This is a genomic window from Sphingomonas sp. UYEF23 (genome assembly GCF_040546165.1).
GTDB lineage: Bacteria > Pseudomonadota > Alphaproteobacteria > Sphingomonadales > Sphingomonadaceae > Sphingomonas > Sphingomonas glacialis.
Genome location: NZ_JBEPNG010000008.1, coordinates 111,121 through 166,693, shown reverse-complemented (window position 1 = coordinate 166,693; position 55,573 = coordinate 111,121). Strand labels below are relative to the sequence as shown.

Annotated in this window: 57 protein-coding genes and 2 tRNA genes (2 of these 59 running past the window's edge); 29 read left to right on the top strand and 30 right to left on the bottom strand. The window is 67.3% G+C overall.

Annotated elements, in window-relative coordinates:
- Together ABIB28_RS15100 and ABIB28_RS15095 are read right to left on the bottom strand one after the other, a co-directional pair.
- Positions 1-1,042, bottom strand: the 5' portion of a protein-coding gene (locus ABIB28_RS15100) for a pyridoxal-dependent decarboxylase, exosortase A system-associated (RefSeq protein WP_354288910.1). The gene continues 185 nt to the left of window position 1, outside the view; only the first 1,042 of its 1,227 coding nucleotides appear in the window; it begins with the start codon at positions 1,040-1,042; its stop codon lies off the left edge, out of view.
- Positions 1,039-2,538, bottom strand: a complete 1,500-nt coding sequence (locus ABIB28_RS15095; protein ID WP_354288909.1) for an AMP-binding protein — start codon at positions 2,536-2,538, stop codon at positions 1,039-1,041. Before ABIB28_RS15095 ends, ABIB28_RS15100 begins: the two co-directional genes overlap by 4 nt.
- Before the next feature lie 116 nt (positions 2,539-2,654).
- Between ABIB28_RS15095 and ABIB28_RS15090 the strand changes: the two genes are divergently transcribed.
- The 3 genes from ABIB28_RS15090 to ABIB28_RS15080 are packed head-to-tail and all read left to right on the top strand — an operon-like array spanning position 2,655 to position 4,406.
- A complete protein-coding gene (locus ABIB28_RS15090) occupies positions 2,655-2,927 on the top strand; it encodes an acyl carrier protein (RefSeq protein WP_133187375.1) in 273 nt (90 codons plus the stop codon).
- 49 nt (positions 2,928-2,976) lie between these two features.
- The gene (locus tag ABIB28_RS15085) at positions 2,977-3,651 is read left to right on the top strand and encodes a hypothetical protein (RefSeq protein WP_354288907.1); all 675 of its coding nucleotides are present in this window, start codon (positions 2,977-2,979) and stop codon (positions 3,649-3,651) included.
- Positions 3,639-4,406: a hydrolase 1, exosortase A system-associated gene (locus tag ABIB28_RS15080; RefSeq protein ID WP_354288906.1), complete on the top strand. Its 768-nt coding sequence runs from the start codon at positions 3,639-3,641 to the stop codon at positions 4,404-4,406. Before ABIB28_RS15085 ends, ABIB28_RS15080 begins: the two co-directional genes overlap by 13 nt.
- A 133-nt stretch (positions 4,407-4,539) precedes the next feature.
- Here ABIB28_RS15080 and trxB read toward each other — a convergent pair whose 3' ends face one another.
- Positions 4,540-5,505 (bottom strand): thioredoxin-disulfide reductase, encoded by a 966-nt coding sequence (gene trxB, locus ABIB28_RS15075; RefSeq protein WP_133187369.1) that lies wholly within the window; start codon positions 5,503-5,505, stop codon positions 4,540-4,542.
- 100 nt (positions 5,506-5,605) lie between these two features.
- Complete coding sequence (locus ABIB28_RS15070; RefSeq protein ID WP_133187367.1) at positions 5,606-5,986, bottom strand: VOC family protein; 381 nt, start codon at positions 5,984-5,986, stop codon at positions 5,606-5,608.
- A 185-nt stretch (positions 5,987-6,171) separates the two neighbouring features.
- Between ABIB28_RS15070 and ABIB28_RS15065 the strand changes: the two genes are divergently transcribed.
- Positions 6,172-6,621, top strand: coding sequence for a hypothetical protein (locus ABIB28_RS15065; RefSeq protein ID WP_354288905.1), 450 nt, complete (start codon positions 6,172-6,174; stop codon positions 6,619-6,621).
- Between the two features lie 113 nt (positions 6,622-6,734).
- Positions 6,735-7,775 carry an aldo/keto reductase gene (locus tag ABIB28_RS15060; protein ID WP_354288903.1) on the top strand — a complete coding sequence of 347 codons (1,041 nt, stop codon included), beginning with the start codon at positions 6,735-6,737 and terminating at the stop codon, positions 7,773-7,775.
- 171 nt (positions 7,776-7,946) lie between these two features.
- Here the strand turns inward: ABIB28_RS15060 and ABIB28_RS15055 are convergent.
- The 4 genes from ABIB28_RS15055 to ABIB28_RS15040 form a co-directional block, all read right to left on the bottom strand.
- A tRNA-Met gene (locus ABIB28_RS15055) sits at positions 7,947-8,023 on the bottom strand.
- Between the two features lie 97 nt (positions 8,024-8,120).
- Positions 8,121-8,648 (bottom strand): 2'-5' RNA ligase family protein, encoded by a 528-nt coding sequence (locus ABIB28_RS15050; RefSeq protein ID WP_354288902.1) that lies wholly within the window; start codon positions 8,646-8,648, stop codon positions 8,121-8,123.
- Complete coding sequence (locus ABIB28_RS15045; RefSeq protein ID WP_240699092.1) at positions 8,645-10,528, bottom strand: potassium transporter Kup; 1,884 nt, start codon at positions 10,526-10,528, stop codon at positions 8,645-8,647. The genes ABIB28_RS15050 and ABIB28_RS15045 overlap by 4 nt, the downstream gene beginning before the upstream one ends.
- Positions 10,529-10,725: 197 nt before the next feature.
- Positions 10,726-11,166 carry an Lrp/AsnC family transcriptional regulator gene (locus ABIB28_RS15040; RefSeq protein ID WP_133187359.1) on the bottom strand — a complete coding sequence of 147 codons (441 nt, stop codon included), beginning with the start codon at positions 11,164-11,166 and terminating at the stop codon, positions 10,726-10,728.
- 131 nt (positions 11,167-11,297) lie between these two features.
- On the opposite strand from ABIB28_RS15040, the gene ald reads away from it, so the two are divergent.
- Positions 11,298-12,404 (top strand): alanine dehydrogenase, encoded by a 1,107-nt coding sequence (ald, locus tag ABIB28_RS15035; protein WP_354288901.1) that lies wholly within the window; start codon positions 11,298-11,300, stop codon positions 12,402-12,404.
- 312 nt (positions 12,405-12,716) lie between these two features.
- Positions 12,717-13,544, top strand: coding sequence for a hypothetical protein (locus ABIB28_RS15030; RefSeq protein WP_354288900.1), 828 nt, complete (start codon positions 12,717-12,719; stop codon positions 13,542-13,544).
- A gap of 125 nt (positions 13,545-13,669) precedes the next feature.
- Here ABIB28_RS15030 and ABIB28_RS15025 read toward each other — a convergent pair whose 3' ends face one another.
- Positions 13,670-14,011 carry a hypothetical protein gene (locus ABIB28_RS15025; RefSeq protein WP_189676871.1) on the bottom strand — a complete coding sequence of 114 codons (342 nt, stop codon included), beginning with the start codon at positions 14,009-14,011 and terminating at the stop codon, positions 13,670-13,672.
- Positions 14,012-14,222: 211 nt separating this feature from the next.
- Between ABIB28_RS15025 and ABIB28_RS15020 the strand changes: the two genes are divergently transcribed.
- Positions 14,223-15,548 carry a chymotrypsin family serine protease gene (locus ABIB28_RS15020; RefSeq protein WP_502958250.1) on the top strand — a complete coding sequence of 442 codons (1,326 nt, stop codon included), beginning with the start codon at positions 14,223-14,225 and terminating at the stop codon, positions 15,546-15,548.
- 44 nt (positions 15,549-15,592) lie between these two features.
- Positions 15,593-17,605, top strand: a complete 2,013-nt coding sequence (locus ABIB28_RS15015) for a TonB-dependent receptor plug domain-containing protein (protein ID WP_354288898.1) — start codon at positions 15,593-15,595, stop codon at positions 17,603-17,605.
- A gap of 21 nt (positions 17,606-17,626) precedes the next feature.
- On the opposite strand, the gene ABIB28_RS15010 is transcribed toward ABIB28_RS15015, so the two are convergent.
- The 3 genes from ABIB28_RS15010 to ABIB28_RS15000 form a co-directional block, all read right to left on the bottom strand.
- Positions 17,627-18,727, bottom strand: coding sequence for a DUF475 domain-containing protein (locus tag ABIB28_RS15010; RefSeq protein WP_354288897.1), 1,101 nt, complete (start codon positions 18,725-18,727; stop codon positions 17,627-17,629).
- Positions 18,728-18,956: 229 nt separating this feature from the next.
- Positions 18,957-19,033: transfer RNA gene (locus ABIB28_RS15005), tRNA-Pro, on the bottom strand.
- Between the two features lie 82 nt (positions 19,034-19,115).
- Positions 19,116-19,457, bottom strand: a complete 342-nt coding sequence (locus ABIB28_RS15000; protein WP_354288896.1) for a hypothetical protein — start codon at positions 19,455-19,457, stop codon at positions 19,116-19,118.
- 211 nt (positions 19,458-19,668) lie between these two features.
- On the opposite strand from ABIB28_RS15000, the gene ABIB28_RS14995 reads away from it, so the two are divergent.
- Both ABIB28_RS14995 and ABIB28_RS14990 read left to right on the top strand, forming a co-directional pair.
- The gene (locus ABIB28_RS14995; protein WP_354288895.1) at positions 19,669-20,958 is read left to right on the top strand and encodes an adenylosuccinate synthase; all 1,290 of its coding nucleotides are present in this window, start codon (positions 19,669-19,671) and stop codon (positions 20,956-20,958) included.
- Between the two features lie 85 nt (positions 20,959-21,043).
- Positions 21,044-21,349, top strand: a complete 306-nt coding sequence (locus tag ABIB28_RS14990) for a hypothetical protein (protein WP_354288894.1) — start codon at positions 21,044-21,046, stop codon at positions 21,347-21,349.
- Between the two features lie 330 nt (positions 21,350-21,679).
- Here ABIB28_RS14990 and aroC read toward each other — a convergent pair whose 3' ends face one another.
- From aroC to ku, 10 genes are all read right to left on the bottom strand, one after another.
- Positions 21,680-22,747, bottom strand: coding sequence for a chorismate synthase (gene aroC / locus ABIB28_RS14985; RefSeq protein WP_354288893.1), 1,068 nt, complete (start codon positions 22,745-22,747; stop codon positions 21,680-21,682).
- Positions 22,744-22,977, bottom strand: coding sequence for a DUF2442 domain-containing protein (locus ABIB28_RS14980; RefSeq protein ID WP_354288892.1), 234 nt, complete (start codon positions 22,975-22,977; stop codon positions 22,744-22,746). The genes aroC and ABIB28_RS14980 overlap by 4 nt, the downstream gene beginning before the upstream one ends.
- 4 nt (positions 22,978-22,981) lie before the next feature.
- Positions 22,982-23,224, bottom strand: coding sequence for a DUF4160 domain-containing protein (locus ABIB28_RS14975; protein ID WP_354288891.1), 243 nt, complete (start codon positions 23,222-23,224; stop codon positions 22,982-22,984).
- 6 nt (positions 23,225-23,230) lie between these two features.
- On the bottom strand, positions 23,231-24,034 hold the full coding sequence (gene fabI, locus ABIB28_RS14970) for an enoyl-ACP reductase FabI (protein WP_133187333.1): 804 nt from the start codon (positions 24,032-24,034) through the stop codon (positions 23,231-23,233).
- The gene (locus ABIB28_RS14965; protein WP_133187331.1) at positions 24,031-24,990 is read right to left on the bottom strand and encodes a YihY/virulence factor BrkB family protein; all 960 of its coding nucleotides are present in this window, start codon (positions 24,988-24,990) and stop codon (positions 24,031-24,033) included. The genes fabI and ABIB28_RS14965 overlap by 4 nt, the downstream gene beginning before the upstream one ends.
- Before the next feature lie 21 nt (positions 24,991-25,011).
- Positions 25,012-25,950, bottom strand: coding sequence for a DnaJ C-terminal domain-containing protein (locus ABIB28_RS14960; protein ID WP_354288890.1), 939 nt, complete (start codon positions 25,948-25,950; stop codon positions 25,012-25,014).
- 77 nt (positions 25,951-26,027) lie between these two features.
- The gene (locus ABIB28_RS14955; protein WP_354288889.1) at positions 26,028-26,918 is read right to left on the bottom strand and encodes a transglutaminase family protein; all 891 of its coding nucleotides are present in this window, start codon (positions 26,916-26,918) and stop codon (positions 26,028-26,030) included.
- A 154-nt stretch (positions 26,919-27,072) separates the two neighbouring features.
- Positions 27,073-29,550 carry a circularly permuted type 2 ATP-grasp protein gene (locus tag ABIB28_RS14950; protein ID WP_354288888.1) on the bottom strand — a complete coding sequence of 826 codons (2,478 nt, stop codon included), beginning with the start codon at positions 29,548-29,550 and terminating at the stop codon, positions 27,073-27,075.
- Between the two features lie 83 nt (positions 29,551-29,633).
- Entirely contained in the window at positions 29,634-32,156 is a 2,523-nt protein-coding gene (gene ligD / locus ABIB28_RS14945; protein ID WP_354288887.1) for a DNA ligase D, read from the bottom strand.
- A 132-nt stretch (positions 32,157-32,288) separates the two neighbouring features.
- Entirely contained in the window at positions 32,289-33,188 is a 900-nt protein-coding gene (ku, locus tag ABIB28_RS14940) for a non-homologous end joining protein Ku (protein WP_354288886.1), read from the bottom strand.
- Positions 33,189-33,295: 107 nt separating this feature from the next.
- On the opposite strand from ku, the gene pdxH reads away from it, so the two are divergent.
- Genes pdxH through ABIB28_RS14925 form a run of 3 tightly spaced genes read left to right on the top strand, consistent with a single transcriptional unit; the run spans position 33,296 to position 35,645 of the window.
- On the top strand, positions 33,296-33,874 hold the full coding sequence (pdxH, locus tag ABIB28_RS14935) for a pyridoxamine 5'-phosphate oxidase (RefSeq protein WP_189676846.1): 579 nt from the start codon (positions 33,296-33,298) through the stop codon (positions 33,872-33,874).
- Positions 33,871-34,815 (top strand): cation diffusion facilitator family transporter, encoded by a 945-nt coding sequence (locus ABIB28_RS14930; protein WP_354288885.1) that lies wholly within the window; start codon positions 33,871-33,873, stop codon positions 34,813-34,815. The genes pdxH and ABIB28_RS14930 overlap by 4 nt, the downstream gene beginning before the upstream one ends.
- On the top strand, positions 34,812-35,645 hold the full coding sequence (locus ABIB28_RS14925; RefSeq protein WP_354288884.1) for a PhzF family phenazine biosynthesis protein: 834 nt from the start codon (positions 34,812-34,814) through the stop codon (positions 35,643-35,645). Before ABIB28_RS14930 ends, ABIB28_RS14925 begins: the two co-directional genes overlap by 4 nt.
- Before the next feature lie 249 nt (positions 35,646-35,894).
- Here the strand turns inward: ABIB28_RS14925 and ABIB28_RS14920 are convergent, their stop codons facing one another.
- Positions 35,895-36,245, bottom strand: a complete 351-nt coding sequence (locus ABIB28_RS14920) for an antibiotic biosynthesis monooxygenase family protein (RefSeq protein WP_229839425.1) — start codon at positions 36,243-36,245, stop codon at positions 35,895-35,897.
- Positions 36,245-36,574 carry an NIPSNAP family protein gene (locus ABIB28_RS14915; RefSeq protein ID WP_189676842.1) on the bottom strand — a complete coding sequence of 110 codons (330 nt, stop codon included), beginning with the start codon at positions 36,572-36,574 and terminating at the stop codon, positions 36,245-36,247. Before ABIB28_RS14915 ends, ABIB28_RS14920 begins: the two co-directional genes overlap by 1 nt.
- 120 nt (positions 36,575-36,694) lie before the next feature.
- Here ABIB28_RS14915 and ABIB28_RS14910 point away from each other — a divergent pair, with 120 nt between their 5' ends.
- Positions 36,695-37,417, top strand: coding sequence for an ArsR/SmtB family transcription factor (locus ABIB28_RS14910; RefSeq protein ID WP_189676841.1), 723 nt, complete (start codon positions 36,695-36,697; stop codon positions 37,415-37,417).
- Between the two features lie 111 nt (positions 37,418-37,528).
- Here the strand turns inward: ABIB28_RS14910 and mnmA are convergent, their stop codons facing one another.
- Positions 37,529-38,635, bottom strand: a complete 1,107-nt coding sequence (mnmA, locus tag ABIB28_RS14905; protein ID WP_354288883.1) for a tRNA 2-thiouridine(34) synthase MnmA — start codon at positions 38,633-38,635, stop codon at positions 37,529-37,531.
- Between the two features lie 124 nt (positions 38,636-38,759).
- Between mnmA and ABIB28_RS14900 the strand changes: the two genes are divergently transcribed.
- The 3 genes from ABIB28_RS14900 to ABIB28_RS14890 all read left to right on the top strand — a co-directional run bounded on the left by ABIB28_RS14900 (position 38,760) and on the right by ABIB28_RS14890 (position 39,749).
- Positions 38,760-38,996: a hypothetical protein gene (locus tag ABIB28_RS14900; RefSeq protein ID WP_354288881.1), complete on the top strand. Its 237-nt coding sequence runs from the start codon at positions 38,760-38,762 to the stop codon at positions 38,994-38,996.
- A 100-nt stretch (positions 38,997-39,096) separates the two neighbouring features.
- A complete protein-coding gene (gene sciP, locus ABIB28_RS14895) occupies positions 39,097-39,396 on the top strand; it encodes a CtrA inhibitor SciP (protein ID WP_010185929.1) in 300 nt (99 codons plus the stop codon).
- A gap of 101 nt (positions 39,397-39,497) precedes the next feature.
- On the top strand, positions 39,498-39,749 hold the full coding sequence (locus ABIB28_RS14890) for a GlsB/YeaQ/YmgE family stress response membrane protein (RefSeq protein ID WP_133191909.1): 252 nt from the start codon (positions 39,498-39,500) through the stop codon (positions 39,747-39,749).
- Positions 39,750-39,807: 58 nt separating this feature from the next.
- On the opposite strand, the gene ABIB28_RS14885 is transcribed toward ABIB28_RS14890, so the two are convergent.
- Complete coding sequence (locus ABIB28_RS14885) at positions 39,808-40,536, bottom strand: SIMPL domain-containing protein (RefSeq protein ID WP_354288879.1); 729 nt, start codon at positions 40,534-40,536, stop codon at positions 39,808-39,810.
- A gap of 375 nt (positions 40,537-40,911) precedes the next feature.
- Here ABIB28_RS14885 and ABIB28_RS14880 point away from each other — a divergent pair, with 375 nt between their 5' ends.
- The 3 genes from ABIB28_RS14880 to ABIB28_RS14870 all read left to right on the top strand — a co-directional run bounded on the left by ABIB28_RS14880 (position 40,912) and on the right by ABIB28_RS14870 (position 46,719).
- Positions 40,912-42,096 (top strand): efflux RND transporter periplasmic adaptor subunit, encoded by a 1,185-nt coding sequence (locus tag ABIB28_RS14880; protein WP_354288925.1) that lies wholly within the window; start codon positions 40,912-40,914, stop codon positions 42,094-42,096.
- Between the two features lie 3 nt (positions 42,097-42,099).
- Positions 42,100-45,258, top strand: a complete 3,159-nt coding sequence (locus ABIB28_RS14875; RefSeq protein WP_354288878.1) for an efflux RND transporter permease subunit — start codon at positions 42,100-42,102, stop codon at positions 45,256-45,258.
- A gap of 198 nt (positions 45,259-45,456) precedes the next feature.
- Complete coding sequence (locus ABIB28_RS14870) at positions 45,457-46,719, top strand: DUF445 domain-containing protein (RefSeq protein WP_354288877.1); 1,263 nt, start codon at positions 45,457-45,459, stop codon at positions 46,717-46,719.
- Between the two features lie 18 nt (positions 46,720-46,737).
- Here the strand turns inward: ABIB28_RS14870 and ABIB28_RS14865 are convergent, their stop codons facing one another.
- Together ABIB28_RS14865 and ABIB28_RS14860 are read right to left on the bottom strand one after the other, a co-directional pair.
- Positions 46,738-47,094, bottom strand: a complete 357-nt coding sequence (locus tag ABIB28_RS14865; protein ID WP_354288876.1) for a hypothetical protein — start codon at positions 47,092-47,094, stop codon at positions 46,738-46,740.
- A 35-nt stretch (positions 47,095-47,129) separates the two neighbouring features.
- On the bottom strand, positions 47,130-47,801 hold the full coding sequence (locus ABIB28_RS14860; RefSeq protein WP_354288875.1) for an HAD family hydrolase: 672 nt from the start codon (positions 47,799-47,801) through the stop codon (positions 47,130-47,132).
- Positions 47,802-47,864: 63 nt separating this feature from the next.
- Between ABIB28_RS14860 and ABIB28_RS14855 the strand changes: the two genes are divergently transcribed.
- The 7 genes from ABIB28_RS14855 to ABIB28_RS14825 all read left to right on the top strand — a co-directional run bounded on the left by ABIB28_RS14855 (position 47,865) and on the right by ABIB28_RS14825 (position 53,254).
- Positions 47,865-48,962 (top strand): ABC transporter permease, encoded by a 1,098-nt coding sequence (locus ABIB28_RS14855; RefSeq protein ID WP_133187303.1) that lies wholly within the window; start codon positions 47,865-47,867, stop codon positions 48,960-48,962.
- Entirely contained in the window at positions 48,959-49,795 is an 837-nt protein-coding gene (locus ABIB28_RS14850) for an ABC transporter ATP-binding protein (protein WP_133187301.1), read from the top strand. Before ABIB28_RS14855 ends, ABIB28_RS14850 begins: the two co-directional genes overlap by 4 nt.
- A complete protein-coding gene (locus ABIB28_RS14845) occupies positions 49,795-50,766 on the top strand; it encodes an MlaD family protein (protein ID WP_189676833.1) in 972 nt (323 codons plus the stop codon). The genes ABIB28_RS14850 and ABIB28_RS14845 overlap by 1 nt, the downstream gene beginning before the upstream one ends.
- A complete protein-coding gene (locus ABIB28_RS14840) occupies positions 50,763-51,359 on the top strand; it encodes an ABC-type transport auxiliary lipoprotein family protein (RefSeq protein WP_354288874.1) in 597 nt (198 codons plus the stop codon). The genes ABIB28_RS14845 and ABIB28_RS14840 overlap by 4 nt, the downstream gene beginning before the upstream one ends.
- A 51-nt stretch (positions 51,360-51,410) precedes the next feature.
- Positions 51,411-51,761 (top strand): DUF3147 family protein, encoded by a 351-nt coding sequence (locus ABIB28_RS14835; protein ID WP_140851976.1) that lies wholly within the window; start codon positions 51,411-51,413, stop codon positions 51,759-51,761.
- A 95-nt stretch (positions 51,762-51,856) separates the two neighbouring features.
- Positions 51,857-52,108, top strand: coding sequence for a hypothetical protein (locus tag ABIB28_RS14830; RefSeq protein WP_133187293.1), 252 nt, complete (start codon positions 51,857-51,859; stop codon positions 52,106-52,108).
- Between the two features lie 171 nt (positions 52,109-52,279).
- Positions 52,280-53,254: a phosphatase PAP2 family protein gene (locus ABIB28_RS14825; RefSeq protein ID WP_354288873.1), complete on the top strand. Its 975-nt coding sequence runs from the start codon at positions 52,280-52,282 to the stop codon at positions 53,252-53,254.
- Here ABIB28_RS14825 and ABIB28_RS14820 read toward each other — a convergent pair.
- Entirely contained in the window at positions 53,251-53,559 is a 309-nt protein-coding gene (locus ABIB28_RS14820; protein ID WP_133187291.1) for a hypothetical protein, read from the bottom strand. The two genes, ABIB28_RS14825 and ABIB28_RS14820, sit on opposite strands and share 4 nt — an antisense overlap.
- A 188-nt stretch (positions 53,560-53,747) precedes the next feature.
- On the opposite strand from ABIB28_RS14820, the gene ABIB28_RS14815 reads away from it, so the two are divergent.
- Positions 53,748-55,142, top strand: coding sequence for an MFS transporter (locus ABIB28_RS14815; RefSeq protein ID WP_354288872.1), 1,395 nt, complete (start codon positions 53,748-53,750; stop codon positions 55,140-55,142).
- Positions 55,143-55,261: 119 nt separating this feature from the next.
- On the opposite strand, the gene ABIB28_RS14810 is transcribed toward ABIB28_RS14815, so the two are convergent.
- A protein-coding gene (locus ABIB28_RS14810; protein ID WP_322159694.1) for a DUF885 domain-containing protein crosses the window boundary here: on the bottom strand, positions 55,262-55,573 show its final stretch. The gene runs 1,425 nt beyond the window's last position; 312 of the gene's 1,737 nt are visible here — the last part of the coding sequence; its start codon lies off the right edge, out of view — the gene reads right to left on this strand; the stop codon is at positions 55,262-55,264.

Below are 55,573 nucleotides of genomic sequence, written 5' to 3'. Positions count from 1 at the left end.
CCTCAGTCGGCGCACCGGCGGCGGCGGTGGCGATGCTCACCGGATAGTTGCGCTTGACCACCGTGCCGAGATTGCCCGTCGCCGCGAGCTGATGGTGCAGCCCGCCATCGACGACGAGGAAGGTCTCGCCGCGGCTCTCCTTCCGGTCGACGACGCGCGTCAGATAGACGCCCGCCTCGCCGACGAGCCAGCGTCCGAGCTCGATCGCAAAGCGCGTGTCGCGCAAGGCCGTGCTGCGGGTGGCGAGTGCTTCCGCGAGCGCCGCGCCGATCGCGGCGATGTCGAGCGGCGCTTCGCCCGGGAAATACGGGATGCCGAAGCCTCCACCGAGATTGACGAGCGGCGGCATCACGCCGATTTCCTCGGCGAGCCGCCCGGCCAGCGCCATCGTTGCCGCCTGCGTGTCGATGATCGCCCGCGCGTCGAGCGCTTGCGAGCCCGCGTAGATATGCAATCCGCGCCAGTCCGCCCCGCTCGCGATCACATCGCGGGCGACCGCCGCGGCGCGATCGGCGTCGATCCCGAACGGCGACGCACGCCCCCCCATCCGCATCCCCGATCCGCGCAGCTCGATCTCGGGATTGACCCGGATGGCGAGGCGCGGCGTGATACCAAGCCGGTCGCCAATGCCAAGCGCGCGCGTCGCCTCGCCGCTCGATTCGAGGTTGATCGTGACCCCGGCCTTTATCGCAGCCGTAAGCTCGTCGTCGCGCTTGCCCGGGCCTGCGAAGCTGATCGTCGGCGGCGCCTTGCCCGCCGCGAGCGCCATCGTCAGTTCGCCGCCCGAAGCGATGTCGAGCCCGTCGACCAACGGCGCCATCGCCGCGAGCAGCGCCGCGAACGGGTTGGCCTTGATCGCATAATGCAAGTCGATGTCAGGAAAGGCCGCGCGGAAGCGAGCGATCCGCGCTTCGACCGCTCCCCTGTCATAGATGAACAGCGGCGTATCGCCCGCCATCGCCACCCAATCCGCGGCGCTGCGCCCGGCGATCGTGAGCGGGGCACCGGCAAAGTCGGCGGGGATCGTACCCATCGGTTTCATGACGTCAGTTCCGCTTTGATCGCTGCCCGGTCGAGCTTGCCGTTGGCGTTGCGCGGCAGCTCGGCGCGCCATTCGTAGCGCGTCGGCTGCTGAAAGCTCGGTAGGTCGCGCCGCAAGCGCGCGCGCAGATCGGCCTCGCGCGCACCGTCGCCGCGCGCCACCACGACGATCGCCTGGCCGAGCCGCGGATCGGGCACGCCGAGCGCGACCGCCTCGACGGTCTCGCCGCCCGCCACAACGGCTTCCTCGATCTCGGTCGGGCTGATGCGGTTGCCGGCACTCTTGATCATCTCGTCGTCGCGCCCGACGAAGCGCAACAGGCCTTCGTCGTCGATCACCGCCGTATCGCCCGACCACACCGCCATTCCGCCCGATATCGACCAGGCCGGTGCCGGACGGAAACGCTGCGCGGTGCGCTCGGCATCGCGCCAATACCCTTGCGCGACCAGCGGCCCGGCATGGACGAGCTCGCCCGGCTCGTCCGCCGCGGCTTGCGAACCGTCGGGGCGGACGATCATCACCTCGGCAAAGGGGATCGCGCGGCCGATCGAGTCGGGATGCGCGGCGACCAGCGCGGGGGCAAGATAGGTCGAGCGGAACGCCTCGGTGAGCCCGTACATCGGGTAGAGATCGGCCTGCGCGAACCGCGCGCGCAGCCCGGCGATGAGCGGCGCGGTCAACGCTCCGCCCGAATTGGTGAGGCGCTTCAAACGGCGTGCCGCGGCATCGGGCCACTCGGCTTCGAGCAACTGGACCCACAGCGGCGGGACCCCCGCGAGCGTCGTCGCGCCGACGCGCTCGACCGCCTTCACGACATCGCGCGCCGTCAGATAATCGAGCGGCGCATAACTGGCGCCCGCCGCCCAAGTCGAGAAGAGCTGGTTCTGCCCATAATCGAAGCTCAGCGGCAGCACGCCGAGCACGCGGTCGTCGGACGTCAACCCGAGATACTGCGCGACGCTGATCGCGCCGAGCCAGAGATTGGCATGGCTCAGCATGACTCCCTTCGGCCGCCCGGTCGATCCCGAGGTATAGAGGATCGCGGCAAGCGTATCGGGATCACCGCCCGACGGCGGAAGTCGGTCCTCCCCGCGCACGTCCTCGTTGAGCAAGGCTGCACAGTCCTCGGGGATGTCACCGCTTTCCAGCGTATCGCGTCGGCCCGCTTGCGTCAGCAGCGCTGCCGCCCCGCTGTCGGCCAGAATATAGCCGACCTGCGCACGCTTGAGCATCGGATTGATCGGAACATGCACAAGGCCCGCGCGTGGCGCCGCCATCGGCAATACGCACGCCAGCCGTGTCTTGGGCAGCCAGCTCGCGACCCGCGCACCCGGCGCATAGCCCTGCGCCGCCAGCCACGCCGCCACTTCGCCCGTCATCCGCTCGAGCCCGTCGAAGTCGAGCGTCCCCGCGCGATCGATCACCGCCACCGCATCGCCGCGCCCGAACGCGGGCAGCGTATCGATAGGCCGGGGGACTGGGTCGAGCGCGAGCATGCCCCCTGATAGCGAACGCGGCTTGGCTGTGAAGGGCCTGCGCGGGGGCGGCTCTTGGCATTGCCCGGCCCAGTCTCTATCGCGGTGCAACATAACGGCTAGAACCGGGGCTCCTTGTGCTTCCAGATGATTACGACCAGATCGATTCGACCGTCCGCGCAACGTTGCGCGACGTGCTGGGGCTGAGCGAGGCGCGCGCGGCCGAGTTGCGCGCAGAGACCCCGCTGTTCGGCGCAATGCCCGAACTCGATTCGATGGCGGTCGCTGGCTTGCTGACCGAGATCGAGGAGCGGCTCGGCATCCTGATCGAGGATGACGAGGTCGATGGCGAAATGCTCGAGACCTATGGTAGCCTCGTCCGCTTCGCCGCGGCCAAGGCGCCGCGATGACGCTACCCGCTTGATTGACTCGTACGAGACGCGCCGCGGTCGCGAGGCCATGCTGCGTTTCGGGCCGGCGAGCGGGCCGATCGCAGTGGTGGCACTGCCGCTGTTCGAAGAAGCCAATCGCGTCCGCGCGCTTGCGGTGGCGATCTGCCGCGCCCTTGCACGCCGCGGTGTGGGCAGCTTGCTCCCCGACGTGCCGGGCCAAGGCGAAAGCCTCGTTCCGCTCGAGCAGTGCGGCATGCGCGAGTTCAGCGACGGCATTGCCGACGCGGTCAAGCCTGAGCGGGCCGACGGTCGCCGCTGCTACGGCGTGTCGATCCGCAGCGGCGCGTTGCTCGACACGACGGCCGCATTGGACGGTCGCTGGCAGCTTGCGCCGCAGGACGGCGCGAGCATGCTGCGCGGCCTCAAGCGGATCAAGCAAGCCGCCGCGCGGGCGGGAACGGGACTGGGCGATCGTTGGTATCTCGATGCCGATGCGCCGATCGAGATCGCGGGCAACCGCATCGCGCCGGGTCTGCTGACCGATCTCTCGCGGCGTATCCCGTGGACTGCCGCGGATGGGGGATTCGTCCGGACCGTCCGGCTCGCAACCGATCCGATGCCGGCCGATCGGCATGTCCCCGGCGCACCGCTGTGGCGACGCGCCGAGCCTGATTCGGATCCTGCGCTCGCGATCCTGCTCGCGGACGATATTGCCGACTGGATCACCACATGCGGAGGGTGATCCGCTTCGCCTGCGCTGGCGACACGCTGTTCGGCACGCTTGATGAAGCGCCGGGCAAGACGGGGCTGCTGATCGTCTCGGGCGGCAACGAAATCCGGATCGGCGCGCACCGCGGAATGGCGGTGCTCGCGCAGCGCCTTGCGGAGCGGGGGATTCCGGTGCTGCGCTTCGACCGGCGCGGGATCGGCGATTCGACGGGGACCAACGGCGGGTTCCTGACGTCGGGCCCCGATATCGGGTGCGCCGCGGCGACCTTCAGCGCGGAGGCGGGGATCGAACGGCTCGTCGGTTTCGGCAATTGCGACGCGGCGACGGCGCTTGCGCTGTTCGGCGCGACCGCCGGGATCGACCGGCTGATCCTCGCCAACCCCTGGGTGATCGAGGAAACCGACGCGCTACCCCCCGCAGCCGCGATCCGCGCGCGCTATGCCGAGAAGCTGAAAGACCCGCGCGAATGGCTGCGGCTCGCGCGCGGCGGGGTCAATTTGTCCAAGCTGGCCGGTGGGTTGGCCAAGGTTGCGCAGAGCAAGCCTGAAGCGGCCGAGAGCCTGGCGGCGCGACTGCGCGCGGCATTGGCGGCGAGCCGGATCGACACGACGATCCTGCTCGCGGCGCGCGACACCACCGCGATCGCGTTTCGCGACGGGTGGGACGGGCCGGTCGCGCTGTGCGACACCGACAGCCACAGCTTCGCGCATTCGAGCGATGCGGCGTGGTTGGAGGCGCAGATATTCAGCGCGGTAACGCGCGTCTAGAGTTTGATCGACGCCCCCTAAACCGTCACCCCGGGCCTGTCCCGGGGTCCACCGGGATGCATATCCTGCCCATGCAGAACCTGTGGCGCGGTGCCCCCCCGGCACGAGGCCGGGGTGACGAAGAATGAGGCTCTTACTCCGCCGCCTCGGCCAGCTCGAATTCAGCCTCGGCCAGGAACTTCTCGGCATCGAGCGCCGCCATGCAGCCCGTTCCCGCCGCGGTCACCGCCTGGCGGTAGATCTTGTCCATCACGTCGCCGCACGCGAACACGCCCGGTACGCTGGTCCGCGTCGAGCCCGTCTCGACCCACAGATAATGGTCCTCGTCGAGCTTCAGATGCCCGCGGAACAGTTCGGTCGCGGGATGATGCCCGATCGCGACGAAGCCGCCCTCGGTCTCGAGCCGCGACTTTTCGCCGGTCACGGTGTCGACCAGATCGATCGCGACCAGCCCGGCATTGCCGCCGCCATCGACGAATTGGTCGACTTCCTTGTTCCACAAAACGGTCACGCCCTTGTGCGCGAACAGCCGCTCCTGGAGGATGCGCTCGGCGCGGAGCGAACTGCGGCGGTGGATCAGCGTCACGTCGGGCGAATGGTTGGTGAGGTACAGCGCTTCCTCGACCGCGGTGTTGCCGCCGCCGATCACTGCGACCTTCTTGCCGCGATAGAAAAAGCCGTCGCACGTCGCGCAGGCGCTGACGCCCTTGCCCTTCAACGCTTCCTCGCTGTCGAGCCCAAGCCACTTGGCCTGCGCGCCGGTCGCGATGATCAGCACCTCGCCTTCATAGACGTCGCCGCTGTCGCCGGTTAGCCGGAACGGGCGCTGCGACAGGTCGACCGCGACGATCGTGTCGTACATCAGCGTCGTGCCGACATGCTCGGCCTGCTTCTGCATCTGCTCCATCAGCCACGGCCCCTGGATGACGTCGGCGAAGCCGGGATAATTCTCGACATCGGTCGTCGTCATCAGCTGCCCGCCGGGCTGGATGCCCTGGACGAGGATCGGCTTCATCCCCGCGCGTGCGCCATAAATGGCGGCGGAGAGGCCGGCGGGCCCCGAACCAAGAATCAACATGCGGGTGTGGTGAGTGGTCATGATGGCTTTCATCCTGTCGGCCCGCTGCCTCTAGGGGAGCAGCGGGCCGGCCAATGAGATGGGAGGTCGTAGACAGCGCGCAAGACCGCGCCGTGCCAGATCAGGCAGGGATGCGATACATGCTGCACAACTTGTTCCCGGCAGGATCGCGCAGATAAGCCAGATAGAGCTTGCCGAAACCGCCTTCGCGCACGCCGGGATCGTTCTCGATCGGCGTGCCGCCTGCCGCGACACCGGCAGCGTGCCACGCATCGACCTGCTCGGGCGACGCACCGGCAAAGCCGATCGTCCCGCCATTGGCGTGGCAGGCTTCCGCACCGTCGATCGGCTTGGTGACGATGAACAGCCCGCCTGCGTGCATATAGACGAGCCGACCGCTGTTTTCGACTGCGGGCTTGGCGCCGAGCGCACCGAGCGTCGCATCATAAAATGCGCGCGAGGCCTCGAGATCGTTTGATCCGACCATGACGTGGCTGAACATAGCGTGCTCCGTGATTGCGCCGCGCACCGTGCAGCGGCAGTGCGTCGCGGCTAGCGCATTTGCCGCGGACACGAAAGACACCTGTGCACGCGCTGCCCGCACGCCTGGGCGCAAACGACACGCCGCTTGTCGGAACGCCCGCCCACGCCCTATCTCCACTGCTACCGCAGGAACGCCGCTCGCTTATGCTCAGCCAACTCGAACAGGTCAGCGCCAATCTGGCCGCGGCGCGTGCGCTCCGCGCCGAGGGCGTGGCGTATCGCGTGATCGGGCGTCGGCTGGCGCTGACGACGAGCCAGCTCGGCCACATCCGCCGCACGCTCAAGCGCGAGAAGGCCGGGCAGACGCGCTTGCACCGGACGATGCCGGGCGCGACCGCGCGCGACTTTCCGGTCGGCCGGTCCGCCTTGCCCGCTGGGCTGCGCGGGATCCTGACCCGCGCCGGATACCGCACGCTCGGCGATCTCGCCGATCGAATCGCCGATCGCGACCAGCCCGGGCTCGAGACGATGCCGGGGCTCGGCCCCGTTCGCATTCGCCTGGTCCGCGCGCTGCTGGACGAATTCGGGCTGCGCGCCGGGTCGAGCGATTTGCAGGCAGAGATCGAGGCGCTGTTTCCAGATTTGCGCGATTAGGCCGCGTACTACCCGCCGCCGGCAACCCGGCGACTGGAGCCATTCGGCGCGTCATGCTTTAATGCGAGGACCGCCTGCCCCACGCTCCGCGGGCGGCTTCGGAAGGAATCTCCATGCGCTACAATAAGCTTGGCCGCACCGGCCTGTTCGTCTCGGAACTGTGCCTCGGCACAATGACCTTCGGCGGCGGCGACGACATGTGGGGCAAGATCGGCCAGCTCGGCCAGGACGAAGCCGATGCGCTGGTCCGCGTCGCGATCGATGGCGGGATCAATTTCATCGACACCGCCAACGTCTATTCGAACGGCCGCTCGGAAGAGATCACCGGCCAGGCGATCCGCAACCTCGGCCTCAAGCGCGAAGAGATCGTCGTCGCGACCAAGGCGTTCGGCGAGATGGGTGCAGGCCCCAACGGCCGCGGCGCATCGCGCTATCATCTGATCGACGCGTGCAAGGCGAGCCTCAAGCGGCTCCAGCTCGACCATATCGATCTCTACCAGATCCACGGCTTCGACCCCGCCACGCCGATCGAGGAGACGCTGCGCGCGCTCGATACGCTCGTCCAGCATGGCCATGTCCGCTATATCGGCATCTCGAATTGGGCGGCGTGGCAGATCGTCAAGGCGCTCGGCGAATCGGCGCGGCTCGGGCTGCACCGCTTCGCCTCGCTTCAGGCCTATTACACCATCGCCAGCCGCGACCTCGAGCGCGAGATCGTGCCCGCGCTCCTCTCGGAGGAAGTCGGGCTGATGGTGTGGAGCCCGCTCGCCGGGGGCTTCCTGTCGGGCAAATATGACCGCGCCGACGAGAGCAAGACCGATGGCCGCCGCGCGACCTTCGACTTCCCGCCGATCGACAAGGATCGCGGTTATGCCATCATCGACGTGATGCGCCCGATCGCCGAGGCGCACGGTGTCTCGGTCGCGCAGATCGCGCTCGCCTGGCTGCTCCACCAGAAGGCGGTGTCGAGCGTGATCGTCGGCGCCAAGCGGCCCGACCAGCTGACCGACAATCTTGCCGCGACCAAGGTCGAACTGTCGTCCGACGATCTCGCCAAGCTCGGCGAGACGAGCGCTTTGCCTGCGGAATATCCCGGCTGGATGTTCGAACGTCAGGGCGAATATCGCCGCACGCTGCTCGAGAAGATGCGCTGACGCCCGCGCCCGGTTCGTCGGTGCGGGCGAGCCGGGCATTGGGACCCACTGTCACCCCGGGCTTGTCCCGGAGCCCACCGCCGGAGCCATCGCGCGCACCCCGGTAGACCCCGCGACAAGCCCGGGGTGACGACGGTATATGCCGAGCGAACGACTACACATGAAAAGGGATGGTAGCGAAGGAGGGACTTGAACCCCCGACCCCAGGATTATGATTCCCGTGCTCTAACCAACTGAGCTACTTCGCCGTGGCCCCGGCTAAACCGGAGCGTGCCGCTGTGTGCGAGGCGCGGGCTATAAGTAGGCGCATCCGGGCGGTCAACCCACCTTTGCGCCGGTTTCGTCTCAAGCAAACATATGGCGCGAAAGCGGCTCCCACGGACCACCGCGATACCACCAGCTCGCCAGCCCGGCGAGCCGCACGGTGCGGGGCTGGAAATCGCGCGCGAGCTCGGCCTGCAGCGCCTTGGCGACGGCGGGTTCGACCTTGTTCTGCACGGTGACATGCGGCCGCCAGCCCGCGCGGTCCTGCGGCGTCAGAACCGCGGAAAAGGCATCGGCGAGCCGATCGCGGATATCCTCCAGCGCGGGCGATTCGATGCGGAACGCGACACCGCGGCCGAGCGACATAAGCCCCGCGATCCGCGCCTCGGGCGCACGCACGCGGCTGGTCTCCGCCGCGAGCCGCTGCTTGAGCTCGCGCTCGAGGCTCGGCGCGAGGTGATGAAACATCGTCAGGTGCGCCTTGAGCTGGTTGCGCTCGGGCGGAAAGTGCCGGACGCGCAGCTCATCGAACCAGGCCGCATCACCCGCACCGAACAGCGCGGTGACGATGATCGGCGCAAGGCCCGACGCGGGCACGACCTCGCTCAAATCTCGAGCTGGCTGCCGAGTTCGACCACGCGGTTGGTCGGCAGGCGGAAGAACTCCATCGCGCTTTCGGCGTTGCGCAGCATCCACGAGAAGAGCTTCTCGCGCCACAGCATCATCCCCGGGCGCGACGACGGCAGCAGCGTCTGGCGCGACAGGAAGAAGCTCGTGTCGATCATCCGGAAGTCGGCGCCGCAGCGATGGACGTTGGCGAGCGCCACCGGCACGTCGGGCTCCTCGATGAAGCCGTAGCGCAGCACCATGCGGTGGAAGCCGGCCCCCAGATCCTCGATCATGCAGCGATGCCCCTCGGACACATAGGGGACGTCGGCGATCTTGATCGTCAGCAGGATGATCCGCTCGTGGAGCACCTTGTTGTGCTTGAGGTTGTGCAGCAGCGCGTGCGGCACGCCCTCGGGCGAGGAGGTCATGAACACCGCAGTGCCGGGCACGCGCGTCGCCGAGGTGGCGGCCGACTGGATGAAGATCTTGATCGGCATCGCGCCCTCGCGCATCCGGTCGATCATCAGCTGCCGCCCCTTCGACCAGGTCGTCAGGATCGTGAAGATGATCAAGCCGACGAGCAGCGGGAACCAGCCGCCCGCCGGGACCTTGGTCAGGTTCGCCGAGAAATAGGCGCCGTCGACCAGGAAGAACACCGCGAGCAACGGCAGCGCATAATAGACCGGCCAGTTCCACAGCCGGAACAGGACGACGCTAAGCAGGCAGGTGTCGATGAACATCGCCCCCGTCACCGCGATGCCATAGGCCGACGTGAGGTTGGACGAGGTGCGGAAGAAGATCACCAGTAGCAGGACCATCGTCAGCAACAGCCAATTGACCAGCGGAATGTAGATCTGCCCGACCGTCGCCGCGCTGGTATGCTCGATCCGCAGCCGCGGCATGAAGCCCAATTGGATCGCCTGCTGCGTTACCGAGAAGGCGCCCGAAATGACCGCCTGCGACGCGATCACCGCGGCCATCGTCGCGAGGATGACGAGCGGGAGCTGCAGGCTGTCCGAGGCGAGCATGTAGAACGGGCTCTCGAGCGCGGGCTGCCCCATCCGCGACAGCAGCGCCCCCTGCCCCATGTAATTCATCATCAGCGCGGGCAGCACGACGAAGAGCCACGAGACGCGGATCGGGTTGCGCCCGAAATGCCCCATGTCGGCGTACAGCGCCTCGGCGCCGGTCACCGCGAGCACGACCGACCCGAGCGCGAGGAACGCGCGCAGCGGATCGAGCGCGAAGAACTCGACGGCATAGTGCGGCGAGAACGCCCAGAGGATGTCGGGCGTCTTGACGATGCTGAGCACGCCGAGCGTCGCGATCACCGCGAAATAGACGAGCATGATCGGGCCGAAGAACAGCCCGACGCGCGCGGTCCCGCTGCGCTGGATCCAGAACAGGGCGATGATGATCGTCATCGCGATCGGCATGACGAGATTGCCGAGCCCGGGCGAGACGACCGCGAGGCCCTCGACCGCCGACAGCACCGACACCGCCGGGGTGATCATCGAATCGCCATAGAACAGCGCGGTCGCGAACACGCCGAGCAGGATGATCCCGCGCGACCAGCGCTTGTTCTTGGTCCGGCCGTTGACCAAAGCGAGCAGCGCCAGGCTGCCGCCCTCGCCCTTATTGTCGGCGCGCATGATGATCGTGACGTATTTCAGGCTGACGACGATCATCATCGACCAGAACATCAGGCTGACGACGCCCATGATGTGGACCGGATCGAGCGCGAGCTTGTGGTGCCCGGCGAAGGTTTCGCGAAAGGCGTAGATCGGGCTGGTGCCGATGTCGCCGAAGACGATGCCGATCGCGCCCAAAGCGAGCTTTGCAAGACCGTCCTTGCCGTGATGCGGGGCGTCTTCGCCGATCGTATCGGGCGTCGAATCGCGATTGGCGGGCAGGTCGCCCGCACTTGCCTGAGTGGTCGTCACGCTAAGGGTGTTCTTGCCCGGATTTCATGCAGATAGGTCATGGATGACGGCTAAGCCTCGGTCCCGATGGTGCGGCGCAATAGCACGCGGCAATGCCCCCCGCAACGCCATGTACAGCGCATGTTCAGACACGCTCAATCCTCGGTCGCGAGCGTGCGGATCGTGAATTGCGTGACGAGGCGGTGGACGCCGGGAAGTGCCGAAAGGACTTCGCGGTGGATCCGCTCGTAGCTGTCATCCTCGCGGACCAGCACCTTGAGCAGATAATCCGATTCGCCGCTCATCAAATGCGCCTCGCTGACTTGCAGCGTGCGCGCGAGCGCTTGCTCGAACTGCTGCATCGTCGCCTGGCGCTGGTCGGTCAGCGTGACCGAAACGAACACCGTCGAGGGATTGCCGCGTGCGGCGCGCGACAGGCGGGCGCGGTAGCCGAGGATCATCCCCTGCTGCTCGAGCGTCTTGACGCGACGATGCGCGGCCGAGGGCGAAAGGCCGACGCGCTCGCCGAGCGCCTCGCTCGTCAGCCCCGACTCTTGCCCGAGCTGTGCGATGATCTTGCTGTCGATCGTATCCATCCGGGACGCTGTTGCGCGGACGCGGCACGCTTTGCAATACAATCCCGATCTGCCTCGCCTTGCGGACGAGTTTGCACGCACTTCCCGCGCGCGCTGCTGTAGAAGGGCCGCACTCAATAGGAGAGTTTGCGATGTGCATCGGCGTTCCCAAGGAAATCAAGAATCACGAATATCGTGTCGGCCTGACCCCACCCTCGGTCTCGGACCTCGTCGCCGCGGGCCACAGCGTTGCGGTCGAGACCGGCGCTGGCCTCGGCATCGACTTCGAGGACCAGGACTATGTCGCCGCCGGCGCGACGATCCTGCCAGACGCCGCAGCTGTGTTCGCGCAGAGCGACATGATCGTGAAGGTCAAGGAGCCGCAGGCGAGCGAGATCGCGCTGCTCGAACCGCGCCATTTGCTCTTCACCTATCTCCACCTCGCCGCCGACAAGCCGCAGGCAGAAGGCCTGATGAAGTCGGGCGCGACGTGCATCGCGTATGAGACCGTCACCGCGCCCGACCGCTCGCTGCCGTTGCTCAAGCCGATGTCCGAAGTCGCCGGGCGCATGTCGATCCAGGTCGGCGCGCACTATCTCGAGAAGGAGCAAGGCGGCCGCGGCATCCTGCTCGGCGGCGTGCCGGGCGTGGCGCCGGCCAAGGTCGCGATCCTCGGCGGCGGCGTCTCGGGCGTCAACGCCGCGCAGATGGCGGTCGGCATGCGCGCCGACGTGACGATCTACGACATCTCGAATGCACGGCTCGCCGAGCTCGACATGTTCTTCGGCAGTCAGATCAAGACCGCCTATGCCTCGCGCGCGGCGATCGCGGCGGCGGTGAAGAGCGCGCATCTTGTGATCGGCGCGGTGCTCGTTCCCGGTGCGGCGGCGCCCAAGCTCGTCACGCGCGACATGCTCAAGACGATGAAGCGCGGTTCGGTTCTGGTCGACATCGCGATCGACCAGGGCGGCTGCTTCGAGACGAGCCATGCGACGACGCATGAGGACCCGGTGTTCGAGGTCGACGGCGTGATCCATTATTGCGTCGCCAACATGCCGGGCGCGGTCGCGCGGACCTCGGCGTTCGCGCTCAACAATGCGACGCTGCCGTTCGTGCTGAAGCTCGCGACGCTCGGCGCCGAGGGCGCGATGCAGGCCGATGCGCATCTGGCGAACGGGCTCAACGTCTCGGCGGGCAAGATCCGGCACCAGGCGGTGGCGGATGCGCTCGACCTGCCGTTCGAGGCGTGGGCAGGCTGAGGCTGGGGCTGACTGATCGAGGATCGCCCGCCGTGCGATGGCGGGCGTTTTTGCGACGAACCGAGTTTGATTGACTCGATTGACTCCAAGACGCGCGATCTTCGAGCGCGATCGTTTCCATTCTGGTGGCAATGCCGACCGTGCGGGCCGGCGATTTCAAAGAGCCGGAAGGCGTATACCACAGGCGCGGGGTTGTAGGACAGCGGCCCTGTCGGATCGGGCGGACGCAGCCCGCGATCCCGAGATATTCGCCCGCAGCGGGATTGCCAACGCGCGTGGCTTCGTCCAGCCTCCCGCCATCGGGGGAAGACGATGTCACTGATTTTCGCTGCATTCTTGGCCGCGGCCGGCGTTCAGGCGTCGGACGTTCCGCCTGCCGCGCCGGCATTGCCCGGCGCCGCTCCACCGCTCCCGTCCGCCGAACAGCGGGTTGCCCAATCCGCCAGCATCGGCCGGCTGCTCTACCTTTTCGACCGGGCGGCCTGGACGAGCACGGATGCGGTGACCGCAACCGTTCCCAAGGACCAACTCACCGGCGTCGGCGGCTATGTCGTCGAGCTGGCCGATCCGCAGACCTTGCGAGTCACCTATTATCGCGGGGCGGGCGACGCGGCGCGGGCGTTCTTCGTCGCGGATGTGCGCGCCGGTCAGGTCGTCCGCAAGGAATTGCTCGCCACCCCCGTCGCGTTGAGCGCAGATCAGGCGATCCTCGCGCGCGCCCGCACCGTGGCGGCGGCACGGGCGGTCGAGCGCGCGTACAAGCCCTGCACCCCCTTCCCGTTCAACACCGTCGTTCTGCCGTCGCGCAACGGCGGGCCGATTGCGGTGTACCTGCTGTCCGCGATGCCCGATGCGACGACCTATCCGATGGGCGGGAATTACCGCGTCGTCGTGGCGTCCGACGGCAGCGTGGTTGCGTCGCGCCCGTATACGGTGAGCTGTCTCAACGTGCCGATCCCGAAGCTTCCGGCCGGCGCCAAACCGGTCGGCGTCACGGTTACGCACCTGCTCGACCCCGTACCCACCGAGATCCATGTCTTTGCATCGTACAGCCTCAGGATGCCGGTGATCGTCGCCACGTCCGAGAAGCAGGTCTGGGTGGTGCAGGGCAGCAGCATTACGCCCGCAAAATTGAAATGATGTCACGCGGCGGGCGACGGTCGCGGTGTTGAAGCCGCGATGTGTTCGCCCCTAGCCTCCTGCGCGGGGCGCCAGGTGTTCGCCCGCACCCCCCACGCGATCCGCGGTCGGCCTGGGAAGGCCGATCAGACGCAGCGGCGCCGCGGGACCAGGCTTCCCATCTCGACGCGCGAATGGCCGAGAATGTCGCAGGCTTTGCCGCGGATATACGCGATGTGCTGGGGGGTGAATGTCCCGCCATCCTGGCGCAACAACGTCTCGGCCTCGGCCTTGAGCGCGTTGGCGCGCGCCAGTTTTGCAGCGCGCATCGTCGGGGTTTCCGAAGACGGCGCGGCGTTCAGGCTTTCGATCGACGTTCGATAGGTGCTGTAGTTCGGGGCACCCATCCCGCCGTCGAGAACAGTCGTTTGCGCGCTGGCGGATACGGCGGTCGTCGCCGCCACGCCAAGTATCAGCAGTTTGATCATCGTACCTACTCCCTGTCGGACAGTGATGGAGAAATGCGTACAAGAGCCGCTTGTGTTCGCGATAGTATCCGCCTGCATCTACGGCAAAGCAATCGAGAAATGGCGATCGAACGGCGGGTCCGGTTTCGTCATCCGGGCAGGCTCGCGTCTGCCATCCCGCTCGTCACGCGAGCGCTTTCCCGTTCCCGGCGCGCGGGCAATCCGCTATTATATGAGGGTGCGCATTTTCCCCCTCGCCATCGCCGTTCTCCTCATCCCGGCCAGCGCCTGGGCGCAGTCGGCCGCGCCGATCATCCCGACGCAGATCGCGCAGCCTCCCGCTATCACGGCGACCGCATTCCCGCTGATCGACACCAAGACCACCCCGCCCCCGCTCGTCGCGCTGCCGATCGTCGAAACCGCCGCCACCGCGCGCGCGGAAGATGCCGCCGAATACGCCAGGCTCTTCGCCGTCCCCTTACGCGAGGCGATCGCGCGGCTGGCGGTGCAGGATGCGAGCGTTCCCGTCACCGATGCGATCGCCGAGCGGTATCGCGACCGGCTCGCCGGGATCGCGATCGAGCATCGCCCGGCCTATCGCATCGTCGTCAATCTCACCGGCACCACGCCCGTCGCGCCCGAGCAGGTCAGCGCGGGCGGGATCACCGTGCCGATCGTGTTCCGGCCCGGCGCCGCGGTCACGCGCGAGCGGGTGATCTGGGCGATGACCAATCACCAGGCGGCGATCCGCGCGGCGCTTCGCACCCCGCCCGGCATGGGGCTCGATCCGCACACCGGCGCGCTCGTCGTGACGATCGGCAGCAGCGACGCCGCCGAGGGCGCCGCCAGCCTCGAGCAGCGGCTCGGCGCGATCGCGGGGGTGCCGGTCAAGGTCCGCGCGCTCAACCAGAAGGACGTCAACCTCTCGCCCGAGGGCGGCGCGCGAGTCGAGGGGCTCAACCCCGACGACAAGCGGCGCTATGTCTGCACCACCGGCTTCAACATCACCGACGGCGTGCGCAGCGCGGTGACCACCGCGGCGCACTGCGTCGACCATCTCGACTATCGCGGTGCGCGCGGGATGATCGAGCCGCTCAGCTTCGTCGGGCAATGGGGCTGGGGCTATCGCGACGTCCAGATCAACGCGGCGCTCGGGCCGTTGCCGCCGACCTTCTATGCCGATGCCGCGCGGACGCGGCTGCGCCCGGTGACGGGCAGCCGCGGCCGCGCGAGCACGCGCGCGGGTGATTTCGTGTGCCATCGCGGCGAGCGCACCGGCTATAGCTGCGCGCTCGTCCAGCTCACCGATTTCGCGCCCGCGGGGGATCTGTGCGGCGGGCCGTGCCTGCCGACCTGGGTCACGGTGTCGGGCCCGACGTGCAAGGGCGGCGACAGCGGATCGCCGGTGTTCAGCGGCACCACCGCGCTCGGCATCCTGAAGGGGGCGAGCTATCGCGGAGATGGATCGTGCGCGTTTTATTTCTACATGTCGCTCGATTATCTGCCAGAGGGCTGGTCGCTGCTGCAGGCGATGCCGGGCGTCGTCCCGACGGGATGACGCGCGGCGGCGCCGATCTCCTTCCGATCAGGTCTGGCCTACCGATGTATCGCGTATCGCTCCTCCCGCTGCTCGCCCTTGCAGCGCCCCTCCCCGCGCTTGCGCAGCAGGCTCCGCCGCCACCGCTAGGCGACGGCCCCGACATCGTGGTGCTGGGCCAGCCCTTGCCCGTCCCGCCCGGGGTGCCCGCTTATGGCTCGGTGACGATCTCGCGCGACCGGCTGACGGGGGACGCCTCGGGCCGGGTCGAGGACGTGCTGCTCGATGTCGCCGGCTTCCAGCAATTCCGCCGCGCCGACAGCCGCTCGGCCAATCCCTCGGCACAAGGCGTGACGCTGCGCGCGCTCGGCGGCAACGCGTCGAGCCGCGCGCTGGTGCTGCTCGACGGCGTGCCGCTCGCCGATCCGTTTTTCGGCTATATCCCGTTCAACGCGATTGCGGCGGATCGGCTCGGCGGGGTGCGCGTGACGCGCGGCGGCGGTGCGGGCGCGTTCGGTGCGGGGGCGGTCGCGGGGACGATCGAGCTGGTGAGCGCGGCGCGGCGCGACTTGCCGTTGCTTGCCGGCGAGGCGTTTTATGGCAGCAATACCGCGCAAGAGGTGTCGGCGAGCGTCTCGCCTAACGTGGGCGGCGGGTTCGTCAGTCTCTCGGGCAAGTTCGAGCGGGGCGACGGCTTCTACACCACGCCCGACAGCCAGATCACCGCGGCGAGCGTGCGCGCGCGCTATCGCGACTGGTCGGGCGGGATGCGCGCGGTCGTGCCCCTTGATGCCGCGACCGAGATCCAGGCGCGCGGCCTGCTCTATCGCGACACTCGCACGCTGCGCTTCGCGGGTGCGGACAGCAGTTCGCAGGCCAATGACGCGAGCGTCCGGCTGATCCATCGCGGGGTCTGGGCGATCGACGCGCTAGCCTATGTCCAGACGCGCAACTTCACCAACCGCGTGATCAGCGCCACCACCGCCAAGCTGACGCTCGACCAGCGCAACACGCCCGCCACCGGCCTTGGCGGCAAGATCGAGCTGCGTCCGCCGGTCGGGGCCGATCACGTGCTGCGCGTCGGTGTCGATGCGCGGCTCGGCGACGGTACGCTGTATGAAGACGCCTATGCCGCGAGCGGGCTGGTGACGACGCGGCGCACGGCGGGCGGCAAGACCAGCACGCTCGGGGCGTTCGTCGAGGACGACTGGACGCTCGGGCGGCTCGAGCTGACCGCGGGTGTGCGTGGTGACCGCCGGACGATCACGCAAGGCTTCTTCCGCGAGGCGAATGCGGCGGGCGCGGTCACCACGCAGACGCGCTACGGCGACCGCCACGGTTTCGAGGGGACGGGCCGCGCCGGCGCGCTGTTCCACGCGAGCGACGCGATCGCGCTGCGCACCGCGGCCTATACCGGCTTCCGGCTGCCGACGCTCAACGAGCTGTATCGCCCGTTCGTCGTCTTTCCGATTACGACGCAGGCGAATGCCGCGCTCGGGCTCGAGCGGTTGCGCGGGGTCGAGGGCGGGATCGACCTCACGCCCGTCGCCGGGGTGACGCTCGGCGTGACCGCTTTCTACAACCGGCTCGACGGCGCGATCGCGAACGTGACGATCGCGCCCAATGTCCGCCAGCGGCAGAATGTCGCTGCGATCGTCGCCAGGGGGATCGAGCTGACCGGGCATGCGGCGCACGGCGCGCTCTCGCTCGACGCGTCCTATGCGTATAGCGACAGCCGCGTTCGCGCATCGGGCCGGCAAGCGCCGCTCGACGGCCTGATCCCGGCGCAGAGCCCGCGCCATACCGGCAGTGCGACGCTCGCCTGGGGCCGCAACGGCTTCGGCGCGTCGGCGACGGTGCGCTATGTCGGCGATCAGTTCGAAGACGATCTCCAGACGTGGCTGCTGCCTGCGGTGACGACGCTCGACGGCGTGCTTACGCTGCCGGTCGGCCACCGCGTGTCGCTCGTCGCGCGCGCGGAGAATGTGCTCGATGCGACCGTGCTGACGCGCAATGCCGGCGGCTCGATCGATCTCGGCACGCCGCGTACGCTGTGGATCGGCGTGCGGCTGCGCTGAGGCCTTTGCCGGGCGGCTTGCTCAGCGCGTACGGCTGTCGGGCTGACAATCGCCGTCGGGCAGGATCACCTCGCCGACGCCGTTATCGGCATAGTCGCCGGGATGGCGCTTGCGGTGGCGGACCGAGGCGAACAGCGACAGCGCGATGATCGCCGCGCCGATCAGCCCCGTGACGATCTCGGGCGTCTCGATGCGGATGCTGAGCAGCATGATCGTTGCGAGCGCTAGGATCGCGTAGAAGGCGCCGTGCTCGAGATAGCGGAACTCAGCGAGGTGGCCGCCATGGACGAGCGCGACGGTCATCGAGCGCACGAACATCGCGCCGATGCCGAGCCCGAGCGCGATCAGCACGATGTCGTTGGTGATCGCGAACGCGCCGATCACGCCGTCGAACGAGAAGCTCGCGTCGAGGAACTCGAGATAGATGAACGCCCCCAGCCCCGAGCGGACCACCGCCCCGGTCGCATGGTCGACATCGCCGCCGACGAGCGCGCCGATCCAGTGGACGCAGAAGAACGCCGCTACCCCGCAAAACGCCGCGATCAGGAAGGTCTGCCGCGGCGCGCCGCCGAGCACGAACGACAGGCCGATGATCCCCACCGCGACGACGAAATAGGCCGCGAACGGCATCCGCGCGATGACTGCAAGCGGGCGCTCGATCCACGACAGCCAGACATGCTCGCGATCGGGGTCGAAGAAGAACGACAGCCCGACGAGCAGCAGGAACGCGCCGCCGAACCCCGAAATCCCGATATGCGCGCCGGTGACGATCGCCTCGTAGCGCGCCTGATCGACCACCGCGATCCGCGCCGCCTCCCACGGCGAGATCATCGCCGACACCGCGACGATCAGGATCGGGAAGACGATCCGCATCCCGAACACCGCGATCAGCACGCCCCAGGTGAGGAAGCGGCGTTGCCAGATCGGCGCCATGTCCTTGAGGATCGAGGCGTTGACGACGGCATTGTCGAGGCTGAGCGACGTCTCCATCGCGCCGAGCACCGCCGCGACAAAGACGAACTGGCCAGCAAGCTCGATCCCGCCGCCCTGCCAGAAAGCGAGCCCGCCCGCGAGCAGCAGGCAGACGATCGTGAACAGGATCGAGCCGTAAAAATTCTTCATCGCGCCCCGAGAGACGATTTGCGGCGGTTTTGCAACTGGTCTGCGCGTTGCAGATCAGCGGGCCGGGTTTTGTCGGATCTGATCGGCGAGGCGAGATCGTCGGCGTTGCGAGACCGGGCGTTCGACGCTCTTACCGGCATGCGGTATCAAGCAGTCGTCATCAGCTATTAGGAACCTACTGATCGCGGTAACCCGACAAGCGGCTGTTTCAGCGTGTTTTTTTGGAAAATGGTCGGGGAGACAGGATTCGAACCTGCGACATCCTGCTCCCAAAGCAGGCGCGCTACCGGACTGCGCCACTCCCCGACGCTCGATGCGCTTAGGGGGGTGCGCCGAGAAGCGCAAGCGTCCTCGCAGATTTCCGTTCGCGCAGCCCGCGCGGCGTTTCCTAGCGCCGATACCCGAACCGGCTGCTTTCGAACGCCACCGTCGCTGCCGCCGAATCGCCCAGCGGGATCTGCGCGACGCCGTATAGCGAGCGCAGGCCGTTCGAGCCGACCATCGCGCCGACCTCGCCGTGAATGCCGAGCGTCTTGCGCTCCGCTTCGGGCATTTCGCCGCGCGCGGCGGCGGCGCTTTCGGGGGTGGCGTGGTCGAGAATCGCGCGGCGCTGTTCGTCGGTCAGCCGGATCGTGTCGGTTGAGGGCGCCGCCTCGGGCACGGGCGCCGCCTGGGCAAACAGCGCGACCGGCGCGCAGGCGAAGGCCGCCGCGAGCGCGAGACGGAGCACAGGTGCGGGACGAACGGCGTGCGGCGAAAGTATCATGGCAACTGTCTAATCCGATGAACCCGTCTCCAGCATGAACCGCGCACCTATAATTGGCAACGCGCGCAGCGGCGCTTCGACCCGTCGCGCGCACGCGTGGCGCGCATTAGACATGGACCCCCCGCCCCCCTCGCATTAGGGCTGCACCGAAAACGTAACAATCAGGCAGAACACCGTGGGAAACGTAGCAGTAATCGGCGCCCAATGGGGCGATGAGGGCAAAGGCAAGATCGTCGACTGGCTCGCCGAGCGCGCCGATGTCGTCGTGCGCTTCCAGGGCGGGCACAATGCCGGCCATACGCTCGTCGTCGGCGAGAGCGTCTACAAGCTGTCGCTGCTGCCCTCGGGGATCGTGCGCGGTACGCCGTCGGTGATCGGCAATGGCGTGGTGCTCGATCCGTGGGCGCTCAAGGCCGAGGTCGAGAAGCTGCGCGGACAGGGCGTGACGATCACACCCGACACGCTGATGGTGTCGGACACCTGCGCGCTGATCCTGCCGTTCCACCGCGATCTCGACGGGCTGCGCGAGGACGCCTCGGGCGCCGGCAAGATCGGTACGACGCGGCGCGGTATTGGTCCGGCCTATGAAGACAAGGTCGGCCGCCGTGCGATCCGCGTGTGCGACCTCGCCCACCTCGACGCGCTCGACGCGCAGCTCGACCGGATCAGCGCGCATCACGACGCGCTTCGCGCGGGCTTCGGCGAGCCGCCGGTCGATCGCGTTGCTTTGGTCGAGGCGTTGCGCGAAATCGCGCCGTTCGTCCTGCCTTTCGCCAAGCCGACCTGGCGTAACCTCAACGCCGCCAAGGCCGCGGGCAAGCGCATCTTGTTCGAGGGCGCACAGGGCGTGCTGCTCGACGTCGACCATGGCACCTATCCGTTCGTCACCTCGTCGAACACGATCTCGGGCACGGCTGCGGGGGGCTCAGGCCTTGGGCCGAGCGCGGTCGGCTTCGTGCTGGGCATCGCCAAGGCCTATACGACGCGCGTCGGCTCGGGCCCCTTCCCGACCGAGCTCGAAGACGCGACCGGCGAAAAGCTCGGCGTCCGCGGGCATGAGTTCGGCACCGTCACCGGGCGCAAGCGCCGGTGCGGCTGGTTCGATTCGGTGCTGGTGCGCCAGTCGGCCGCGGTCGGCGGGATCACCGGGATCGCGCTCACCAAGATCGACGTGCTCGACGGCTTCGACGAAGTGAAGATCTGCACTGGCTACAGCCTGCGCGGCGAGACGCTCGATTATTATCCCGCGCACGCCGCCGACCAGGCCGAGGTCGAGCCGATCTACGAGACGATGCCCGGCTGGCAGGAAACCACCGCAGGCGCGCGCAGCTGGGCGGACCTGCCAGCGCAAGCGATCAAGTATATCCGCCGGATCGAAGAACTGATCCGCTGCCCGGTCGCGCTGGTCTCGACCAGCCCCGAGCGCGAGGACACGATCCTCGTGCGCGATCCTTTCTCCGACTGATGCACAAAAAACCCCGGCCGCGCTTGCGCGCGACCGGGGGCCGTGACGAACCGAAGGGGACCTCGATTACATCGGGCGCTTCTTCTTGGACTTGCTCTTCGTCGTGGTGGTCGTCGAGTCAGTCGGCGTCTGGGTCGACATGGTCGAGTCGGTGGTGGACGTCGTCGTTGCGGTCGAATCCGGCGTCGACATGGCGGGGTCTGCGGTCGTTGGTGCAGGCGTGCCCGGGGTCATCGTGCTAGGCGCGGAAGTCATCGGATCAGAAGTCGAAGGCGACGACGTGGTCGGCGCACCGGGCGATGCCGGCGTGGTCTGCGCGAGTGCTGCCGACGAGAGCGTCATTGCGGCAATTGCGGTAAGGGTTGCGATACGCATGGGTCTGTCCTTTTGAATGACGTGACCATCAAATGGGTCAGGCTTAAGAACGCGCTGCTCGGCAATTGGTCGCTCAACCTATCGCTCTAAAGCAACAATTTGCCTTCTTGTTACAGATGTCGATGCAACGGACGCGACTTGATCGCGGTGTCTTTCAATATGCACCGCAGTGCAGCAGGACGTGTCGCGAAACGATCGCTTGCGCGTTTCACGGAAACCAAAGACGAATGCGTCACCCCAGCGAAAGCTGGGGTCTCAAGCGGCCTCGGTCCGCCCTTGCCGCTTGAGATCCCAGCTTGCGCTGGGATGACGGGTGGTTGTGGCGAAACGCAACCGCGCCGCGCCGTCAGCCGATCTGCGCGCGGTGCATCAGCTTCTGGTCGGCAAGGACGAGCGCGACCATCGCCGCGACGACCGGCGCACCGCGAATCCCGACGCATGGATCGTGGCGGCCCTTGGTCATGATCTCGGTCGCCGCCCCGTCGCGGTCGATCGTCTCTACGGGAGTGAGGATCGAGGCGGTCGGCTTGAACGCGACGCGCAGCGTGATCGGCTGCCCGGTCGCGATTCCGCCGGCGATACCACCGGCATGGTTGGCGAGGAAGGCCGGGCCGTTGTCGCCGGGGCGCATCGCGTCGGCATTGTCCTCGCCGCGGAGCGTCGCCGCGGTGAAGCCGTCGCCGATCTCGACGCCCTTGACCGCGTTGATCCCCATGCAAGCGGCGGCGAGCTCGGCATCGAGCTTGGCATAGAGCGGCGCGCCCCAGCCGGCGGGCACGCCCGTCGCCGCGCAGCCGATCACCGCGCCGAGCGACGAGCCGGCTTTCCGCGCGGTGTCGACCAGGCCTTCCCAGCGGGCTGCGGCGACCGGGTCTGGGCAGAAGAACGGGTTGCGGCCGATCTCGGCGGCATCGAAATTGGCAGGGTCGATCGCATCGCCGCCGATCGCCTCGACCCAGGCGGTGATCGTCACCTCGGGGATCACCAGCCGCGCGACCGCGCCAGCGGCGACACGCGAGGCGGTCTCGCGCGCCGAGGAGCGCCCGCCGCCGCGATAATCGCGGAAACCGTATTTGGCGTCATAGGCGTAATCGGCATGGCCGGGGCGATACGCCTTGGCGACGTCGCTATAATCCTTCGAGCGCTGATCGACATTGTCGATCATCAGGCTGATCGGCGTGCCGGTGGTGCGCCCCTCGAACACGCCCGAGAGGATGCGGACCTGGTCTGGCTCCTGCCGCTGCGTGGTGAAGCGCGAAGTGCCGGGGCGGCGCTGGTCGAGGAGTGGCTGGAGATCGGCCTCCGTTATCGCAATGCCGGGCGGGCAGCCATCGACGACGGCGCCGATCGCGGGGCCGTGGGACTCACCCCAGGTGGTGAAGCGGAACGCGTGGCCGAAGGTGTTGTAGCTCATGCGGCGTCGCGCGACGGACGCGTCATGTCCCTGCGCCCCGCCAGCAGACCATCGACCGAGATGTCTTCGTCCAGCGCATCCCAGTGCAAGCCGTAGGGGCTCAGCTCCACAGCCGCCCGTTGCTCGGGGGACGCGTGCAGGAGCCGCGGGAACCACGCCAGCGGAATGCCCAGCGTTCGACCGTCCTCGAAATCGACCCACATCGCATCGTCATCGAACCGGGCCGCCATCGGCCTAGGAGAAGTGTCCATTCCACGCGTCCTCAATCTCATCGCGACGGGCTTTGATCAGTATCGCCAATTTTCGCAGGGCGCGAAAGTCCAAGCCTCGGCTGCGTGCGTGCCGGACGTTCGGACGCAGCCAGAATTTGGCTTCGCCGTCGGCATTGCGGGCATAAACGTGGGGAGGCTCGCGCGGGTCGCCTTCGTCGGAATAGAAGAAGAACCGAAATCCATCCTGCTTGAAGATGACCGGCACCGCCGGTTACGCCAGCGCGATGTCCGGCGCATCCTCCGCTTTCATGCCGATGACATGATAGCCCGCATCGACGTGATGCGTCTCGCCCGTCACGCCGCTCGCCAGGTCGCTGAGCAGGTACAGGCCCGCGCCGCCGACATCCTCGATCGTGACGTTGCGCTTCAACGGCGAGTTGAGCTCGTTCCATTTGAGGATCAGGCGGAAGTCGCCGATCCCGCTCGCCGCCAGCGTCTTGATCGGCCCGGCCGAGATCGCGTTGACGCGGATGTTGTCGCGGCCGAGATCGACCGCGAGATATTGCACGCTGGTCTCGAGCGCGGCCTTGGCGACGCCCATCACGTTATAGTGCGGGATGACCTTCTCCGCGCCGTAATAGCTGAGCGTCAGCAGCGACCCGCCATTGGGCATCATCGCCGCCGCGCGCTTGCACACCGCGACGAACGAATAGACCGAGACGTTCATCGTCATCAGGAAATTGTCGAGGCTGGTGTCGACATAGCCGCCGCGCAGCTCGTTCTTGTCCGAGAAGCCGATCGCATGGACGACGAAGTCGATCGTCGGCCATTCCTTCGCCAGATCGGCGAAGGTCGCGTCGAGCGCGCCCATGTCCGACACGTCGCAATCGAACAGCCGCGCGACGCCTAATTGCTCGGCGAGCGGGCGAACGCGCTTCTCCATCGCCTCGCCCTGGTAGCTGAAGGCGAGCTCCGCCCCCGCTTCGCTCAGCTTCTTCGCGATCCCCCAGGCGAGCGAACGATCATTGGCGAGCCCCATGATCAGCCCGCGCTTGCCTGCCATCAATTCCGTCACGCTATCACCGCCTCATTCGTTTCAGGCGTGCTCTCTACCCCGTGTTCGGTCGGTTCCGCCAGTGCTGCATTCAAATGCGCGCCGAACACGATGCCGAGGCCGACGAGAAAGAAGAACAGCAAGGCGATGATCACGCCGGCCAGACTGCCATAGGTGAGATCGTAACTGCCCAGCCGCGACAACACGACGGGCAGCAAGGCGGTGATGCTGACCCACCAGACGGTGGTGAACAGCGCGCCGGGCCATTTCGGGCATTTGCTCAACCGGTATTTCGACGGGGTGACCGAGAAGAACAGCATGTACAGCGCGCCGAACATCACCACGCCGGGCACGATGCGCGACAGCCCGACCCAGCCCGCGATATTCTGCGCGAACGGCAGCAGCGTGTAGATGAAGCGCTCGACCGCTGTCATCAGCCCCTGGACGAGGAACGACAGCAAGGCGATCACGACCGAGGCGATGATGACGAGCATCGAGCTCAGCCGGTAATGCCAGAACGGCTTGGTCGAGACGACGCCGTAGGCACGGCGGAAGATGTCGCGGATCGTCTCGACGAAGCTGCCGACCGACCACAACGCCACGATTGCGCCGATCCACAGCAGCGATCCAGTGCGCGCGAGGAGCACGTCGTGGATCGGCTTTTCGAGCAGCTCGGCGACGTTGGCGGGCAGCACGTGGAGGAACGAGGCGACAGCGCGCTGCGTCTCGGCGCTCTGGCCGATCAGCGAGGCGATCGCGGCGGCGAGGATGAAGAACGGGAACACCGTCAGCAGCGCGAGATAGGCCAAGTTTCCGGCGTGGATGAACCCGTCCGAAAAGACGCCGATCAGCACGCGCCGCAGCACTTGCCAGGCGCGCGCCGGAAGCCGCACGGCGGGCGGAACATCGGACGGGGTGACACCCGCCTCGCCACGCACCGCGCGGACTTCGGGCGAGACGGGGGAAATCTGACTCAAGCTAAGCTCCGGCTAAAACGGTCAGACGTCCATCCCTGCCCGCGGGTTCCGTGCCGACTCGTCTTTCCAGCCCTCGGCGAACGCGATCAGCGCCGCGTCGTCGGCGGGGAGATCGATCATCAGCGTCACGAGCTGGTCGCCGCGCGTGCCATCCTTGCGATGAAAACCGCGGCCGCGCAGCCGCAGCGTCTTGCCCGAAGTCGATCCCTTGGGGACGGTGAGCATCACCGCGCCCTCGGCTGTCGGCACGCGGACGCTCGCGCCGAGCACTGCCTCGACAAGGCTCACCGGCAGATCGAGCCGGACGTCGTCGCCGACGCGTTCGAAGAAGCGATGCGGCAGCACGGTGATCGCGACGATGCCGTCGCCATTGCCGCCCGGGCCTGCCTGCCCCTTGCCCGCAAGCCGCATCTGCGCGCCGCTTTCGAGCCCGGCGGGGATCTTGAGGTCGATCGTCTTGCCGTCGCCGAGCGTGATGCGCTGCGGCTTGGCGGCGACGGCGTCGATGAAGGGCACGTCGAGCTTGTAGAGGATGTTGCCGCCCTTGGGCTGCTCGCGCCGCCCGAAGCCGCCGAACCCGCCGGCAAAGCCGCCGCGCCCACCGCCGCCGCCCGAGAACATATTTTCGAAGATGTCGCTCAAATCGGGCCCGTCGGCCTGGAAGCCGCCACCGCCCGGACCGGGGCGGAAGCCGCCGGGATTGCCTGCGCCAGTGCCGAAGCCGAACGGCGCGGCGGGGTTGCCGTCGCCGTCGATTTCGCCGCGGTCGAAGCGCGCGCGCTTGTCCTTGTCGTTGAGCAGATCATAGGCTTGCGTCACGGTGCTGAAGCGCTCGCTCGCCTTGGGATTGTCCTTGTTCTTGTCGGGATGCAGCTCCTTGGCGAGCTTGCGATACGCCTTCTTGATCTCGGCCTCGGACGCGGTCCGCGCCACGCCCAGCGTTGTGTATGGATCGGCCACAAAAGTCCCCGGTAGTCTGGAATAGGTTCAGTGCGGCCTATCTGGGGTATCGCCGCCTCGAGTGCAAACGCCGTTCGTTACGCCGCCGCCTCAAGGACGGGGGCGACGTCGACGCTGACGTCCATCTTCTGCGCACCCGAGCCGAGCACGACGCCGTCGATCGGCGCGATCTCGCCATAGTCGCGGCCGATCGCCATGACGATGTGATCGCCCGCCATCCAGATGCCGTTGGTCGGATCGACCCCGACCCAGCCGAGCTCGGGCCCGCACCACAGCAGCACCCAGGCGTGCGTCGCATCGGCGCCGACGAGCCGCGCCTGCCCGGGCGGCGGGATCGTGCGGATATAGCCCGAGGCATAGGCCGCGGGCAGCCCGGCGGCGCGCAAGCCCGTGATCATGATCTGCGCGAAATCCTGGCAGACGCCGCCGCGCTTGAGGAACGCCTCGTGCGGGGTGGTGTCGACCAAAGTCGCCTCGGCATCGAAGGCGAAATCGTTCTGGATCCGCTGCGCAAGGCCAATCGCCGCGTCGAGCGCGGGCCGATCGGGATGGAGATCCTGCGCGCACCAGTCGGCAATGTCGCGGTCGAGCGGGATCAGCGGTGAGGGGAAGAGATAGGCGGCGGGGCCCGCCGGCGAGGGATCACGGCTGACGCGCGCCGCAGCGGCGATCTCGCGCAGCGGCGGCGATCCGTTCGACGGCATCGGCACCGGCCGGTCGATCTCGATCCGCGATACGCTCTCGATCATCAGATGGCGCACCGGCTGTTCGACCACCATCCGCATCACATTGGCGAGCCCCGCCTCGGCGCGCGCGGGCGCGACGCGGCCCGAGGGCGAGATCGTCAGGCGATAGTCGAGCAGATTTTGGTCCGACCAGTGGATCGGTTTGAGCCGCAGATTGCAGCGCGCGAACTTGACGCGCGCGCCGTAGTCGAAGCGTGTGACGTGGCGGATGTCGTAGATCATGGTGCGCCTTCACTCGCTGCGCGGTCTCCCCTCCCTGACAGGGAGGGGTTGGGGGTGGGTCGGCCTAATGCAGGCGTCGATCTCTCCACGGGCCAACCCACCCCCAGCCCCTCCCTTCCAGGGAGGGGAGGAAATGGGATCGCGCGCAGCCCCCTCACGCCAGTGTCATCCCGGCCGCGCGCAATGGCTCGGCGCCCTGCAGGAAATAGCGCCGTGCGATCGCCTCGGACAATTGGAACAGCCGCCGCTCGAAATCGCCGAGAATGTCGGCGTCGAGCGCCGCCGCGGTCGCGGTCGAGACGATCGCGGTGAGCACGCTGCCCTGGACTTGCTGCGGCTCCTCCATCCCGTCATCCTCGAGCACGGGCAAGGCGGCGAGATGCTCGCAGATCCGGCAGATCTGGAAGGCGAGCGAGCGTGGATTGCCCGGATCGAGCGCCACGAGATCGACCACCGGCACGCGCGCGATCCCCGTCAGATAGCGCTGGCGATAGCTGATCTGGCTATCGGCGAGGTCGAGCAGCGTCGAGAGATCGTCGAGGCTCGCCTGCGCCATGCCGAACGCGCGCACCGCACGCGTGACGCTCAGCGCGCGTTCGAGCCGGCGGCCGAGATCGTGGAAACGCCACGCCGCGGTCCGCCCCATATGCTCGGCCGAAAGCCCCGACAGCGCGGCATAGCGCCGCTGGAGCGAACCCGCGCGATCGAGCATCCCGCCCTTGTTTGGATAGGGCGCGTCGAGCAGCCGCACGACGTCGGCCGCAAGCCGATCGCGCGAGCCCTGCCCGATCCCGCGCGCGAGCCGGTTGATCGTCCGCACGCTATGCCAGCCGGCATCCTCCATCGCGGTGCGCGCAAACGCCGCGAGATCGCTCCGGCGCAGCGTCGCGGGGTGCGGCGCACCACCGCCACTCACCACCAGCCCGACGAGCCGCCCGACCGTCTCCGCCGACAGCGCGGCACCGGCATCGGCATCGATCGAATTGCCGAGCATCACGCGGACGATACCGAGCAGGGCCTCGCCACGCTCGAGATAGCGGCCGAGCCAGAAGAAATTGTCGGCGACGCGGCTCGGCAAGGTACCGGGATTGCGACGGACATGGATCGTGTCGGCGGGCGGCAGCAGCGAGACGGGCGCGACCGTCTCGGCGCCGTGGATCGCGACATCGGCCGACCAGCACCCCTCGCCCATCACCGCGGCGCGCGGATCGGGATGTTCGGCGATCCGCGCGAACCCGCCCGGCAGCACGACCCAGCCGCCGTCGGCCCCGCGCGCCGCGAAGACACGTAACGTGAAGGGGCGCGCCGCGAGCCCGGCGTCTGTCACCACTGGCATCGTCGAGAGCCGGACGATTTCCTGCCCGACATAATCCTGCGGGCGGCGCGCCATATCGTCGAGCAAGGCGTCGCGCGCGGCGCCGGTGATATCGGCGCCGTGCAGCGCGATGCCACCGGGCAGCCCGAGCGGCGCGACCCCGAAGGCGGGGCCGATCAGCATCCGGTCGAAATCGTCCATCACCTCGTTGCGCGCACGGTCCTGCCCGCACCACCAGGTCGCGATATTGGGCAGGATCAGATCGGCGCCGAGCAGCCGCGTCGCGAGCGCGGGCAGGAACGCCCCGAACGCCGCCGATTCGAGCACGCCCGCGCCCGGCGCATTGGCGATCACGACATTGCCCGCCGCCGCCGCGTCGATCAGCCCGGCGACACCGATATGCGAGTGCGAATCGAACGCCAACGGATCGAGCAGCCGCGGATCGATGCGGTGCCACAGCGCATCGACGCGCTTCATCCCGTCGATCGTGCGGATGTAGAGCTTGTCCTCGAGCGCGGCGAGATCGGCGCCTTCGACCAGCAGAAAGCCGAGATAGCGCGCGAGATGCGCTTGCTCGGCATAGCTTGCGCTATAGCGGCCGGGGGTGAGCAGCCCGATCCGCGGCTCGACACGGCGGCAGGCGGCGGCAAGGCCATCGCGGAACGCCGCGAAGAACGGCGCGTGGCGCTGGACGTTGAGCCGCGATTGCAGCCCGCCCAGGGTGCGCGCGATCGCCAGACGATTTTCCAACGCGTAGCCAGCGCCGGCCGGCGCACGCAGGTGATCGGCGAGCACGCGCCATTCGCCGGTCGGCCCGCGCCCGAGATCGACCGCGATGAAATGGAGGTGATGCCCGCCCGGCGGCACGAGCCCCGCCATCGGGCGCAGGAAGAACGGCGATCCGCCGACCAACGCCGCCGGGATCAGCCCGCGCGTGACGAGGCTTGCATCGCCGTAGAGATCCTCGATCACGCTCTCGAGCAGGTCGGCGCGCTGAACGATGCCGCGCTCGATCGTGCGCCATTCCTCGGCGTCGATCAGCAGCGGGACCGGCGAGAGCGGCCATGGACGCTCCTCGCTTTCGCCGATGATGCGAAAGCCCGTGCCGATATCCTCGGCATGGCGCTGGACGCGCTCGCGCGCCTGGCCGAGATCGTCGCCCGCCACCGCGGCGAGTTCCTCGAACATCGCGCTCCACGCCGGATCGGGCGCGGTGCCGAGCACGTCGCCCTGGATCGCGCGGGCGCGATAGTCGGCGATCCAGCGCGCGGCATGCGTGGCGGGGTCGAGCAACGAAGGCGCGGAGGCCGTGGCCATCGAAATTTCTCAAATCCCCCAAAGAACGCGGCCGACAAGGCCACAATCGCTTCGCAGGTGCAACAGGCTAAGATCGATTACGATTACAGATCGGGCAGAACTTGGTCCGCAACGCCCCATCCCGCGAGATCGCGCGATTGGGCACGTGCGATCAATGCGGCGGCATCGCGCACGCCCCAGCGGCTCGCGGCGTCGATATCGCGCAGCTCGGTCCACGACACGGGTGCCGCGACGGGCGCGCCGGCGCGGGCGCGCGCGACATAGGGCAGCACGGCGGTCGCGCCGCGCTGGTTGCGCAGCCAGTCGATGAAAATCCGCCCCTTGCGCTTGGCCTTCGACATCGTCGCGAGGAAGCGATCGGGCTCGGCCGCGCCGAGCGCGCGGGCGAAGCGTTCGGCGAAATCCTTGACCGCGGGCCATTCGGCTTGCGGCGTGAGCGGCACGACTACGTGGACGCCCTTCCCGCCCGACAGCATCGCGAAGCTGACGAGGCCGAGTTCGGCGAGATGGTCCTTGAGGTCCGCCGCGGCCTTTTTGACGACATCGAAGCCGAGCTCTTCGTCGGGGTCGAGATCGAACACCATCCGATCGGGCTGTTCGAGGCTGCCGACCGACGAGCCCCAGCCGTGAAATTCGATCGTCCCCATCTGGACGCAAGCGACCAGACCGTCGGCATCGTCGACATAGAGATAGTCCTCGCTCGACCCGTCCTTCTCCGGGATCGCGACCTTGTGGACGTGATCGCCTTTAAAACTGCCCGCGTCGTGCTTCTGGAAGAAGCAGGCCTTTGCGCGGCCTTGCGGGCAGCGCACCAGGCTGATCGGGCGGCTGCCGGCGAAGGGCAGCATGATGCTGGAGACCTGTGCGTAATAATCGGCGAGCTCGCCCTTGGTGACGTTCGATTCGGGAAAGATCACGCGGTCGCGATTGCTGATCTTGATGTGGGTTTCGGGGATGTGGGTTTCGGGGATGTGGCTTTCGGGGATGTGGCTTTCGGGCGCGTCGACCGCCACCGGCGTCTCGGCGACGACCTCGCTCGCCGCCTTGTCCTCGCGCAAACCCAGGAAGCTCGAATGGCGCAGCACGCCGTCGGGCGTGGTCTCGGCATAGGCGACTTCGGCGACGAGCTGCGGTTTGACCCAATGCGCCCCGCGAACCGCCGCTGGGGGAGCCTTCACCGTCGGTGTCTTGCGCTCGATCTTTTCGAGCCGTTCGCGCAATTCCATCATCAGGTCGGAGCTGAACCCGGTCCCGACCTTGCCGGCATAGACCAGCCCGTCGGGCCCGTTGAGGCCGAGCAGCAGCGAAGCAAACCCCCGCGATTTGGCGCTCGTCGTCCAGCCGACGATGACGAATTCCTGGCGCTGCGTGCATTTGATCTTGAGCCACGCCTGCGTCCGCTTGCCGCGATACGGCGCATCGGCGCGCTTCGACACGACGCCCTCATAGCCTTCGCGGCACATCGTCTCGAACAGTTGCTCGCCCTGCCCGATGATATGCTGCGAATATTGGACGCGCGGGTCCTCGCCGTCGATCAGCGGCTCGAGCCGTTCCTTTCGCGCGGTGTTGGCGAGGCCGGTCAGGTCCTCGCCGTCGAGCTGGAGCAGGTCGAAGGCGAAGAAGGTCATTTCGCCGCCGCTCGAAATGGCGTTTTTGAGCGTCGAGAAATCGGGCTTGCCGTCCTTGAACGCGACGATTTCGCCGTCGAGGAAGGCGGTTTCCACGGGGAGCTTGGCGACGGCATCGGCGATGGCCTGGAATTTGTCGGTCCAGTCGAGGCCCGAGCGGGTGAAGACCTTGGCCTTGCCCTTGGCGACCGCGATCAGCGCGCGGTAGCCGTCATACTTCACCTCGTGCAGCCACTGGTTCCCCGCCGGCACCGCGTCGACGAGCGTGCACAGTTGCGGCTCCTGAAACACCGGCATCTTTCCGTCATTCCCGCGAACGCGGGGATCCCGCTTCTGGCCTGCGGTCGAAGACGAGCGGGATCCCCGCTTTCGCGGGGACGACGGGGTGGACTGTTTCGACGGTTTCTTGCCCTCGGCGATCTCCGCCATCGTGCGGCCGGTCGTCACACTCGTCAGCCCGGTCTCGACCAGCGTATCGGTCCCGCCCGCCTCGGCGTCGCCGACCTTGCGCAGCAGCCAGTTCTCGCCCTTCTCCTTGCCGCGCGGTTTCAGGCGGATCAGCATCCACTCGCCCTTCATCCGCTCGCCCTCGAGCACGAAGTGGAGGTGGCCCTGCTCGATATCCTTCGCGCTCTTGCCTGCGATCGGTGCCCAAGTGCCGCTGTCCCACAGCATCACCGTGCCGCCGCCATATTCGCCCTGCGGGATCGTGCCCTCGAAATCTGCATAGGACAGCGGATGGTCCTCGGTGCGGACGGCGAGGCGTTTCTGGTCGGGGTCGATGCTCGGCCCGCGCGTGACCGCCCAGCTCTTGAGCACGCCGTCGACTTCGAGGCGGAAGTCCCAATGGAGCCGCGAGGCGTCGTGCTTCTGGACGATGAAGCGGTTGCCGTGGCCGGGCGCGAGCGTGCCGGCGGGCTCGGCGGTCTTCGCGAAATCGCGCTTGGCGTTATATTTGGCGAGCGGGTCGGTGCTCATCCCTCCCCTCCCGCTTGCGAGTTCGAGGTCGAACTGGGCTGGGGGTGGGCGCGCGCGATCAACGGATGCTCACGCTGAAAGCGCGCGCCCACCCCCGACCCCTCCCGCCAGCGGGAGGGGGAAAGGAGAAGCTCAGGCACGCTTTTTCGCCGCCGCGCTCTTGGCGGGCGCGCTTTTCACGGGCGTCTTCTTGGCCGGCGCCTTCTTCGCCGCCGCGGGCTTTTCCGCCGTCTTGGCCGGCGCCGCGCTCCCCATCGACTTGCGCAGCGCGGCCATCAGATCGACCACGTTCGACCCCTTTACCGGCTTGCCGTCGTCCTTCTCCTCGATGATCTTGCCGCCCTTGGCCTTGCGCTTGCGCTCGACCAGATCCTTCAGCGCATCGACATAGCGATCGTGGAAATCCTGCGGGTGGAACGCGCCCGACTTCTTCTCGATCAACGCTTCGGCGAGATCCAACAGGTCGGCATCGGGCGTCGTATCGGCAATGTCGCGGAAATAGCCCTGTGCCGTGTTGACCTCGTCGGCGTAGCGCAGCGTCTCGAGCACCATCCCGCGCCCGCACGGCTTGAGGCTCACGACATATTCGCGCCCGCGCATCGCGAGCTGCCCGAGCCCGACCTTCTTGGTCCGCCGCAGCGCCTCGCGCAGCACGATGAACGCCTCTTCGGCGAGATCATCCGCCGGAACGACGAAATAGGGCTTCTCGTAATAGAGCACGTCGATCTCGCTCGCATCGACGAACTGCGTCAGCTCGAGCGTCTTCTTCGATTCGAGCTTCACCGCATCGATCTCGTCCTGTTCGAGCAGGACATATTCGCCTTTCTCAAACTCGAAGCCCTTCATGATCTCGTCGACATCGACCGGGCCGACGCCGGTGACGACCTTTTCGTAATGGATCGGCTTGCCGGTCGGTTCGTGGATCTGCTTGAAGCTCACCGCCGCACCCGATTTGGTCGCCGAATAGATCTCGACCGGGATCGAGACCAAGGCGAGCCGGATCTGCCCCTGCCAATATGCGCGTGCGGCCATGCGGTGAAATCCTTCGTTTCGAAGCCGATTCGATAGCGCAACAATCCTTCAGCGGGGGAGTCGTTCCGTTTCTCGACAGCACGCCTGCGGAATCGTAAAGGCGTGCCATGGCCGATGACCCCTTCCAGCTGTTCGACACGTGGTACGCCGAGGCGCGCGTAAGCGAGATCAACGATTCCAACGCGATGGCGCTCGCCACCGCCGACGCAGACGGTCGCCCGTCGTCGCGGATGGTGCTGCTCAAGGGCCACGGCCCCGACGGCTTCGTGTTCTACACCAACCGCGGCAGCCGCAAGGCGGGCGAGCTCGACGCCAATGCCCATGTCGCGTTGCTGTTCCACTGGAAATCGCAGCGCCGCCAGATCCGCATCGAGGGCAGCGTGGCCCGCGCGACCGATGCCGAATCGGACGCCTATTTCGCCAGCCGCGGTCGCGATTCGCAGCTTGGTGCCTGGGCTTCGGACCAGTCGCGCCCGCTCGACGATCGCGCGACCTTCGAGGCGCGTTTCGCCGAGATGCAGGCGAAGTTCGACGGCCAGGACGTCCCGCGCCCGCCCTTCTGGGGCGGCTATCGCGTCACCCCCGCCGTGATCGAATTCTGGCAGGACCGCGCGCACCGGCTGCACGAGCGCCGCGTCTTCACCCGCACCGCGGACGGCTGGACCGAAGGATTGCTCTACCCGTGACCGAGGACCAGCGCCGCGCCATCCCGCATACCGTCCGTGCCGCGCTCGCGAGCGTGGCGATGGCGTGCGGGCTGATCGCGCTGAAAACCTATGCCGCCTGGTCGACGGGTTCGGTCGCGATGCTCGGCAGCCTCGCCGATTCGGGGCTCGACCTGCTCGCCAGCCTGGTCACGCTGTACGGCGTGCGCCTCGCCGCGCAGCCGGCCGATCACGACCACCGCTTCGGGCACGGCAAGGCCGAGGCGCTTGCCGCGCTGTTCCAGGTCATGCTCATAACCGCTTCGGCCGCGGGCATCGCGTGGCGCGCGGTGATGGCGCTCGGCAGTAACGAGGCGACGCAGGGCGCGGAGTTCGGCATCGGCGTGTCGGTGATCGCGATCGTCGCGACGATGGTGCTGCTCGCCTATCAGCGCAGCGTGATCCGCCGCACCGGCTCGGTCGCGATCGTCGCCGACAATGTCCACTACCAGTCCGACGTGCTGCTCAACGGTTCGGTGATCGTCGCGCTGGTGCTCGACCAATATCTCGGCTGGCATCAGGCCGATCCGATCTTCGGCATCATCATCGCGCTGTGGCTTGCGTTCGGGGCGTTCCGCGCCTCGTCGAGCGCGATCGACCAGTTGATGGACAAGGAATGGCCCGAAGACATGCGCCGCGACTTCATCGAGGTCGCCGCGCGCCAGCCGGGCATCAAGGGCATCCACGATTTCCGCACGCGGCATTCGGGTGCGCATGATTTCGCGCAGTTCCACATGGAGGTCGCGCGCGACATCACCGTGGCGGATGCGCATGTCGTGGTCGAAGGCGTCGAGCGTGCGTTGCGCAAGGAGTTCCCGAAGGTCGAACTGCTGATCCATCTCGACCCCGAGGGCCATGTCGACACCGACAATCCTTTGGTCGAAGCCGACGTCACCCCTCACTGGTTCGGGAAACGCGCATGAGACTGCCGATCGTTCAAATCGACGCCTTTGCAAGCGAAGCCTTCACGGGCAATCCGGCGGCGGTGATGCCGCTCGCCGTGTGGCTCGACGACGGCGTGCTGCAGGCGATCGCCGCCGAGAACAATCTCAGCGAAACCGCCTTCATCCTGCCCGATGCGAGCGGCGAGGCCGATTTCGAACTGCGCTGGTTCACGCCGACCAACGAGGTCGTGCTGTGCGGCCACGCCACGCTGGCGAGCGGCCATTTCGTGCTGTCGAGCGATCCCGAACGCGATGCGGTCAGCTTCCGCACGCGCAAGGCCGGCATTCTGACCGTCACGCGCGCCGGCGACAGCTATGAGCTGGCGCTGCCCGCCTGGGCGCCTTCCCCCAAGCCGCTGCCGCATATCGTTGCAGCGCTCGGGCTCGACTCGGCGGTCGAGACGCTGTGGCATCCGCATCGCTATGCGCTGATCGTGCTCGACCATGCCGACCAGATCCGCGCGCTCGATCCCGATTTCCGGCGGCTCGGCCGTCCTTCGGGCGATGACCCGCAGGCGGGTGCGGATGCCGAGGTCGACGTGCTGACGATCGTCACCGCGCCGGGCGACGACACCGACGTGATCAGCCGCGTCTTCGCGCCGGGCGCGGGGATCGACGAGGATCCGGTGACGGGCTCGGCGCATGCGGTGATGACCCCCTATTGGACGGCCCGCCTCGGCCGCGACCGCTTCACCGCCTACCAGGCGAGCGCGCGGGGTGGGCATCTGACGTGTCGGCTCGATGGCGAGCGGGTCGTGCTCGGGGGATCGTGCGTGACCGTGATGGAGGGGACGTTCTTCCTCGGTTGACGCGGCGATCCGTGCTCTAGCGGGGCATGATCACCGATCCTGCCGCGAGCGCGATGGTGACAGGGAGCCGCTTATGCCCCCGTTTGCCGAGCCGAGTGCCTGCCCTGATCCCGTTGTACGACATCGACTGTTCGCTCAAGCGCGAGCTTGGAGAACGCGCTGCGAGCGCGAAAGCCATGGCTTCAAGGGTGCCAGTCGCACACGCCGAACTCGCGGACCGCTACGCCGACCGCGCGTGAGCTCCCCGCGCTATCGTTCCGCCTTATGCACGCGCCGGCTGTCCGATGGTGCCTCGTCACGCTCGAACATGCCGTAATCGCGCGCCACTTCGGCAACACGCAGCCGATAGTCGGCGAACACCTCGGCTCGCCCGCGCGCTTGGGTGGCGCGGTGCGCCGCGGTGTTGCGCCATTGCGCGACGGCCTGCTCGTCCCGAAAGAACGAAAGCGACAGCATCTTTTCCGGATCGCCCAGACTCTGGAACCGCTCGACCGAGATGAAGCCGTCGATCGCCTTGAGCTCCCGTGCCAGCGCCGCAGCGAGATCGAGATAGTGCGCCTTGCGGCCTTCTGCTGGGAAGACCTCGAAAATGACCGCCATCATCCCATCACCAAAGGGGCATGGGGCGTGGAGGCCAGACGCAAGAAGATGCGGTCCTCGCGCGTGATGAACCGCTCGCGCTTGGCGAACGCGTAATTCTCCCGACCCAGCGGATCGTCTCGCAAGCGCGCACGATACGCCTCGTACGCCGCCAGATCGGCAACCGAATAGACACCGTAAGCGGTGGTGGCGGATCCTTCCGCCGGCGCGAAATACCCGATCAGATCGGCACCGCAGCGGGGGATGGCTTCGCCCCAGGTCCGAGCGTAATGGTCGAAGGCGTCGACGCGGTACGGGTCGATTTCATAGCGTATGAAGCATGTCAGCATCGGTGTGTCTCCTGTCGGGCACCGCGATCTAGCCGCCCGGACGGCCTCGACGCTTCGAGCCCGATCGAAGCGTTCCTGTCGGGAACATGGTACCCCGGCCTATCTCGAGAGGAGTGCCGCATGCTCACGACCAACGCCTTTGCGGGCATCGGCGCGCTCGTCGGCGATCCGGCGCGCGCCAGCATGCTGGTCGCCCTGATGGATGGGCGGGCGCTCACCGCGACCGAGCTCGCCACTGTCGCCGGCGTGACCCCACAGACGGCGAGCAGTCATCTCGCCAAGCTGGTCGCGGGGGAGCTGCTCGCGGTCGAGCGCCAGGGCCGCCACCGGTATCACCGCGTTGCGACGCCTGCGATCGCAGAGATGATCGAATCGATGATGGCCGTCGCCGCGACCGGGACGATCGCGCGACGCCGCCCGCTCTGCACCGGCCCGCGGGATGCGATGCTGCGGCGGGCGAGGACCTGCTACGATCATCTGGCCGGGCGGGTGGCGGTCGGGATCGCCGATCGGATGATCACGCGCGGCGAGATCAGGCTGGGCGCCGATGGCGGCGAAGTCACCGAGCGCGGCGCGGAGCTGTTGCAAAGCCTCGGCATCGAAATCCCCCGGGCCGATGGCCGGCGTGGCGGTCGAGCCTTTTGCCGGCCGTGCCTCGACTGGAGCGAGCGTCGGCCGCACATTGCCGGGGCGGTCGGTAAAGCCTTGCTCGCACATTCGATCGACACGCTATGGCTCCGCCCGATCGCCGGATCGCGCGCAGTGATCGTGACTCCGCTCGGTCGGGATGCGTTGACCCGCCTGTTCGGGCTGGCACCCGACATTTGGGACGATCCGATCTGACCGTCGCGGCGGCGTTTGGGAACGCTGTTACAGCCTTGAAAGCGAACCGGAGCCGGACGCGGCGCAACGACTCGAACCGCCGCCCTGCTACTCCCGCACCCGTAGGCGCGCTTACGCCGCGACCAGCGCGCTCTCGGTTTCCTCGATCCAGCCGCCGCCCAGCACCCGGTCGCCGGCATAGAGCACCGTCGCCTGCCCCGGCGCGACGCCATATTCGGGCAGGTCGAAGGCCACGCGATCGCCATCGAAATGCGCCGCGACCGGCTTGGCGAGCGAGCGCACCTTGGCGGTCATCGGCCCGCGATAGTCGCCCGCAAGCCAGTTGACCCCGCTCAGCCGCGCCGCGCCCACCCCGAGCGCCGCCTTCGGTCCCACCACGACGCGCTTAGCTGCGGCATCGAGCCGGATGACGTAGAGCGGCTCAGGCGTCCCGCCGATCTCGAGCCCGCGGCGCTGCCCGACGGTGAAGTGGATCAGCCCGCGATGCTTGCCGAGCACGCGCCCGGTCGCGTCGACGATCTCGCCGCTGGTATCGGCATCGGGGCGCAGTTTCTTGACGAGCGAGGCATAGTCGCCGTCGGGCACGAAGCAGATGTCCTGGCTGTCGGGCTTGCCCGCGACGCCCAGGCCAAGCTCGGCCGCCAGTTCGCGCACGCGCGGCTTGGGCATCGCGCCGAGCGGAAAGCGCAGGTAATCGAGCTGCGCCTGCGTCGTCGCGAACAGGAAATAGCTCTGGTCGCGCGCCGGATCCGCGGCGCGGTGGAGCTCGGCACCCCCCGCCCCTTCGACTCGGCGAACATAATGCCCCGTCGCGAGGCAATCCGCGCCGAGATCGCGCGCGGCGGCGAGCAGGTCGGTGAATTTCGGCCCCATATTGCACTGGATGCACGGGATCGGCGTGCGTCCGGCGAGATAATCGTCGGCAAAGCGGTCGATCACCCGGTCGCGGAAGCGCGATTCGTGGTCGAAGACATAATGCGCGATGCCGAGTCGGTCGCACACGCTCCGCGCATCGCGGATGTCGCGCCCGGCGCAGCACGAGCCCGCGCGCCCGACGGCTTCGCCGTGATCGTAGAGCTGGAGCGTGATGCCGATCGTCTCGGCCCCGGTCCGCGCCGCGAGCGCTGCCACGACCGAACTATCGACCCCGCCCGACATCGCGACGACGATACGCTTGCCCGCCAGATCGGCGCCCAGCTGAAATTCACCAGTATCCATGCCCCGCCAGATAGGCGTTCGCCCGCCGCGATGCAAAAGTATCGAAAAGATCTTCGGCAGCTTTACCTGCCCTTTAGGACCTTGCCCGTACAGCATCCCTTCGAACCGCAATCGGATGTGCCGCGTGGACCTGAACTTTACCCGATTTGAAGCCGACGCCACCGTCGTGGCGCTCCCGCCCGACCTGGCCGTGCTGATGGTCGGGGTCGCGGCGCGCCAGGCGGCAAGCCCGACGGCGATGATGCAGGCGCAACTTCCGCCCGTGCACAGCATGCCCGATTGGTTTGCCTCCGCGCACGGCTGCTTCAACCTGGCCGTTGCACGGCTGATCGCAACCCCCCTCTGCGGGGCACGAGAATGAAGATGTTGTTTACCGAGCCGCTTTAGCCGGCGTTCAAGTCCGCCGGCTACAAGCCGTTACTGAGATGACGGGGTCCCCCGCCCCACACGAGGTTTCAACGATGATCGAAAACCAGAAGATCCGCCCAGCCAAGGTGATCGGACCGCTCGGAGAGCCACTGACGCTCGAATCGCTTCCGCCGCCGGAGACGACGCGCTGGGTCGTGCGCCGCAAGGCCGAGGTCGTCGCAGCCGTGAATGGCGGCCTGCTGACGGTCGACGAAGTGTGCGAGCGCTATGGCCTGACGGTCGAGGAATTTGCCGGCTGGCAGCGCGCGATCGATCGCTCGGGCATGCCCGGTTTGCGCGTTACGCGGATCCAGCATTACAAGTCGCTGTACGAGCGCCAGCAAAAATATTGAGGTGATCGCATCCGGCTCGAACCGGGCCCGGAACAAAATTCGCGGGTCGTGAGTCTTACCCCCGTATCCCGGATGCACCCGGGCAAATGGAGGGTAAGATGATCGGTCTCATTGTTTGGCTTGTAGTCGGTGGCGTCTGTGGTTGGCTTGCCAGCATGGTGATGCGGACCGATGGTCAGCAGGGCGTCATCCTGAATATCGTTGTCGGCATCATTGGTTCGGTCATTGCATCGTTCCTGTTCGGCGCCGGGATCAACCAGGTCGTTACCATCACGACCTTCCTGTATTCGTTGATCGGCGCGATCATCCTGCTCGCGATCGTCAATCTGATCCGTCGCGGTACTGTCCGCTAAACCTAGCGACAGACTGCGAGAAAGGGCCGTCGGGAGCAATCCCGGCGGCCCTTTTGGTTTATTTCAGCAGGAAGCGCACCGCGAGCGTGACCGATACGGCGGTCTCGCCGGCGCTGATCGCGGTCGAATCCGCCGCCTTGGCGCGCGCCATGAACACCATCGGCGGCGGCGAACCGCCATCGTTGGCGCCGCCTTCGGTGATCGACACGATCCGCACGACGCTCATCCCCGCTGCCTTGGCGTAGAGCTGCGCGCGCGCCGTCGCGATCTTGACCGCCGAGATGCGCGCTTCGTCGAGCGCGGCGTCGGGCTGGTCGAGCGACAGGCTCGGGCCGTCGATCTGGTTCGCGCCCTGGGCGACCAGCGTGTCGAGGATCGTGCCCGACTTCGCGACATCACGGAAACGGATCGCGACGCTGTTCGACGCTTGATACCCCGTCACGACGGGCGCCTGGCCGTCGGCATAGCGATATTGCGGGCTGAGCGAGACGTTGGCGGTGCGGATGTCGCGCGGCGCCACGCCCGCCTGCTTCAGCGCTGCGAGCACGCGTGCCATGCGGCTGGCATTCTCGGTGAGCGCTGCGGCGGCGGTCTGCCCCTGCGTCATCACGCCCGCGCGGATCGTCGCGATATCGGGCACGCGAGTCGTGCGACCCTCGGCCGAAATGTCGAGCTGCGTGCCGTCGGCGAGCACGGTCGGCACGGTCGCGGTCTGCGCCGACGCGGTGCCGGCAGTCCCGGCGGCGACGAGCAGGGCAGGCGCAAGAAGAAGGAAGGTCGAACGCATATCATACTCCCGGTGTTCGGGGCCGGTCGGCCCGTTCCCCAAGCCTTGCCAGCTTTTGCGGCAACGAGCGATGAACGACCCAAGCCTTTTTGCGGAGCGCGCCATTCCGTAACGGCACGCGGCACATCGCGCCGCCCCACATTCGTATCATGGCAATGCCGCGCTGCGAAACGAAGTTGCCACGATGACTGGTGATCCTGTTGCGAAATGGTTGCGAACCCGGGCGAATCGCGCCATTGCGCATGCGAACAGAGCGGCCCTCTTGAGGTCGGTGATATATTTCGATAATACAGTGACGAAGAGGCGTGCCGGCAAGGGTCGGTGGTCCGGGCCGAAGCCCACGGGGCGGGCCAAAAGGTCGGGGATGTGACGCAGATGCAGTATGAGACGCGGACGATCGGTACCGAAGACGTTATCGCGCTGCCCGGCGAGGGTGCGCCGCGCGGGCGGCGTTGGGGTCTGATCGCGGGCATCGTCGTCGCCGTGGTTGCGATCGCGATCTTCGCCTATTCGTTCTTCGGCCACAAAGCGCCGCCGGCGAAGACGACCGAACAGCTCCCGCTCGTCTCGGTCGTTGTGCCCGGCCGTTCGAGCGTCGCGCGGACGATCACTGCGACGGGCTCGCTCGCGGCGCGGCGGGAAATGCCGATCGGCGTTTCGGGCGAAGGCGGCATCGTCACCCGCGTGCTGGTCGAACCCGGCCAGTGGGCCGAAAAGGGGCAGGTGCTCGCGCAGGTCGATCGATCGGTCCAGACGCAGACCGCTGCCTCGCTGTCCGCGCAGATCAAGGTGTCGCAGGCCGATGCGACGCTCGCGCAGTCCGAACTCGACCGCGCGAAACAGCTTGTCTCGCGCGGGTTCATTTCGCGCGCCGACATCGAGACCAAGACCGCGACGCGCGACGCCGCGTTTGCGCGCGTCAAGGTTGCGCAGGCGCAGCTCGCGCAGCAGCAAGCGAGCAACGGCCGGCTCGACGTCCGCGCGCCCGCGCGCGGCCTGGTGCTGACGCGCAGCGTCGAGGCGGGCCAGGTCGTCAGCGCCGGGTCGGGCGTGCTGTTCCGCATGGCCGAAGGCGGCCAGCTCGAACTGCGCGCGCAAGTCAGCGAGAACGATCTGCGCGGGCTCCACGTCGGATCGCAAGCGCGCGTCACCCCGGTCGGCGGGAGCACGGTGTTCTCCGGTCAAGTGTGGCAGGTCTCCCCGGTGATCGATCCGACGACTCGCCAGGGCGTTGCACGCATCGCGCTCAGCTATGATCCGGCGCTGCGTCCGGGCGGCTTCGCCTCGGCGGCGATCGTCGCGGGCACGACCAATGTTCCCGAACTTCCCAACGCCGCGATCCAGAGCGACGACAAGGGAAATTACGTGTATATCGTCGGCGCGGACGACAAGCTCGTCCGGCGCTCGATCAAGGTCGGTGAAGTGTCCGACAGCGGTGTGGCGATCAGCGACGGCTTGAACGGCACCGAGAAGGTGGTGCAGTCGGCCGGTGCGTTCCTCAACGCCGGGCAGAAGGTAAAACCGACGCTGGTGACGGCGGACGCAGCGAATAAGAGGTAGTCGATGAACTTCCGGAATATCTCGGCCTGGTCGATCCGCAACCCGGTCCCGTCGATCGTCTTGTTCTTCATGTTGACGATCGCCGGGATCGTCAGCTTCATGCGGCTAGACGTCAACAACCAGCCCGATATCGATTTTCCGGTCGTCATTGTTGAAATTTCGCAGCCGGGTGCCGCGCCGACCGAGCTCGAAACGCAAGTCACGCAACGCGTCGAAGCCGCCGTCCGCTCGCTCCAGGGAATCGACGAGATCGATTCGACCGTGACCGAGGGCAGCTCGCAGACGATCGTCCAGCTCAACATCGGCACGCCGATCGACCGTGCGGTCGAGGACGTGCGCTCGGCCATTTCGCAGATCCGCAGCAACCTGCCCGACGGCATCCTCGAGCCGCAGATCATGCGCGCCAACACGACCGGCCAGGATCTCGCGAGCTACGCCGCGATCACCACCGACATGACGGTCGAGCAGCTCAGCTGGTACATCGACAATGACGTCGCCAAGGAATTGCTGTCGGTCCCCGGCCTCGCCACGGTTAGCCGCAACGGCGGCGTCGATCGCGAGATCCGCGTGATCCTCGATCCGCTCAAGCTGTCGGCGCAAGGCCTGACCGCGAGCGCGGTCAACCAGCAGCTGCGCCAGGTCAACCTCAACGCCGCGGGCGGCCGCGCACAGCTTGCCGGTTCGGAGCAATCGGTTCGCGTGCTCGGCAACGCGCAGACCGCCTATGCGCTCGGCCAGGTGCAGATCGCCACCGGCACCGGGCGCACGATCAAGGTCGCCGATCTCGGCCGCGTCGAGGATCTCTATGCCGAGCAGCGCTCGGCCTCCGAGCTTAACGGCCGCCAGGTGCTGAGCTTCGATTTCCAGCGCGCCAAGGGCTATTCCGACGTCACCGTCTTCCACGAGGCCGAGAAGAAGCTCGCCGCGCTCGAGGCGCGCAACCCCAAGGTGCATTTCAAGCGCATCTCGGACAGCGTGAAATACACCAAGGCGCAATATGACGCCGCGATGGAGGCGATGGTCGAGGGCGCGTTCCTCGCGGTCGTGATCGTCTTCATCTTCCTGCGCGACTGGCGCTCGACGATCATCTCGGCGCTCGCGATCCCGCTGTCGGCGATCCCGACCTTCTGGGTGATGGAGCTGCTCGGCTTCACGCTCAACAACATGACGCTAATGGCGTTGAGCCTCGTCGCGGGCGTGCTGGTCGACGATGCGATCGTCGAGATCGAGAATATCGTGCGGCACATGCGGATGGGCAAATCCGCCTATCAAGCGTCGATCGACGCCGCCGACGAGATCGGGCTCGCCGTGCTCGCGACGACGATGGCGATCGTCGCGGTGTTCCTGCCGGTCGGGCTGATGCCCGGCATCTCGGGCCAGTTCTTCATGAACTTCGGCCTGACGGTGGTCGCCTCGGTGCTGATGAGCCTGGCCGTCGCGCGCCTCATCACCCCGATGCTCGCGGCCTATTTCCTCAAGGCGCACGGCCAGGCGTCGCACGGCGAAGGCTGGCTGATGGATCGCTACATGGCGATCCTGAAATGGACGCTGCTCCATCGCTGGTCGGCGGTGGTCGGCGGGGCGACGGCGTTTGCCGCGACGATCCTGCTGTTCATGAGCATCCCCTCGACCTTCCAGCCGCTGCGCGATTCGGATTCGAGCGTGGCGCAGATCGACATGGTGCCGGGCACGACGCTTGCCGAAACGCAGGCCGTGGTGCGCCGCGTCGCCGACTTCCTGCAAAAGCAGCCGAGCGTCGAATCGGTCTATTCGCGCGCCTTTGTCGGCAACGGTCGTGTCACCGCGATCTTCAAGCCCAAGGCCGAGCGCACGATGAAGAGCTATGAGTTCGAGCGCGCGCTCGCGCCCGAGCTCCAGACAATTCCCGATGCGCGCGTCTCGTTCCGCTCGTCGAGCGGCTGGGGCGGCGGTGGCCGTGCGCTGACCGTCACGCTCGGCGGCGACGATCCCAAGTTGCTCGCCGAGACCGGCGCGAAGATCGTCGAGGCGATGTCGACGTTGCCCGATCTCGTCGCGCCGCGGATCTCGGGCGATCTCAAGCGTCCCGAACTCGTCATCACGCCGCGCATGGACCTGGCGGCGACGATGGGCGTGACGACGGCGGCGTTGTCGAACGCGATCCGGCTCGCGACGCTTGGCGACATCGACCAGAACAGCGCAAAATTCTCGCTGTCGGACCGCCAGATCCCGATCCGCGTCGCGCTCGACCAGGATTCGCGCCAGCGCCTGTCGACGATCCAGAACCTGCCGGTCGCCACCGCGAGCGGCGGTTCGGTCCCGCTCAACGTCGTCGCCGATATCGGCTTCGGCGCGGGGCCGACCAAGATCGAACGCGTCGCGCAGCAGCGCCAGCTGACGGTCGGTGCCGATCTTTCGCCCGGCGTCGTCAGCGGCACCGCGCAAAAGGAGATCCACGATCTGCCGATCATGAAGAACCTGCCGCTCGGCGTGAAGGAACTCACGCTTGGCGAATCGAAATGGCAGGTCGAGCTGATCCAGAACTTCATCATCGCGCTGGTCGCGGGCGTGTTCCTGCTCTTTGCGGTGCTCGTGCTGCTCTACCGCCGTTTGCTGCCGCCGTTCGTCAACGTGATCTCGCTTGCCGTCGCGCCGCTCGGCGGGTTGATCGGGCTGGCGGTGACGGGCACGCCGATCTCGATGCCGGTCTATATCGGCCTGATTATGCTGCTCGGCATCGTCGCCAAGAACTCGATCCTGCTGATCGATTTCGCGCTCGAGGAGATGAACAAAGGCGTCGACAAGGTCACCGCGATCATCGACGCCGGGCATAAGCGCGCGCAGCCGATCGTGATGACGACGGTCGCGATGGTCGCGGGCATGATGCCGACCGCGCTCGCGCTGACCGGCGACGGATCGTCGCGCGTGCCGATGGGGATCACCGTGATCGGCGGTCTGACGATGTCGACCGTGCTGACGCTGCTCATTACGCCGGCGCTGTTCAGCCTCGCGGTCGGGGTCGAGGCGCGCGTCGGGCCGTATCTGCGGCGCAACCTGCTGACCTATCGCCCCGGCGACGATCTCGGCCCGCTGATCGAGAACCGCCCGCCGACCGGCCCCACCCTCCCCGGCGCCCCGCCGCGGATCGTCTATTCGGGCGAGGGTCCGCATCCGGCGGAGTGATGGGCGCGCCATTCCCCTCCCTTTCAGGGCGGGTCTAGGGGTGGGAGAGTGCCGAAATTCGCATCACGGATGCTCCGCCGCTCGAACGCCGACATCGCGGCACGGCCCCACCCCAACCCCTCCCCTGAAGGGGAGGGGCTTTAAGGAGCCCGCCGCTTTCTCCTTGAACTATCGCGCCGCTCGGGGATTGGTCGCGGCATGAGACGTACCCGCCCCCCTCGCGCTTCCGAAGCCCCGCCCGCCGGCCTCGTCCGGATGCGCTGGATCGCCGGAGGGTTGCTGGTCGTGATGGCCATCACTTTCCTCGTCACGCGTGCCTATGCGCCGACCTATCCCGCGCTCGGCTTCGTGCGCGCGTTTGCCGAGGCGGCGATGGTCGGCGGGCTGGCCGACTGGTTCGCGGTGACCGCGCTGTTCCGCCATCCGCTTGGCCTGCCGATCCCGCACACCGCGATCATCCCGCGCAACAAGGATCGTATCGGCACGACGCTCGCCGCCTTCCTGCGCGACAATTTCCTCATCCCGGGCGTCGTCGCACGGCGGATGCGGCGCGTCGATGTCGCGGGTGCGGCGGGGCGCTGGCTCGCCAACCCGCCCGGCGGCGACGGTCGCATCCGCCGCGGCGCGGCGGGGCTCGCAACGCACATGCTCGAGGCGTTCGACCAGCAACGGCTCGGCGGGGTGGTCAAGGCCGGGATCGGCGCGCGGCTGCGCGCGCTCGATGTCTCGCCGCTGCTCGGCCAAGCGCTGACCGCGGCGATGGCGGAGGACCGGCATTTGCCGCTGCTCGACGGGATCGTGAAGTGGGGCGCACGCCTGCTCGCCGCCAACGAGCAAGTGATCCGCCAGATGGTGTCGGATCGCGCGGGCACGGTGATGCGCTGGACCGGGCTCGACGAGACGCTTGCCACCAAGATCATCGACGGGCTCAACGGCCTGCTGACGGGCATTGCCGAGGATCCCGAACACCCCTTGCGCGCCAAGGCCGAGGAAGCGCTCGCGACGCTCGCGCACGATCTCGTCCACGATCCCGAGATGCGCGCACGCGTCGCCGCGGTGAAGGGCGAGATCATCGACAATCCGGCGATGCAGCGCTGGCTCGACGGGCTGTGGGAACAAGCCCGCGGCGGGATGCTGCGGATCGCGCGCAACCCAGACAAGCTGCTCGCCGGCCCGGTCGGCGACGCTTTGCGCCAATTGGGCGGCACGTTGCAGACCGATCCCAAGCTGCGCCGCACGATCAACCGCTTCGTGCGCCGCACCGTCGTCGGCATGGCGGCGGATTACGGCGACGCGATCGTCCGGCTGGTGTCGGAAACGATCCAGGGCTGGGATGCCGGCACGATCACGCGGCGGCTCGAAAACGCCGTCGGCCGCGACCTGCAATATATTCGCGTCAACGGCACGCTCGTCGGCGGGCTGGTCGGGCTGGTGATCCACGCGGTCGACGTGACGCTGTGAGCGCGCGCCGCGCGGCGCTCACTGATAGCGCAGCCGGTTTTCGAAGCCGCTATTCGCCTTGGTCATCTTGATCAGCTTGCGGAGATAGGAGCGAACCTCGCGTTCGAAACGGCGGTCGTCATGCGCGCCGGCGTGGCGATACTCGTCCTGATCGAGCAGCGCCTTGAGCCGATCGGCGAACTTCGCCTGATCGTCGGTCGCGCCGTGCACCATCGCGGCGCGACAGACGAACTCCTCGGCGGTGGCCTTATCGAAATCGCCCTCGGCGGAACGCCCCTGCCGATCAGCAGAGGCTTGCTCGCTGCGCGCAGCGGCAAAGCGGCTTTCGAGCCACTTGCGGACGATCTCGCCGTCCCACGCGCTTGGCTCGGTCATCGACTTTCCCTGTGCTGCGCCATCGGTCGCGGGCTTCACTTCGGCCAATCCTCGACTCGCCAGCCGCGCGACCACGCCATCGCGCGCAATTGCGTGTGCGGATTGACCGCGATCGCGACGTCGGCCCATTCGAGCGACGGCTCGTCGGAGACATGGTCCGAATAGAAGCGCACCACGGCATCGCCGCGCGCAATCCCCTGCCCCGCCATCCACGCCTCGATCATCGCGAGCTTGGCGCGGCCATAGCAATTCTCGCCCGCGATCTGCGCGCGAATCAAGCCGTTCTCGCGCACCACGCCCGTCGCGATCACCGCCTCGAAACCGAGCCGATCGGCGATCGCCGCGGCGTAGAAGCCATAGGACGCGGTTGCCATCACGATGCGGTTCCCCGCCGCGCGGTCCTCGGCGATCTGCGTGATCGCGCCCGAATAGATGCCCGACTCGACGATGCGGTCGGCAAACCGCGCCGCGGCGCGCGCGACCGTCGCCTCGGGGATCGCCCGCCCGAGCAGCAGCGCGTGCGTGATTTCCTTCAATCGGGCGCGCGACAACAGCCCGAACACATACCCGAGCGTCGCCCCCGCCGCGACCGGCAGCAAGGCCAGCCGCCACGGTGCTTCGACCGCGGCGGTCCGCACGAGGAACGATGTCCAGGTCGGCGCGTAGGTAATCGTCTTGTCCATATCGTAGACGGCAAAGTGATGCATTTACGCGCCATACGCCGCAGGAGCCTTGCCGATCCAGCCCGATTGCAGCAGAGAAGGCGTCAGATGACCGAAATGGCCGCCTTCTCCAACGATACCGACGTCGTTCGCTTCACCGGTAGCCTTTCTTTGGCGAATATCGGCGACTTGCCCGAGCGCTTGCGCGCTTTCGACGGCACGGTGTCGAGCGTCGATCTCAGTGAAATCGAGCGAATCGATACCGTTGGGGCGTGGCTCGTCCACCGTTTTGCCGCCGAGCACGACGCCGAAATCACCGGCCTCGATGCCGATGGCGAACATTTGCTCGCGCAAGTCGCCGCGGCCGATCAACCCGTCGCGATGCGCCCCGCCACTGCGGGCTCGTTTACGCGGATGGTCGGCGAGATCGGCGATGCCGTCGTGACGACCGGGCACACGCTGTACGGGTTGCTCGGGTTTCTGGGCGCGACGCTGATCGCCTTCTGGCACGTCGTGACGCATCCCAAGCGCTTCCGCTTCAACGCTGTCGTCCAGCGCTTCGAAGTCGTCGGCGTCAACGCGCTCGCGATCGTGGGGCTGATGAGCTTCCTGATCGGGATCGTCATCGCGCAGCAGGGCGCAGTGCAGCTGCAGCAGTTCGGCGCCGAATTCCTGACGATCAATCTGGTCGGGCGAATCACGCTGCGCGAGCTCGGCGTGCTGATGACCGCGATCATGGTCGCCGGTCGCTCGGGATCGGCGTTCGCCGCGCAGATCGGCACGATGAAGCTGACCGAGGAAGTCGATGCGATGCGCACGATCGGCGTCTCGCCAATGGAGGCGCTGGTGCTGCCGCGCGTCCTCGCGACCGTCATCATGATGCCGCTGCTCGGCATGTACGCGTCGATCGTGACGATCATCGGCGGCGGTCTGCTGTGCTGGATCACGCTCGGCATTCCGCCGGTGACCTTCATCCAGCGGTTGCGTGAAGTCGTGCCGATCACCGACCTCTATGTCGGGCTGGTCAAGGCGCCGGTGTTCGGGCTGATCATCGCGGTCGCGGGCTGCTTCCAGGGGATGCTGGTCGAGAGCGACGCCGAACAGGTCGGCACGCGGACGACTGCCGCGGTCGTCCAGGCGATCTTCCTCGTGATCGTGATCGATGCGTTCTTCGCGGTCTTCTTCACTTCGATCGGCTGGATATGACGCAGACCGAACGCGACGGCAAAAAGCAGGGCGACGATGTCATCGTCGTGCGCGGCCTCAAGAACGGCTTTGGCGAGCAGATCGTCCATGACGGGCTCGATCTGAGCGTCCGGCGCGGCGAGATCTTCGGCGTGGTCGGCGGGTCGGGCACCGGCAAATCGGTGCTGATGCGCTCGATCATCGGGCTGCAGACCCCGATGGCGGGCGAAATCGAGGTGTTTGGCGAATCGACGATCGAGCGCGAGGAAACCGAGCTCACCAACCTGACCAAACGCTGGGGCGTGCTGTTCCAGGGCGGTGCGCTGTTCTCGACGCTGACCGTTGCCGAGAACGTCCAGGTGCCGCTGCGCGAATTCTATCCCGGCCTCGATCCGGCGCTGCTCGATGAAATCGCCGCCTATAAGGTCGTGATGACGGGCCTGCCTGCCGATGCCGGTCCCAAATTCCCGGCCGAACTGTCGGGCGGGATGCGCAAGCGCGCCGGGCTCGCCCGCGCGCTGGCGATGGACCCCGAACTGCTGTTCCTCGACGAGCCGACCGCGGGGCTCGATCCGATCGGCGCGGCGGCGTTCGACGAGTTGATCGCTTCGCTGCAGAAGACGCTCGGGCTGACGGTGTTCCTGATCACGCACGATCTCGACACGCTGTACGCGATTTGCGACCGCGTCGCGGTGCTTGCCGACAAGAAGGTGATCGCGGTCGGGACGATCGACGAATTGCTCGCACTGGACCATCCGTGGATCCAGGAATATTTCAAGGGACCGCGTGGTCGCGCCGCGACCGCGACGATCCAGCATAACAAAGACGTGGCGAAAGCTGAGGGCACAAGCTGATGGAAACCCGCTCGAACCATGTGCTGGTCGGCAGCGTCGTGCTGATCCTGCTCGCCGTCATGCTGCTGTTCCTCGTCTGGATCGCGCGCTGGGGCACCGCGACCGACAAGGAATATGACATCTTCTTCAAGCAGTCGGTCGACGGCCTGGCGAAGGGGTCGGCGGTTGCCTTCTCGGGCGTGCCGTCGGGGCAGGTCAAGGAAATCACGCTGTGGAAGCCCGATCCCCAGCTCGTCCGCGTGCGCATCAGCGTCAATCCCGACGTGCCGATCCTCGTCGGCACCACCGCCACGCTGCAGGGCAGCTTCACCGGCACGAGCACGGTGCAGCTCGACGGCGCGATCAAGGGTGCGCCGGCGATCGCCTGCCCGGTCGAGAACCCGCTGAGCGATTGCCCCAACGGGGTGCCCACGATTCCGACCAAGCCCGGTGGCCTCGGCGCGTTGCTGAGTTCGGCGCCGCAGCTGCTCGAGCGGATTTCGACGCTGACCGAGCGGCTGTCGGACATGCTGTCGGACAAGAACCAGCAGTCGATCGCGGGCATCCTCGCCAACACCAACAAGCTGACCGCGGCGCTCGCCGATCGCGGGCCCGAAATCGCCGCGACGCTCGCCGAGACGCGCACCGCGATCCAGAAGGCCGGTGCCGCCGCCGATCAGTTCGCAGTGCTCGCACAGACCACCAACGGGATGCTCAAGGAGGATATCCATCCGATCATGGGCAACCTCAACAAGACGATCGCGTCGGCGCAGCACAGCATGGAAACGCTCGACGCCGCGATCGGCGATGCGCGGCCGGGGCTGCAGGCGTTCTCGAAGCAGACGATCCCCGAGGTCGGCCAGCTCGTCCACGATCTGCGCCAGATGTCGCAGGCGCTGACGTCGGTTGCCGAAAAGCTCGACCGCGGCGGCGCGACATCGCTGATCGGCCAGCCGAAATTGCCTGATTACAAGCCCGGAAAGGGACAGTGACCATGATCCGCTCCAAGACGCTGCTGGCGCTCCTCGTCGCCGTGCCACTTGCTGGCTGCATCAGCTTCGGCGCAAAGCCCCCGCCCTCGCTGCTGTCGCTGACCTCGGCAGTGAGCGTTCCCGCCGGGCAGACGCAATCTTCGGCGACCTCGCCGACGATCACGATCCTCGTCCCCGGCGCGGCGCAGGCGATTGCCGGCACGCGCGTGCCCGTCCAGGCGAGCGAGACGTCGATCGCCTATGTCACCAACGCGCAGTGGGTCGAGCCGCCAAACCGCATGTTCGTGCGGCTCCTGATCGATACCGTTCCGGCGCGGACCGGGCGGATCGTGCTCAGCAGCGCACAGTCCTTTTCGGACCCCGGCGCAATCCTCTCGGGCGAATTGCGCAATTTCGGCGTCGATGCCGCGACCAACCAGGCCGTCGTGACCTTTGACGGGTCGCTGATCCGCACGAGCGGCAAGGTCGTCGAGAAGCGCCGCTTCGAAGCGCGCGTGCCGGTGACGGCGATCGCTGCGGCCCCCGTTGGCCAGGCGCTCAACACCGCGGCCAATCAAGTCGCCGCCGAGATCGCCGACTGGGTGGGCAAGTAACGCGTGCGGCGATCGCTGGCGTAAACCCGTCGAGCGTCGCATAACGCCGCAATGCTGTTCCTCACCCTCAAGGCGCTGATCTCGGGAATCCTGATCGCGCTCGCCTCGACGCTCGCCAAACGCTACCCGGGTTTCGGGGCGCTGATCGCGTCGCTGCCGCTCGTTTCGGTGCTCGGTATGTTGTGGCTGTGGGGGGAGAAGCCCGATGCCGGCAACATGGCGGCGCACGTCCAGGCGACGTTCTGGTTCATCCTGCCCTCGCTGCCGATGTTCCTCGTCATCCCCGCACTGCTGCGCGCCGGGATCGGCTTCTGGCCCGCGCTCGGGCTTGGTTGCGCGCTGACGATCGCGCTGTACTTCGCGATGCTGGCGCTCGCGCCGCGGCTCGGGATCGCGCTTTAACCTGTACCTAGCCAAACGGACGCATTCAGCAACCATCGCTACGGTGGCGCGTACTGTCCTGGTCTCGCCCGATCGTCGGGCCGAAAGGACATTCCATGAAAATCACCCACCTCATCGCCGCCGGGCTCATGATCGCCGGTATCGGCGTCTCGACGACCGCTGCCTCGGCGCAGGGCCATCGCGACGACCGCCGCTACGAACAGCGCGGCGACCGCGGCTTCGGCCATCATGGCGACCGTGGCGACCGCAACTGGCGCGGTGACCGTGGCCGCCACAACGGCTGGAACAACCATCGTCGGTGCCGCACCGAATGGCGCCATCATCGCCGTATGACGGTCTGCCGCTAAGCTCGGGTCGGGGGTGCCGCGTCTGCGGCGCCCCCGGCTCGTTCCGTCGTTCGTGACAGGATGTCATCTGGACGTCACATAGTCTTCACGCCATGGTGGGTATCGGCCCTTTCGTAGGGCCATCCATCAGGCGACGATCGGGAAAATCGTCTTCGCAAGCAGGCGTCTCCCGTGTCGATCCCAACCACTTCTCCCTTTGCAATCGCCGCACCGCTCCGGCTCGATGCGGTCCGCCAGCCCGGTTTGATTCCGGGTCGCTGGATCGCGCTGGGCTTTGCGCTGAGCGTGCTGTGCGTCGCCGCCTTGCTCTACGACGATGCGATGGTGATCGACCCATGGGCACCGAGCACGCTGCTGTTCGGTCTTGCCTTCGCGACGCTCGCCGCGATCCGCTTCCTCACGCGCAATCCAGCCACCACCGCGCACCGTATCGGGCGCGACCTCGCCGAGTCGGTCGGACTGTTCATGGGGGTCGGCCTGCTCGGCGCGGTCGCGACCTATCCGCTTTCCGCCGACACGCACGGCTCGGTCGACGCGGTGCTGCAGCGCATCGACCAGGCGCTCCATTTTGATTGGCTGGCTTTGTACGAGCTGGTCGCTTCGCACCGCTCGCTGCAGATCCTCGGCACGGCGGCGTATCAAAGCATCTTCGTCACGCCCGCGCTGATCCTCGGCCATTATGCGGTGAGCGGCAATCGCGCCGCGGCGCGCCGCTTCCTCGTCACCTTCTGGCTCGCCGCGGTGATCTCGCTGGTATTGTTTCGCTATATCCCGGCGTTCGGGCCGCTGGCGACGCTGTGGCACGGCCCCGTGCCGTATCTGCCCGAAAGCGGGTTGTACGAGGCCGACTTGCTGCCGGCGCTGCGCACCCACATGCTGCGCGAGGTCGATCTCGGTGCTCTTCGCGGATTGGTTTCGGCGCCGAGCTTCCACACCGTCAGCGCGGTGCTCTACATGGCGGCAGGATGGCGGATCGCGCGGTTGCGCTGGACCGTCGTCGTGCTGAACGGCGCGATGCTGCTGTCGACGCCGATCGAGGGAACCCACTATCTCGCCGACATGATCGCCGGCGCCGCGGTTGCGATCACCGCGCTGGTGGCGGTCGGCGTGCTGCGCCGCACGATGGCGGCGCGGGCTCGCGCTTAGGCTTCGACCGCCATCAGCGCGGCGTCGCTATATTTCGGATCGTTTGCCGCGAAAAGCGGGTTGGCGTCGAAATTGCGCTCGGTCAGACCGACCCCGTTGAGGCCGGCGAGCTTGAACGTGCCGAGCTTGAGTTCCTTGGGTGGCTTGCCGTCCCGCTCGAGCACGACGCCGTCGACGAACAGATCGTCATGCCGCGTATAGATGATGTGCGGCGCCAGCATGATATCGGTGCGGTTGTACGTTGCACGCAGGCAGCGCTTGCGGACGATCGCTTCGAATACGGTTGGGACGGGACCGTTAGACATGGCAAACTCGCCTGATTGAAGGAACGTGTGACAACGCTGTACCAAAAATGGTGCGCTGCAACAAGCAACGATCACGAAACCGAAAGTTTCCGCCGCCATGCACGATCTGACGCGCGGACGAAGGAACCGCGTCGTCGCGGATCGGTTCGCCTTGCTTCCCCCGGCCGCCAAACGTTAGGCAGAGCATCGTGACCGACGGACTCCCCCTCCCCCGCCGTTATCTGGCGATCGCCGCTATGTCGTTCGGGTCGGCGCTGGTCATCATCGATGGCGGCGTCGCCAATGTCGCGCTGCCGACGATCGCGCGCGACTTGCATGTCGACCAAAGCTCGGTCGTCGCGGTCGTGACGATCTACCAGGTCATGCTGGTGATGCTGATGCTGCCCTTTGCCGGTCTGGGCGAGCGCGTCGGCCTCAAGCGGATCTACCAGGGCGGGCAATTGGTCTTCACCGTCGCGACCTTGCTGTGCTTCTTTGCCAAGAGCCTGCCGTTCCTGCTGCTCGTCCGCGCCGTCCAGGCGATCGGCGCGGCGGGCGTGCTGAGCGTCGCCTCGGCGCTGATCCGGCAAATCTACCCCGCCAATCAACTCGGCCGCGGGCTCGGGATTAACTCGGTCGTTGTGACGAGCTCGGCGGCCGCTGCGCCGACGATCGGCGGACTGGTGCTATCGGTCGCGCCGTGGCCGTGGGTGTTCGCCAGCGCGATCCCGTTCGCGATCGCCAGCCTCGCGCTCGGCAGCGCGATCCCCGCCCCCAAGCCCCGCGCGACGACCTTCGACGTGATCGGCGCGGTGATGTGCGCGGCGATGTTCGGGCTGATCATCGGCGGGCTCGAGACGATGGTGCACGGCGACAGCCCGGTGGTATCGGGCGCGATCGTGCTGCTCGGCATCGTGATCGGCTATTTTTTCGTGCGGCGCGAGAAAGGCGAGACCGACCCGATCCTGCCGATCGACCTGCTCGCGCGGCCGGTGCTGGCCTTGTCGGCGATCGGCGGGTTCACGGCCTTCACCGCGTCGATGACGCTGCTGATCTCGACGCCGTTCCGGCTGCATGCGCTGGGATTCAGCGCGGCGGCGATCGGGGCGGCGATCGCGCCGTGGCCGCTGACCAACATGGTCGTCGCGCCACTGTCGGGGTTTCTGTCGGACCGCATCCCGGCCGGAATCCTCGGCGGGATCGGGATGGTGGTGTCGATCTGCGCGCTGCTGTTGCTCGCGGGTCTGCCCGCCGATCCGAGCTATTTCGACGTGGCGTGGCGGATGGCGCTGTGCGGATCGGGGTTCGGGCTGTTCCTGCCGCCCAACGCACGGCTGGTGGTCGGCTCGGCCCCGCGCGAGCGCGCCGCGGCGGCAGGCGGCCTGGTGTCGACGGTGCGGCTTGCCGGGCAGACGACGGGGGCAACCGTCGTCGCGCTACTGCTCGCGCTTGGCGTCGGCGAAGGGTTCGTGCCGCCCTTGGTGTCGGTCGCACTGGCGCTGATCGCCGGGCTGTGCAGCGTCGCGCGACTGCGCCCGTCGATCCGCAATCCGCAGGCGGCCGAAGTTGCCGACGAAGTGCCGACGCTCAAGCAGGCGCGCTGAACCGTGACCGCAGCCCGGCGAAGGCCGGGGCCCAGTAACGAAGGTGGCAATGGCGGGCACCTCTCCATCGAGGACGGCCATCGCAACTGGGCCCCGGCCTTCGCCGGGGACCGCAGAGATCAGAACACCGCCTTCCCGTCGCCCCCAAGCATCGCCTGGCGCACCAAGGGGATCGGCGGACCACCATAGCGCAGGAACTCGTCGTGGAACGCCTTCCAGCTCGCGCGGCCGCCATGCTGAGCGGTCCAGTCGGCGCGCAGCTTGCGGATCATCAGCTTGCCCATAGTGTAGTTGAGATAGGCCGGATCATACGTCCCCCGCGCCGATTGCTGCTTGGCATTGCCCGCGTCCTGATAGCATTGCTCCTGGAACATTTTCAGCGAGTCAGCCTGTGTCATCGTGCCGGTGTGCATCCCGATCGACGACAGATA

Coding starts and splice junctions, on each gene's coding strand:
- ABIB28_RS15080 (WP_354288906.1), top strand. CDS start 3,639: ATGCGGAGGGTGATCCGCTTCGCCTGCGCTGGCGACACGCTGTTCGGC.
- ABIB28_RS15015 (WP_354288898.1), top strand. CDS start 15,593: ATGTATCGCGTATCGCTCCTCCCGCTGCTCGCCCTTGCAGCGCCCCTC.
- ABIB28_RS14845 (WP_189676833.1), top strand. CDS start 49,795: ATGGAAACCCGCTCGAACCATGTGCTGGTCGGCAGCGTCGTGCTGATC.
- ABIB28_RS14955 (WP_354288889.1), bottom strand. CDS start 26,918: ATGATCTACGACATCCGCCACGTCACACGCTTCGACTACGGCGCGCGC.
- ABIB28_RS15060 (WP_354288903.1), top strand. CDS start 6,735: ATGCGCTACAATAAGCTTGGCCGCACCGGCCTGTTCGTCTCGGAACTG.
- ABIB28_RS14850 (WP_133187301.1), top strand. CDS start 48,959: ATGACGCAGACCGAACGCGACGGCAAAAAGCAGGGCGACGATGTCATC.
- mnmA (WP_354288883.1), bottom strand. CDS start 38,635: ATGGATACTGGTGAATTTCAGCTGGGCGCCGATCTGGCGGGCAAGCGT.
- ku (WP_354288886.1), bottom strand. CDS start 33,188: ATGGCCGCACGCGCATATTGGCAGGGGCAGATCCGGCTCGCCTTGGTC.
- ABIB28_RS14910 (WP_189676841.1), top strand. CDS start 36,695: ATGCTCACGACCAACGCCTTTGCGGGCATCGGCGCGCTCGTCGGCGAT.
- ABIB28_RS14820 (WP_133187291.1), bottom strand. CDS start 53,559: ATGTCTAACGGTCCCGTCCCAACCGTATTCGAAGCGATCGTCCGCAAG.
- ABIB28_RS15010 (WP_354288897.1), bottom strand. CDS start 18,727: ATGAAGAATTTTTACGGCTCGATCCTGTTCACGATCGTCTGCCTGCTG.
- ABIB28_RS14865 (WP_354288876.1), bottom strand. CDS start 47,094: ATGACCGAGCCAAGCGCGTGGGACGGCGAGATCGTCCGCAAGTGGCTC.
- ABIB28_RS14880 (WP_354288925.1), top strand. CDS start 40,912: ATGCAGTATGAGACGCGGACGATCGGTACCGAAGACGTTATCGCGCTG.
- ABIB28_RS14855 (WP_133187303.1), top strand. CDS start 47,865: ATGACCGAAATGGCCGCCTTCTCCAACGATACCGACGTCGTTCGCTTC.
- ABIB28_RS15095 (WP_354288909.1), bottom strand. CDS start 2,538: ATGCTCGCGCTCGACCCAGTCCCCCGGCCTATCGATACGCTGCCCGCG.
- ligD (WP_354288887.1), bottom strand. CDS start 32,156: ATGAGCACCGACCCGCTCGCCAAATATAACGCCAAGCGCGATTTCGCG.
- ABIB28_RS14860 (WP_354288875.1), bottom strand. CDS start 47,801: ATGCATCACTTTGCCGTCTACGATATGGACAAGACGATTACCTACGCG.
- ABIB28_RS14920 (WP_229839425.1), bottom strand. CDS start 36,245: ATGGCGGTCATTTTCGAGGTCTTCCCAGCAGAAGGCCGCAAGGCGCAC.
- ABIB28_RS14875 (WP_354288878.1), top strand. CDS start 42,100: ATGAACTTCCGGAATATCTCGGCCTGGTCGATCCGCAACCCGGTCCCG.
- ABIB28_RS14870 (WP_354288877.1), top strand. CDS start 45,457: ATGAGACGTACCCGCCCCCCTCGCGCTTCCGAAGCCCCGCCCGCCGGC.
- ABIB28_RS14915 (WP_189676842.1), bottom strand. CDS start 36,574: ATGCTGACATGCTTCATACGCTATGAAATCGACCCGTACCGCGTCGAC.
- ABIB28_RS15070 (WP_133187367.1), bottom strand. CDS start 5,986: ATGTTCAGCCACGTCATGGTCGGATCAAACGATCTCGAGGCCTCGCGC.
- ABIB28_RS15025 (WP_189676871.1), bottom strand. CDS start 14,011: ATGATCAAACTGCTGATACTTGGCGTGGCGGCGACGACCGCCGTATCC.
- sciP (WP_010185929.1), top strand. CDS start 39,097: ATGATCGAAAACCAGAAGATCCGCCCAGCCAAGGTGATCGGACCGCTC.
- pdxH (WP_189676846.1), top strand. CDS start 33,296: ATGGCCGATGACCCCTTCCAGCTGTTCGACACGTGGTACGCCGAGGCG.
- ABIB28_RS14885 (WP_354288879.1), bottom strand. CDS start 40,536: ATGCGTTCGACCTTCCTTCTTCTTGCGCCTGCCCTGCTCGTCGCCGCC.
- ABIB28_RS14925 (WP_354288884.1), top strand. CDS start 34,812: ATGAGACTGCCGATCGTTCAAATCGACGCCTTTGCAAGCGAAGCCTTC.
- aroC (WP_354288893.1), bottom strand. CDS start 22,747: ATGAGCTACAACACCTTCGGCCACGCGTTCCGCTTCACCACCTGGGGT.
- ABIB28_RS15065 (WP_354288905.1), top strand. CDS start 6,172: ATGCTCAGCCAACTCGAACAGGTCAGCGCCAATCTGGCCGCGGCGCGT.
- ABIB28_RS15030 (WP_354288900.1), top strand. CDS start 12,717: ATGTCACTGATTTTCGCTGCATTCTTGGCCGCGGCCGGCGTTCAGGCG.
- ABIB28_RS15085 (WP_354288907.1), top strand. CDS start 2,977: ATGCTGCGTTTCGGGCCGGCGAGCGGGCCGATCGCAGTGGTGGCACTG.
- ABIB28_RS14835 (WP_140851976.1), top strand. CDS start 51,411: ATGCTGTTCCTCACCCTCAAGGCGCTGATCTCGGGAATCCTGATCGCG.
- ABIB28_RS15020 (WP_502958250.1), top strand. CDS start 14,223: ATGAGGGTGCGCATTTTCCCCCTCGCCATCGCCGTTCTCCTCATCCCG.
- ald (WP_354288901.1), top strand. CDS start 11,298: ATGTGCATCGGCGTTCCCAAGGAAATCAAGAATCACGAATATCGTGTC.
- ABIB28_RS14830 (WP_133187293.1), top strand. CDS start 51,857: ATGAAAATCACCCACCTCATCGCCGCCGGGCTCATGATCGCCGGTATC.
- trxB (WP_133187369.1), bottom strand. CDS start 5,505: ATGACCACTCACCACACCCGCATGTTGATTCTTGGTTCGGGGCCCGCC.
- ABIB28_RS14980 (WP_354288892.1), bottom strand. CDS start 22,977: ATGGCGGCCCGGTTCGATGACGATGCGATGTGGGTCGATTTCGAGGAC.
- ABIB28_RS15040 (WP_133187359.1), bottom strand. CDS start 11,166: ATGGATACGATCGACAGCAAGATCATCGCACAGCTCGGGCAAGAGTCG.
- ABIB28_RS14950 (WP_354288888.1), bottom strand. CDS start 29,550: ATGGCCACGGCCTCCGCGCCTTCGTTGCTCGACCCCGCCACGCATGCC.